Genomic DNA, 57,671 nt, shown 5'->3' with positions numbered 1-57,671 from the left:
CGGTATTGTAATAGGCCTGATTTGAAATCCTGTCATAATACATGGTTTCAGTTTTGATGACAGTTCCTTTCGGATCGGTAAGCACAACATTTTTCCGGGCAATCCCTTTCTGTGTGTTTCCGTCATATTCCATTTCGTCGGCCGTAATTACGGAGCCGTCGGCATTCTGAAGCTTCACGTTTCCGATAGCCTTGATGAAATTCTGCTCTTCGTAAACAATCACAAGATCCGCATTCAGCAGAGAACCCTGATGGGAAAACTGCACGTTTCCTACAAAGTAATTATTGCCCTCGTATTTATCGTCCTTGCGCAATTCATCGGAATGAATATGCTTCACTTTTTCTGCAGGGGCTGCATTTTTCTGAGGCGTTGCAGGGGTAAAATAAGGGTCTTTCTGGAATGGCTTCGGCTGTTCCTGTGAAAAGACAAACGACGAAATAAAGACCGATATAAGAAATACCAGCTTTAGCGGAAATGATAGATTAGTCATTCTTAGTGCCATAAAAATACAGCGAATGGGAATCAATTTTTACGCCGAATGCTTCTTCAATAGCTTCTTTGATTCCCTGGATTCTAGGATCGCAGAATTCGATGATTTCTTCAATTTCCTTGTCGGAATCTTTTTTATAGATCACCAGGTGATCATGCTGTTTATCAAAATAAGATTTCTCATAAGATGAGGACGTCAGCGTTTTTTCCCCGAACTGGTGCTTACGGATCAGTCCCGCATCCAGGAAGATCTCAATGGTATTGTAAATGGTTGCCTTGGAAACATGGTATTTTTTCTGCAGCATCAACAGGTACAGATCATCCACATTGAAGTGATGATCCATACTGTAAATTTCTTCTAATATTGTATATCTTTCCGGCGTGTTCCTAAAACCTTTTTCCAGTAAATAGTTTCTTAAAACGTCCTTTATAAGTGCGATATTTTTTTCTTTCTGTATCGTATCCATCAAAAAATTTATCTACAAATTTATTGATTTTTATTTAAATACTTATGGTCTGCCGGTGTTAAAGAATTTAACTGTTATGACGGATAAAATCGCACTGCTGGATTTTCGAACTTCCCACACAATCTTCCGTGATAGGCGCGGACTCCACCACTACATTGTGTGAAGTTACCCCCCAGGCCTTGAAGTCATCACTGCCTATGTATTTAACAAAATTATAGATATTTAAGATAATCTTCTCTTTTACGGTAAGAAGAATATCGTTGATATAGGTATTGTCTATGATTACATATTTCAGATCCGGCGGAATATTGTGAGCTCTTAACGACGGGTGGCTGCTTCGTGAAGGAATTGTTCCGTCTGCCATCAGATCTCTTAAAACCATATCGAAATAGTCGTTGATCCTTCTGTCGATCTTAAATCCGAGCATGAAATTAATCTTATAGATGGTTCCGGGAAGAACTTCGTCCACTACATATTTGAAAGTATATGGATCTTCCTGGTTGACAATATTCAGGATAAAATAATGATCGGCCCTTTTCGGCTGTTTCTTGATAATGGAATAGATGATCTTTGATTCGATCTCGTCATTTCTTTTAGCGCGGCTCAGATAAGCCAGGTTTGTCGCGTATTTAGGAATGGTTTCATCCAGCTTCATATCTTTAATGATCGGAATATATTTATCCAGCTTTATAAACTTAATGAATTTCGTCTTAATAAGCCTTCCGTTGTACCATGCGTACATGCAAACTCCGATAGAACCTGCCAACACAACGGTAATCCAGCCTCCTTCAAGGAATTTGATGACATTTGCACTGAAGAAACCTAATTCAATGGCCATATAGACTAAAGCAAATACCAGAATGAAAAGCTTGTTTACCCTGCGCTTCAACAGCCAGTACACCAAAAGTACGGTAGTCATCAGCATCGTTACGGTGATGGATAATCCGTACGCTGCTTCCATTTTCCCGGATTCCTTGAAATGCAATACTACGATGATGCAGAACAATAACAGCCCCCAGTTGATTCTAGGAATATACATCTGCCCTTTTACTCCGGACGGATAATCGATCTTCTGGTTCGGCCATAAGTTCAGGGACATCGCTTCGGAAAAGATGGTGAAAGATCCTGTAATCAAAGCCTGGCTTGCGATAATCGCCGCTGCCGTTGCCATAATTACTCCCGGAACCACCATCCATTCTTCCATAATACCGAAGAAAGGATTTACGGCTGAGAAACCGGGTTTATTATAATTAGTCAGTAACCACGCACCCTGTCCTAAATAATTCAGGATCAGCATTATTTTAACAAATCCCCAGCTTACCCTGATGTTTTTTGCCCCGCAATGTCCCAGATCGGAATAAAGAGCTTCTGCCCCTGTCGTACAAAGGAAAACCGCACCTAAAATAACGATGGCACTCGGAGAATGGGCAATCAGTTTATAGGCATAATAAGGGTTGAAAGATCTTAGAATCTCCATATTTTCACTTAGATGCGACAGTCCCAAACCTCCCAGCACGAGAAACCAGATGACCATAACCGGCCCGAAGAATTTCCCGATAAAGCTCGTTCCGAACTGCTGTACTACAAAGATTACAATTAAGATACCGATGGTAATAGGCACTACCGGCGTATGCGGATTGTATATTTCGAGACCTTCGATGGCCGACATTACCGTAAGAGAGGGGGTTATTACACCGTCCGCGATCAGGGCTGCCGCGCCGATGATCGCGATCAGGTACAGCCAGCCTTTTTTAAGGTTTTTTACAAGGGAAAACAAAGCCAGGATTCCGCCTTCGCCTTTGTTGTCCGCTCTCAATGCGATAATCACATACTTGATAGTGGTCTGAAGTGTAAGAGTCCAGATGATACAGGAAAGCGCCCCTTCGATATATTCATTGAAAGGCATCGTACTTCCGCTCTCTCTGGCGTTTACAATAGCTTTCATTACGTAAAGCGGTGAAGTACCGATATCTCCGAAAACGATTCCGAGAGAAACTAAGATTCCAATGAAAGAAAGCTTTTTAATGTCAAAGTGATGACCGCTTTCTGCAACGTCTGCCATACCAGCTAATTTAATTTTTAAAAGCGCAAATTTAAGTGAAATTTACAACCCTACGAATTTTTCTTCATGAATATAATAAATGAAAAAACTTCCTTTCGGAAGTTTTTCTCTATAATCGTTTTGTTACTTAACGTACATTGCTTTTTTAATTTCCTCTTTCACTTTTTCAAGCTTAGGGAACCAATCTGCGAATAAGGCAGAAGAATAAGGTGCAGGTGCATCAGGGGTTGTAATTCTCTTGATCGGAGCATCCAGATAATCGAATGCTTTCTGCTGAACCATATATGTAATTTCAGACGCTACGGATCCGAATGGCCATGCCTCTTCAAGAATTACCAGTCTGTTGGTCTTTTTAACGGACGCCAGAACAGTTTCATAATCCAAAGGACGAACGGTTCTAAGATCAATTACTTCTACGGAAATCCCTTCTTTCGCCATGTCTTCGGCAGCCTGGATCGCCAGTTTCATTATTTTTCCGAAAGAAACCAACGTTACATCGGTACCTTCTCTCTTGATATCGGCCTTTCCGATTGGTAAGTAATATTCTTCTTCAGGAATTTCCATCTTGTCTCCGTACATCTGCTCGGATTCCATGAAAATCACCGGATCGTTATCCTGAATGGCTGTTTTTAATAACCCTTTCGCATCATAAGGGTTTGAAGGAACCACTACTTTAAGCCCGGGAATATTGGCGAACCAGTTTTCAAAAGCCTGGGAATGGGTCGCGCCCAACTGTCCTGCAGAAGCGGTAGGACCACGGAATACGATCGGACAGTTCCACTGGCCTCCGCTCATCTGGCGGATCTTCGCTGCGTTATTGATAATCTGGTCGATCCCCACCAAAGAGAAATTGAAGGTCATATACTCTACAATTGGTCTGTTTCCATTCATCGCGGCACCTACAGCAATCCCTGTAAAACCAAGCTCGGCGATCGGAGTATCGATTACTCTTTCAGGACCAAATTCATCAAGCATTCCTTTTGAAGCTTTATATGCACCGTTGTATTCTGCAACTTCCTCCCCCATTAAAAAGATGGATTCGTCTTTACGCATTTCCTCGCTCATTGCCTGTGCAATTACCTCACGAAAAGTATATTCTGCCATATTTATTTGAAAAATTTAGAGTACAAAAGTAATGTTTTTTTATTATTTACATAACAAAAACGACATTTCATTTGATGAAATGCCGCGTATTACTTGTAATTAATCCTGATCAGGTTAATTCACTTTCTGCCAGGTCTGCGTTCTTCCAAAAGCGGAGATCCCCAGATACCCTCTTACATTCAGCTTATCGCCTTCCCTTTTGATGGTACATTTGTAAGTTTTACCGGTTTTCGGATCCGTAATCGTCCCGCCGGTAAATTCGTTGCCTTCTTTTTTCAGCCCTCTTATGATCTCCAGTCCGAGGATCGGCTTATTTTTACGGTCGTCCTTGCATTCCGTACAGTTCGGATTGGCGGGCTTGATCAGCAATTGGGATACTTTTCCGTAATACTGGTCTCCTTTTTTATAGATTTCTACAATAGACTTCGCCTGCTTTGTTTCATCATCTATAGTTTTCCATTTTCCTTCAATCTGTGCAAAGGTCATGACACCAAACAATGACAGGGCGAAGGTTAACAATAATTTTTTCATATTCTTATCTTTTAATTCTAGTACAGTTTTTCGATTCTATATATTGCTAAAAATATAAATTAATTTCAAAACGGCAAAAAAATTTATTATACAAAGCATATATTACAAAGGATATTCCAAAAAATCATGAAAATAACTATTATTTGATTTAATGTAACTTTCTGTTGATCACCCGGTCCATATAATCCTGATACCAGGCTTTTGCGACTTTTTCGCCCCGTGCAAATTCATCATTTCCTTTAAGCTGCGAGATCAGGTTTTTTTCCAGTCCGAGGTCATCTTTACTGAAAATGCCTACAACCTGCTTCCCGTCGAAACGGTAAATATAATTCCCGATGATAAACTGCTCAACGGTTCCGTCCGAATTGGCAATGATCGGCGGATATTGTTTTTCACTGACCAGGCTCCTGCCCCAGCTTCTGATTTTTTTGTTGTAACCGATTAAATCTGCCAGTGTAGGATAAATATCGATCTGCTGGGCCAGTTCCTGATTCACCCCTTTTAAATGGTATTCCGGATTTGGAGAATACAGGATCAATGGAACGGCAAACCGGTTCATCGCTTTTTCATATTCAGGATAATACATTTCGTTGGTATGGTCGCCTGTAAATACAAAGATCGTATTATGGTACCAGGGTTGTTTTTTGGCCGTTTCAAAATACTTCCTGACAGCATAATCCATATATTCGATCGGTTCGTGCATCACGATTTTTCCTTTTTTAAATTTTCCCTGATATTTTTCAGGGATTTTAAAAGGATGATGCGAGGAAGCGGTAAACACGGTTGCCATAAACGGCTGTTTTTTGCCTACATTTTTAGCAAAGTATTGTAGAAACGGTTCATCCCAGATCGCCCAGATCCCGTCGAAATCCTGGTCGTTGTTGTATTCTGTCTTGCCGAAATAATGCTGAAAACCCAGGATATTCCCGAAGCCGAGGAAGCCCATGGAACCGTTCGGAGCCCCGTGGTAGAAAGAGGTATCGTAGCCCATATCGTTGCAGACTGAAACAATCGACTGTATCTTCTGGTTGGAATACGGCGAGCTGGTAAAGGCATCGGTAAGGCTCGGAATCCCGGCAAGCACGGAGCTCATCCCGTGGATCGACTGCCGTCCGTTGGCAAAGGTATTCGGAAAAATAAGGCTTTCGTTGGCCAGACTGTCGATAAACGGCGTATAAGAAACGTAATCTTTTATTTTTTTATCTTTATTAAAAGCCCCGGAATATTCCCTTCCAAAGGATTCCACGATAAAGATGACGATATTGGGTTTATCCACCACATTCCGATCGTACAATTTATATGGATGTATGTTTTCATCGATAAATTTCTGATCGACGAAATGAACTTCTTTAAAATTATTGGTATTTAAAGTCCTTAAAAAGGAGAACGTACTGTTTAAAACGACATTTCCCTGGGCAGGCAGCTTTACAAAGCGGTTGGCATCCACCAGGTTAATCGGTCTTGTGCTGTGTTTGAAATCGCCCCGGATCCCGCCGACTGCCAGAACTGCCGTAGTGCAAAGCACAAGAACCGACCAGATGAAGTACGGAACCAGCTTTACGGGTTTTTGTTCCTTGACTTTTACCTTTTTATAAAGGAAAATCCACAATGCCATCAGCATCATAAACCACAGCAGAATGAAAGGATTCTGGATGATGGAAGCCATAAATACCCTAAACATATTGTTCTCATGCTTGGCTACCTGAATCGCCGCGGACGTCAAACGCATCTGCGAGAATTTAAAGTAAACGAAATCCCCGAAATTCATAGCATAGGCAATACCGTTGGTGATAAAATACAGCCAGAACAGGAATTTCTGATATCCTTTTCTTGTATTCACGACAATCGGAATAAGACTTAATAAGATAAACAGCGCATTTACGTACAGAATAGCCGTGGTATCAAATGCAATCCCATGATAGGCCAGGCTGAAATATTCTGACACAGAATCTATTTTGATCAGCCCCCGGTTGAAAAACCAGAACAGGAATCTTGCGATCTGGTAGAAAAAATAGGCCAGAAAGATCCTGTACAAAAGCACCAGAACCTCCTGTTTTCTAAATTCTTTAAACAATTTCATGCCGCAAATTTACAAATTAATATAGCAGTTTATTAATGTAACAGTGGAACAATAGAATAGTGTAGCAATAAAAACAATGAAACAGTATACCACAGCAAATTAATAATTGAAATTCCCGGCTTGAAGTTATAATAAACAATTAATCATCGTTAAATTATTTTTTGAATATTCTCACTACATCGATACATTGTTACACTGTTAAATTGTTACATTAATAAATTGTTTTAATTTTGTGACTATGAATTTTATTAAAAATAATCTGGCCAACGCCATTACGCTGGGAAATCTGTTTTCAGGATGTGTAGGCGCCATCCACCTTATTCTGGGCGATTATCAGACGACGGCAATCTGCATTATATTCTCCCTGGTCCTGGATTTTTTTGACGGTTTCGTGGCAAGGGCACTGAAGGCAAATTCCAATCTGGGAACACAGCTGGATTCGCTTGCGGATATGGTAAGCTTCGGGCTGGTGCCGGGACTGACGATGTTTAAAATTCTTGAACCGTTCGGAACTGATCTTTTAGGTCTGTCATTACCTTTTGAAATTAAATATTTCGGATTATTAATTACATTATTCTCATGTTTAAGGCTGGCTATTTTCAATCTGGATGAAGATCAGAAATATTATTTTAAAGGCCTGAACACGCCAAGCAATACGATTTTAATTTTCGGGCTGTATTATGCTTTCAGAGAAAATCAAAGTTTTTCTTTCTTGATGAACAGCGAAATACTGTTAATCACCACCACCCTGTTTTCATCCTGGCTTTTGATTTCCCCTATTAAAATGATTGCAATGAAATTTAAATCGAAAAAGCTTCAGGACAATTACCCGAAAGTGGCTCTATTGGCAGGAGCCGTCCTTATTCTGCTTATTTTTAAAACGCTCGGAATCCCGATGGTGATTCTTTATTACATCTTCATTTCAATGATCTTTCAGAAACAGTTAAAGTGATGAGTAAGATGGAAGTTTCCGTGTCAAATTCATATTCTAACATTATAAAATAAACATAGGCGCGAAAGCAATCAGCCAACCGCTAAAAGCAATTTAAAAATGAACTTAAAATTACATAAACCGCTTTGTATTTTTGATCTTGAAACCACAGGAACCAATATCGGCAAAGACCGTATTGTTGAAATCTGTATTTTAAAAGTAAATCCCGATGCTTCAAGGGAGAGCAAGACCTGGAGGGTGAATCCGGAAGTGCCGATCCCGAAAGAGTGCAGCGAGATCCATGGAATTTATGATGAAGACATCAAAGATGCACCGACCTTTAAAGAAATCGCCTCCAAAGTGATGGAAATGATTTCGGGAGCAGACCTGGGCGGCTTCAACTCGAACCGTTTTGATGTTCCTTTGCTGGCCGAAGAACTGCTGCGCGTAGGAATGGATTTTGACCTGAGTAAATTTAAACTGGTGGATGCCCAGACGATTTTCCATAAGAAAGAACCGAGAAACCTGGGTGCTGCTTACCAGTTCTACTGTGGAAAGACTCTGGAAAATGCACATTCTGCGGAGGCCGATGTACTGGCTACTTTTGAAGTACTGGACGCGCAGATCGGAAAATACGACGATATCCCGAATGAAATTGCCCAGCTAAGCGAGTTTACCTTCCATAATAAAAATGCCGATCTGGCAGGGTTTATCGGATATTCCGACAAAGGTGAGGAGATCTTCAATTTCGGAAAATATAAGGGACAGGGCGTAAAAGCAGTCTTTAAGAAAGATCTTGGGTATTACGGATGGCTTCAGAATGCCGATTTCCCGCTGTACACCAAGAAGGTGTTCACAAAAATTCAGTTGTCGAGTAAATTTTAGAACATGAGCGAACTGGTAAAATTCAAATTCTATGAAACGGCGCTTCAGGCGAACCGGGACAAACAGATCCTGGCGGAAAGCGGCATCAACAGCTTTATTGCGAACGAGCAGCTGATACAGTCGGATTGGCTGCTGTCTCAGGCCGTGGGCGGGATTCAGCTTCAGGTGTTTGAAGAAGACCTTGAAAAAGCCCATCAGGCTTTGCTGGACTACAAGGAAAATGAAGAGTTTCCGCTGGAAGTGGAACATACGATTGAAAACCCTCCGTTTGATTTTGTATGCCCGAAATGCGGCTCCAACCATATTTACCGGGACGACAGCGCCACGAGCTTTTTCGGGATTTCGATCCTGACAAGCCATAAGTTTGTGTGCTATTACTGCGGGAATGAGTTTATGCATTAAAGAGGAACATAAGGCCGGTCCGGAAAAATATTTTGAAAGAGGGGAAAGATATTTCAGTGGAATTGTAAGATAAGCAATGATCGATCAGCCGGATTCATTTTGATACATGCCTCCTTCTCCTAGCCCTGATTGCAGTGGCATCCTTTTGTGAAGCGCAGCGGAGCAAAAGATATAGCGGAAAGCAGGAAAAAGCTCCTAAAAAAACAACCAGGAAACCGGAAGTTGCGCTGAGAGCAAAGTAAATCGGAAGCAGAAACCTGATAGCTGGAAGAATGATGCTGGAAGCTGGAAGTTTTTATCAAAACGATGACCATAAGTTTGAAATAACAAATGATTTGTTTGTTATCTTGCTAAGGTTATCATTGGATTTAATTAAAAAAATAGTATAAAAATAAATTATGAAAATCATCTGCATAGGACGAAATTACAGCGAGCACGCCAAAGAGCTGGGCAATGAAATCCCGGAAAGACCGGTAATTTTTATGAAACCGGACACCGCCGTACTGAAAGGAAATGATTTTTATATCCCTGAATTTTCAGACGATGTGCATTATGAGCTGGAAGTCGTGGTGAAAATTTCAAAAGGCGGAAAATATATCCAAAAGGAAACGGCAGCCAAACATTACGAAGAGATCGGCCTGGGTATCGACTTTACGGCAAGGGATCTCCAGAGCGAACTGAAATCCAAAGGGTTGCCATGGGAACTGGCCAAGGGCTTTGACGGATCGGCTGTCGTAGGGAATTTCTTCAAAAAAGAGAATTTCAATCTCGGATCTCTGGGATTTTCGTTACTAAAAAATAAAGAAAAGGTTCAGGATGGCAATACGAAAGACATGATGTTTACCATCGACGATATTATTGCGTTTGTTTCCCAATATTTTACGCTGCGGGTAGGGGACCTTATCTTTACCGGTACTCCGAAAGGTGTAGGAAAAGTGGAAGAGAATGACATTCTTGAGGCCTATCTCGAGGATAAAAAAGTTCTTGACATCCGCATTTTGTAAGCCTTTTTATGGGCCGTTTGGCATAATTTTCCTATCTTTAATATACAAAATTAGAGATCATGGTAAATATAGTATTACCCGTAGATTTTGGGGAAAAGACCGATCAGCTGTTAGAGGGCGCTGTACGATTTGCAAAGCAGATCAACGGCAGGATTTATCTTATTCACGTGGCACCTTCCGACATCGGTTTTGCCATCGGCGATATGGGCTTCCAGTATTTTCCGGAAGTGGAGGAAAACGAAATCCGTGAAGAGCTGGTACAGCTGAACAAACTTCAGCAAAAGATCCTGGCCGGCGGCGTGGATTGCGAGCATATCCTGAAACAGGGTTTGGCAAAAGACATCATCCTTGAGCACGCCAGGGATAAGAAAGCCGATTTCATTGTCATGGGATCGCATGGAAGGAGTGGCATCTATGACGTTTTCGTAGGAAGCTTAACCAAGGGAATCACGAAAGATTCGGATATCCCCGTGCTGGTACTGCCTATCCATGAGAAAAGTGAACATTAAATTTTAACCGCTAATAAAAAAGCCGATCAGATATAAAATCCGATCGGCTTTTTACTATATAACCAATTAATTAACCTTCGTTTTTGTAGATCGTAGGATCGTAGTAAGGATGCTTGCCTTCCGTTGGAGAATAGTAGTCTTTATCTTTATTGTTCCCTAAAGTGGATACCAAAACATAGCACCAGTAGGTGAACATTATACAGCAGACGATAAACAGAACCCAGTTCAGAACGTTACCGAAAGTATCAAAGAAACCGAAAGACCATTTGAAAACTTTGCTTAAGAATAGAAAGAAAGACGTCATTATTTTCCTTTTTTAAATTAACTTTGTACAAATTTATAAAAAATGTTTAAATTACTTTCAAAAGAAAGCAATATTTTTTCAATCCCTGTGTACATCGGGTTTCTTCTTTTAATCGTAATAACTTTTAATTTATTGAATTTCAACACTTATGAGGCCATTATTGCCGGGATTACTTTTTTAGGAATTGCTTTGGGATATTTCTGTTTCCACAGCATTGCCCTGAATTACCAGACGCACCTGCCTCTTTTTCTGTATACATTTTTTATTTCCGGTCTTTACCCGGGACATTTAGATATCGGGATTGCCGTCTCACTGCTTACGAATTCTTTCCTGCTGCTTCTGCTTACGAGTACCAATGAAGATATCAGGAAAAGATCTTATGTACTGGTCGGATCAATTGTGGCATTAAACTTTATTTTCCTACCAACCACGTGGCCGATGGCAGTTTTTGTGATTATCCATGTTATTGCCACTTCGGAGCGGATCGGACTGAACATCTTCAGGTTCCTGCTGGGTATTATGCTGATCGTCTTCAGCTATTTCTCCGTGATGTTCTTCTTTGACTTTACCCAATGGAATATCGATTATTTCCCGTTTGGCAAGCTGAAGCCGGCCGAAGATTACAAAGAACTGATCCCACTGATTCCCGTTATGCTGATGCTGATCTACGCGATCTATGACCACTTCCGGAATTACAATAAAAAGAGCCCGATCAGCCGCTACAAATATACATTCCTGCTGGTATTCTCCGTGGCACAGCTGATCACGATTGTGCTTTATATGAATAAAAGCTACGAATATCTGCTGCTTCTCGCCTTTCCTTCGACGATTATCATCAGCCGGATGCTGAGGTTTCTGCCGAAGTACTGGATGCAGGAAGTAAGCTTATGGTTGATAATTTTCAGCTTAACCGGTTTTAAAGCCGGAACTTATTTTAATTTATTTTAAAGATTATGATTCAGATTGACGATAAATTGATCTCCGAGGATATTTTTTCCGAAGAGTTTGTTTGCAACCTTTCAAAATGCAAAGGCGCATGTTGTGTGGAAGGAGATGTAGGTGCTCCTTTAGATAAAAGTGAGCTGGAAATTTTAGATAATATTTTTGATAAAATCAAACCTTATCTTACCCAGGAAGGCATCAAATCCATCGAACAGATCGGTACCTGGACCACCGACCCGACGGACGGCATGTACGTAACCCCGATGGTAGACAACCGGGAGTGTGCCTACGTAACTTTCGATGAAAACGGAATTACGAAATGCGGTATTGAAAAAGCGTATGAAGACGGCGCCATAGACTGGCAAAAACCGATTTCCTGCCACCTCTACCCGATCCGTGTCACGGAATATTCCACATTTAAGGCCTTGAATTACGATGTATGGAAAATCTGCAGCGATGCCTGTGCACTTGGCAAAGAACTCCAGGTTCCCGTTTATAAATTCCTGAAAACCCCGCTGATCCGCAAATACGGAGAAGATTTTTACGATACACTGAGCGAAGTGGCTGAGGAGTGGAAGAAGGAATATGGAGGATAGTTGTGTCTGAGGTTTTTTGGGGTTTGAGAGTGTTAGGGCCGGAGGATTTTTGTGTTTTATAAGTCTGTTCGTTTTTTATTACGCAGGTCATGAAGATTTCGCAGATTTTTTTGTTAATGAGAAATATTAAAAAAATCAACGCCAATTTTACGTTCGGGGATGTACGATCTCTTATAAGCGAAACAGCTCTGTGAACCTTATACAATACACCTTATTCTTTGGGAACGTTGCGTTCCCAGAATTCAGAAAATAAACAAAACCGTCCCATAAAATTCACGGGACGGTTTCTTTTGAAATTTATATCGAATATCAATTAATTCGCTGCTCCGGTTTTTGTAACCGCTGTATCTGTTTTTGTTTCCTGCTTCTTGGCATTTTCCCATCCGTCTTCCGGCATTAAGGTCGCTACGATCCTGCTTTTGGTAAGATATTTTTTGGCTACCTCCTGAAGGTCTTTCACCGTTAGAGCCTGTACCTTTTCTTTATAATTAAGGATTTCGTACTTATCGGTACCGTCGAACTGGTTTTTGGTAAGATTGCTCATCCAGAACATATTGTCTTTGATCTGGGTATTGTAATCATTCATTTCCCCTTCTTTGTATTTGTCCAGGTCTTTCTGCTCCGGGCCTTTGTCGATTAATTTCTGAAGTTCCGCGATCGCACTTTTCGTAAGTTTATCCACATTTTCCGGTCCGCAAGGGAAATTGATGCTGAAACTGTAGTTTCCGAAAGGCACTTTGTACATTCCCCCTCTGGCACCGCCGCCATAAATTCCGCTCTCGTCTTCTCTCAGTTTTTCAATTACTTTGATGGTAGCCACTTCGCCAAGGGCTTCCATAGCCAGGGCTTCTTTCTCATTAAAAGGGGCTTCTCCGCTGTAGGAAATGGTCACCATGCTTTTAGGGTCTTTTCCTTTTTTGTAAACCTTTGTATAATCACCGGTCATCTGCCTGTATCCGGTATCCCTGAAATTAGTAGTTTTTCCTGTGGACGGAAGGCTTGCGACATACTGCAGCACTTCGTCCTTCAGCTTGGCTTCATCGATGTTTCCGATAAAGTAGAAATGGAAGTTTCCGGCGTTGGCAAATTTCTCTTTATAAATATCATACGCTTTTTTATAATCCGTATTCGCCCATTCTTTTTCGGTTGGAATAACCCCGATGAACCTTGGGTTTTTCTGGTTCATGAACTTGGCATGCTCGCTGGAGAAATAAAACTGCGGATTTGAAAGCAGATTGTCCAGCATTGCCGACTGCTTTGTTTTATAAGCATTAAAGGCATCCTGATTGTAGTTCAGTCCGGTAAAATAAGCATACATCAGCTCCATAGCCGTACTGAAATCTTTCTGGTTGGTTCTCCCTGAAATCCCTTCGTAATAAGGCCCTATCATGGCGTTTACATTTGCCTGCTTTCCTGCGAGGTAATTGGTAAGGTCGGCTTTTGTGAAACCGTTTACTCCTGCTTCGGATAATGCCGGAAAGGCAAACTGTGTTGTATTGAAATCCGCATCATTGATCAGGGAACTTCCTCCCATACTTCTCGCGGAGAATACGATTTCGTCGTCTTTAAAGTCTGTTTTCTTAAATGTAACTTTCGCTCCGTTGCTTAGGGTCCATGTTGTTGTTCCCAATTTCGCATCCGTTTCGGTTTTGGCTATTTTCCCTTCCGATTTGAATGGCTTTACCAGGTTTTTGATGGAAGCTTTTTCCTGATACGGTTTAAGATCAGCCATTTTCACGGCGTCAAAAGTATTCATGACCATGGCTTCAGTCGGCATCTGGATATTGTCTTTTTTAGGACCGGTAATTACCACTACCCTGCTGTCGTCTTTTACGAACTTTTTAATAATTTCGTTGGTCTGCGCCAGCGTTACGGACGGAAGGAATTTTTTGGTATCTTCATATTCCCAGGCAATTCCCGGCATTGGCTCATGTTCGAGGAAATTTCTTACATATTCATCTACCAGATCATCGCTTTCCGTTTTATCCCGGTTGTTGTAGGTTCTTTCGATATTGGAGATGACCTGCGCTTTAGCGCGATCCAGTTCCGTCTGGGTAAATCCGAATCTTTTTGCTCTTTCGACTTCCTCTAAAAGAACCTTCAGGGCACTCAGCTGGTTTCCTTCTTTTACCATTGCAAATCCCTGAAACGCTTCTTTGCTTCTGGCATAAGTTCCGCCATGATAAACCGACCCGTACGTAAACGGAGGATTATTGGAATTAACAAGCTCTCTAAGCCTGTTGTTGAGCATGGTAGAGGTAAGCTGTTCTATTAAGCTCTGATTATACTGCTCTACGGTAACATCAGGCTGATAAGCGTCTGCATCTTTCATGATGAACTGTACCATAGAATTGGTTGCATCAGGATCCGTTTCAACAGCTACGAGGGTTTCCTTATGATTCGGAAGATCAAATGTTTTTCTTTCTTTCGGTTTTGAAGGATTTTTGTATTTACCGAAATTATCCTTGATTTTCTTTTCTACTTCATCCACATTGATGTCTCCTACCACAACAATGGCCATCAGGTCCGGTCTGTACCAGTCTTTGTGGAACTGTCTGATCACATCAGGGCTGAAGTTCTCCAGCACTTCTTTTTTACCGATCGGCAGCCTGTTGGCATACTGGGAATTGTACAACAACTTCGGAAGGTATTTATCCGACATTCTTTTATCCGCTCCCAGACCGAGCCTGAGCTCTTCCAGCACGACTCCTCTTTCCTTATTGATCTGTTCATCGGAAAGGGTAGCGTTAAATGCCCAGTCTTCCATCACTTTAAGCCCGGCATCCAGATTTCCCGGCTTATCCAGCGGAACCGGCAGCATATACACTGTTTCATCGAAACTGGTGTACGCATTTAAGTGCTGCCCGAATTTTACACCGATCGACTGCAGGAAATCCACCAGTTTGTTGTCGGGGAAATTTTTGGTACCGTTGAAATTCATGTGTTCCATGAAGTGGGCCAGCCCGCGCTGGTTTTCATCTTCGAGAATGGATCCGGCATTGATGGCCAGACGGAAATCCACCTTTTTTTCGGGTAATGTGTTTTTCTTAACATAGTACTTCATTCCATTAGGAAGCGTACCGGTTTTTACAGAAGCATCCATAGGAATATTCTGAGCAGAAACACCTGCAGACATCAGAACGACTAGGGCAAGTGACGAAAACATTTTTTTCATTGCTTGTTTTTTTGATTATTAATTTTATGGGGTCAAAAATACCATTTATTCACATAACTATGAAATGCACATTATATTATTTAAAGTTAAATTTTCGTAAATTTTCGTTAAAATTGAATCCATGATACAAACAAAACAATAAAAACAAGGATAAAAATTAAAAATTTAATACCTGAAAATCTGACTGTTTTTTCAAGACAGATAACAAAAGTTTTGATATCAAGTAGGATATATTTCAACGTTAACCCCAAAGCAGAATCAGGTTGAGGATTGGGTAAAGAAAGCCGGAATTTTCATATTTAATGCCCATAAAAAAAGCCGGGAAATACCGGCCGTAATATGCAAATAATTGATTTTTTATTTAAAATCCGCATCCGTTACACCTGAATTAAGGGTAACCTTTATTGTTTTGATCGTCACCTTCTGTCCGTTACCTTCCGCCTGGATTTCCTGAGGAAATTTTATTCCGTCTATTGTCATATAGCTTTTGATTGTAGCGTTTCCTTCTTTTCCTAACGTTTTGTAGAGTAATCCGGTAGCTGCATCAAAGTAAAATTTACCTTTGTCGGAATTCAGAACATTATAGTCTTTACCGTCCAGCTTCTCAGTGGTAACAGAGGAATAATTGGCCGCATCGTAAGCCAAAGCATCAATGGCTTTTCCTTTTTTGAGCTCTGCCACTTTGTTCGCAGGAATTTCATTTTTCTGTCCCATTTGCTGGAAATAGCCTTTTTCTCCGTCAAAAAGCTGGGATGCAGCCACCTGTCCCATAAAAGTCTGTTCGGATTTGTATTTATTTCCCATTTTCTTAACCGTCATTCCAATCTCACCCGGCATGGCAGCACCGGTAATGGTATTTTCAATAATGACGGTACGTACGGATTCCAATTTATCTTTTCCGCCCAAAGCCTTCAGATAATTATCTATTACTTCTTTCGGAGTAAGTTTCGATTGTACTGCTTCCGTCTTGGCGGCAGCAGTATTGGCAGTTTGTGCCGCGACTGTAGTAGAGAAAAGCACTACGCAGAAAAACGGAACGATGATCTTTTTCATAAATTAAGTTTAGATGGTAAATATATGAATATCGGGTGACTTTAAGCAGAACATTACCCATAAAAAAACCACCGCTGATGCAGTGGTTTCCAAATATTTATAATACAATAATTATTTTTTAAGCTCTTCTAAAAACTCGTCGTGAGAAATAGCTGTTTCTTTTTTAGTCGCTTTTTCAAGGATAACATCCTTAAGTTTTGCCATCGCTACTTCAGAAGAAATCTGTCTTACCTGCTCCTGATCTTTCAGCATTTCCACTGCATATTTCTGGATTTCTTCATCTCCTAAATGGTGGATTCCGTAGATTGCCAGCTGGTTTCTGACCAATTGTTCAGCCTGCGCCAATACGTCTGCGTAATCCAACTGAATTTCATTTTCCGTCATCAGTTTTCCTTCGATGATCTGGTATTTCAGCTGGTTTTTCTCAGATTCAAGGATTTCTTTAGCCTGTTCTGCAGACTGGATGTTCTGGTTGGAGAACATTAACCATTTTACCAGGAATTCTTCAGGAAGCTTTACTTCTTCTTTTTCAGAAACCTGCTCCAATACTTTATTCACGAAGTGAACATCGGCATTCTGCTGGAAGTATTCGTCCAATTCGGATTTCACTTTTTCTTTAAGCTCTTCCTCAGATTTGATGTTTCCTTCCCCGTATACTTTGTCGAATAAATCCTGGTTAAGCTCAGCTAAGTTAAGACCGTAAAAATCTTTTACTTTCACTTCCACTTCATTGTGGTGAAGGTGCTCCACTTCTTCTTTGGAGAATCCAAGTTCTTTAGCCAGCTCTTCGTTTTCCGCAAGGGTTTCTTTGGAAACCTTTACCGATCCGTCCATCTTAAGGGACTTTACCAATTTGAAAGCTTCTTTGTTTTCAGCAGTAATGGTAACGTTCTTCGGCTGGTGGTGGTGCTCTCCTTCAGCGCCTTCTTCCACAACCTGGGAAACTTCTAACGCGATGTAAGAGTCTTTATTGATTTTGTCTTGAGGAGCCTGCTCTGCGAAACGCTTCTGCATGTTCTCAATACTTTTGTTGATTTCTTTTTCGGAAGCCTCCACTTTATAGTGAGGTGCTTCATATTTAGATAAATCGATACTGAATTCCGGCTCAAATCCAACTTCGAAAGCAACTTCCAACTGATCTGCATTGTAATCGAACTGGTTTACCGGCTGCGGTACAGGCTGGCCTACCAGTCTTAGTTTGTTCTCATTTACGTAGTTGTTTAAAGCATCAGAAACCTGCTTGTTGATTTCTTCAAAAGCAATACCTGCTTCATATTGTTTTCTAACCATACTCAAAGGCACTTTTCCTTTTCTGAAACCAGGAACCTGTGCATTTTTAGCATAATTAATCAACTGTTTCTCAACTTTTTCCTTATAGTCAGATTTTTCCAATGTCACTGTAAGCAATGCACTTACATCATCATGGTTTTTTGCAGTAACCTTCATTATTGATTAAAATTTTAGGTTGCAAAAATATGAAAATTTTATGAAAATAAGTCATTTCAAATAAATTATTAAGCATCAAATATTTATCCCGAAACAGATGTGTTGATTTTCCCGGCAGATATTTGAAATCACCGGAATTCATTTATTCCGGATCTCAGAGAAATGTTTTTCTGATCAGCGTTTATTAAAAAAGATCAGCCTTACGACTGATCTTTCCATATGCTTTACCGTACTGCAGACGATATTAGAAATTTTTAACCAGTTTTATACTGATATTTCTTCCCATATTATAAACTCCCAGATGTCCGTTAGGAGATGCCGAATACTGTTCAAAATATTTTAAACGGCTCAGGTGATCCTGATAAGCAGTATCAAAAATATTATTAGCCAGAATATAAATATCGAAAAGATTCTTACCATTCTTATTATTCAGCGAAGTTCCCGCTCCGAAATTGATAAGAGTATATCCGGGAGTTCTGGTCTCCGTATTGTCGTAACTGTAAACCCTGTTCTGGGCAGCTGTGTACTGTAGCTGAAGTTTTACAAAGGCTTTTTCAAATATACCGGAATTTTCGCCCAGCTCATAACGCAGTTCGGAAATGTATCTGAACGGAGGCATCAACGGAACATATTTCGTCGCATCTGTTCTTTCGGCACCCGTAAAACTTTTATTATCTCCGTAAATTAAAGAAGCTGAGTTTTCAAAATGCAATCTTTTTACAATATGGAGATCCAGATTTGCTTCCAGGCCATAAAGCAATACTTTGCCCTGCTGAAATTTGTAGGTAGGATATTCCTGGCCGCCGCTTACGCTCAAAGAATCGGCCCCTGAAGCAGATAAAAGTCTTGAGTTATAAATATAATTATCTATACTGTTAACAAAAAAACTGGCTCCGGCATTAACAACCCTTGAAGTGTAAATTGCACCCACGTCCGCCTGATTGCTGAATTCCGGCTTAAATTGATCATTCCCGATCTGATAGAAACCGGTTCCCGGATGTACTCCGTTTGCTGAAATTTCAGAAATATTCGGTGCACGGTATCCACGGGCAAGGTTAGCCTTTACCGTAAAGTTCTTATTGACTGCATAGCTTGCTCCCACGCTTCCTGTAACTCCGTCGAAAGAAGTGGAATACTGAAGAAACGGCTGATCTGCCCCGTCACGGTCTGCCCCATACACCGGCATATCGAATCCGCTTACGGGATTCGGTTTAATATAAAGGGCATCATTACGGAACCTCCTGTAATCGTAACGGATTCCCCCACTCAGGCTCAGTTTGTCGAAATCTTTTTTAATGGTTATAAAACTCCCCAGATCGAACTGATTATAAGAAGGGATCACAAATTCGGTTCCCTGGGTTACATCGTTGGTCTGGTACATTCCGTTAGCACCGATTGCGACTACCCACCGGTCTATTTCCGGCAGAAAATATTTCACGTCATAGTTAAAGGTATTAAGCCGGAGATATAAACCCGGTGTATCCTGATAAGGTATTTCCGGATGGCTGTATTCTCTACGCAGGCTTCGCTGAAAAGCAAAATTGGCGTCCAGTCTGCTGCTTCCGAAGAAAAAACTGTTTTTGAGGAATGCCCTGTAATGCTGAACACGTTGATGAATTACGTTGATTTTATAGGAATTGAGTTCTCCATTGCTGACAATCGGCCTGTAATCATCAAGCTCCGTAATCTGTTTGGTAAACTGTCTTGAAAGGGAATCTCTGGATCCGTCCGGAATTTCCTGCAGGTCGTCGTACATGGAAAGATTCAGGTGGCTATATCCCCATTTTTTATGGATCCCGAAAAAAGCATTGGCAGCAGTTTCGTTAAAACCCGTATTAAAAACCCTTCCGTCTATGCTGTTTTTATAATCCTTTGCAAGCTTTTTAGAAAATCTTGCCCCGTACTCGAAACCGTTTTTATTTCCGGAAAGAAACAATGAACCACCAAACATCCCGTTATTGGTCTGATATTCCGTAGTGGCAGATCCTGATAATATTTTGCCAGGAGTTCCTGCAGGCGAAGGAATAAGGTTTACTACTCCGGCCAGAGCATCGGAACCATACATAAGGCTCGCAGGCCCTTTGATGACCTCTACCCTGTCTATCCCGTAATCATCCACTTCAATTCCGTGCTCATCGCCCCACTGCTGGCCTTCCTGGCGGATGCCATCGTATAAGGTAAGGATCCGGTTGAAGCCCAATCCACGGATATAGGGTTTGGAAATATTTGGCCCCGTAGTTACTGCACTTACACCGGGAGTTTTAGCAATGGCATCTATAATATTGGTCGAAAGATTGGTTGTAAGATACTCTTTATTAATGCTTACGATAGGCAGCGGTGATTTTTTGATCTGTGTTGCTTTGGAAGATCCGGTAATGACAACTTCTGCAATTTCCGTTGCGCTTTTATCCAGTTCAAAATCGGCATGGGTCTGCCCGTTGATCGTAACAGTCTGAGACACGGTTTTATATCCCGGCTGGCTTACCTGTACTTCATATGATGCAGCAGGCAGATTCTGAAACTCATAGTTTCCGGAGGCGTCTGTCTGGGAAGAGACATGCAGGTCGGTAATGGTAATACGGGCTTTTGACAATAACGTATGATTGCCGACGTCTGTTACTTTGCCGGAAAGAGAATTTTGCGACTTTACGGAGTGAATTCCGGCAAGTATAAGAAAGAAGATGAAATATGCTTTCAGATTCATTTTTTAATTTTTTGATTATGAATAATGTAATAGGAGATATCTTCCTGAAACATAGGTTCCCGAAGATTAAAGTAAATCAAAAAGACCTGACTCTAAAGGAAGCCAGAGCGGTTATGATAACTGATTTTGTAAAAATTAAGAAATGGCAGGCGGCCCCCGCAGCTGAAAGGTAAATTTGGTCTGAGACCATATTTTTTCCTGAACAACAATACGCTGTTTTACCTCGTGGGTAAAATTTTCAAAGGATAAATTCAATTCTTCAGGAACTAAAGTATGTCCTGTCGCTAAGAAATGACAGGCCAGACAGTCGGCCGCTTTTTCCTGTGTCGCATTCTTGGTCAATATATTTTCTGATTTTTTAAAGCTGAAATTTTTGAAAACCTCCTCCGAACTGTGGCTGTGGAAGTTTTGGGAAAACAGCGCAAGAAAGTAGATCCCAAACAGCAATTTGGAAATGAAATTCTTCAGATTTCTACTTTCTTTAAAAATCATGTTTCAAAATTATAAAAATATTTTAAAATCAGGATTAAAGTTTTCTTAAAATACCTCAATTAGGCAGAAATGATGATGCTACAAAAGCACTGTACCTTCCTAAATGCCATTCGTCATTTCTTCATCTATTGAAAACTTCAATCCATATCCGGGTTGGCATTGACTATTCAGAATGTACGATTTCCCGCACGGCAGGAACCGAAACATTGTATTTAGATAACCAACTGGAGAGATTTGCCGTTAAATTCCCTCAGAAAAAAAATCAATCCAGCTGAGTTCCTAAGTACTCCCATTCCTGCAGAGCCACTTCCAGCTCTTCTTTGGTCTGGCTGTATTTTTCCAATGTTTCCTCAGAGGGATTTTCTTTGGCAAAAGAAGCCTCGAATTCTTCTACTTTTAATTCAAGCTCCGAAATTTTTTCTTCGACTTTCTTTATTTTATTCTGGATATTTTTATGCTCTTTACTGATAATCGTTGCCGGCTGACCGCTGTTGGCCGCTGGTTTTTCTTCCGTTTTTTTCACGTCAGCCTTAGGAACATCATTATGAAGCTTTGCCTTTTCAGCCGAGATTTCACGAATTGATTCTTTTTGTCTGAATTCCAGATATTCGTTGATATCGCCTAAGAATTCTTTCATCTTTCCGTCGCGGAATTCGTAGATTTTGTCACAAAGTCCCTGCAGGAACTCCCGGTCGTGCGAAATGACGATCAGAGTACCTTCAAACTTCTGCAAGGCCAGCTTGATGATTTCCTTGGACTGGATGTCAAGGTGGTTCGTAGGTTCGTCCATAATCAGGGTATTGAAAGGACGCAATAGTAATTTACAAAGTGCCAGACGGTTTCTTTCTCCTCCGGAAAGCACTTTTGTTTTTTTATTCACCGCTTCTCCCTGGAAAAGGAAAGAACCTAAAAGGTCACGGACTCTCGGTCTCGTTTCTTCCGTTGCGGCATCTTCTGCTTCTTCCTGTACGGTTTTATTCGGAGTTAAAACTTCCTCCTGGTTCTGGGCAAAGTATCCGATATTTACATTATGGCCCAGGTTCCAACTTCCGGAATAGTCTTTAATATCCCCTGCTAAAATTTTAGCCAGTGTTGTTTTCCCCTGTCCGTTCTGACCCAGCAAGGCAATCCGGTCACCCCGCTGAACAATGAAATCCACATCGTCAAAGATCTGCTTTTCGCCGTATGCTTTTCCTAAATTCTCAGCTTCAAAGATTACTTTCCCAGGAACAACAGACTGTACGAAACGGATATTGAATTTGGAAACGTCTTCATTGTCTACTTCGATGCGCTCGATTTTATCCAGTTTTTTGATCAATGACTGGGCAAAAGAAGCTTTGGTAGCACTGGCACGGAATTTATTGATGTTGTCTTCCATCTGCTTGATCTCAGCATCCTGATTCTTTTTAGCCTGGATCAGTTTCTCACGGCGGTCCTCACGCATGATGAGGTATTTGGAATAGTTGGCTTTGTAATCGTCTACTTTTCGGTTATTCACATCAAAAGTACGGTTGCAGACTGCGGTCATGAACTGCTTGTCGTGGCTTACCAGAACAATCGCTCCGGGATAGTCTTTCAGGAAGTTTTCCAGCCAGATGATGGATTCCATATCCAGGTGGTTTGTAGGCTCATCGAGAAGCATAAGGTCGTTTTTCTGAAGCAGTAGCTTGGCCAGTTCAATCCTCATTCTCCAGCCTCCGGAAAATTCATCGGTGATCTTCTGGAAATCATCGGCTTTAAATCCTAATCCGAAAAGAACTTTCTCCACGTCACCTTCCAGGTTATAGGCATCATGATGCATCAGGAGATCGTTAAGCTCGGTCATTTTATTGATCAGATCCGTGTAAGAATCACTTTCATAATCGGTTCTTACCGTCATCTGATGATTGACTTCCTCCAGTTCTTCTTTCCATGCATTGATCTGCTCAAAGGCCTGCATCGCTTCTGCCCATACGGTTCTTCCTTTAACGAAATCGAGATCCTGCTTCAGGAAACCGATGGTAATGTTTCCTTCGGGAACCACGTTTCCTTCATAGAAGGTAATTTCTCCGGAAAGCATTTTCAGCAAAGTGGATTTTCCCGCTCCGTTTTTACCGACCAAACCGATTTTATCATCTTTTTTGATTGTAAAATTTACGTTTTGAAACAGATAGTTTCCCGAATGATGTAATCCTAAACCTTGAACCGAAAGCATGTGTTAAATAATGATTAATGTGAATAATGAATTTTCGGGTGCAAAAATACGGAAAATAAAGCAATTTAAGCCAAACAAAAAGAGCCACTTAAAAAATGGCTCAAGGGGGGAAAACTTATACATATTTATAAGTTGAATAAGGCAAAATTCGGTAAAACAGAGAAAATGTGGTATGGTAGAAATGACTAAATTTCCGATTAGGTATTTCTACGGATAAAGGAAATTTTTAGTTACAACAATAATTCGACATTCATAAGCCAATAACAGCAATCTTAATACGTTTACAGCCCTGCGAAGAAATCAGGGGCTTATTAGTTATAAAGTCCTGAAAAACCTGCTGCTGTATCCTGCAGGCTTTGATTAATTTAGATAGAAAAATTAAAGCACACCTTTTAATCTGATAAAAATTCAATCGATTCTCAATAGTTCAGTTCGGTTACTTTTTTTTATTTAGATGATGGGTAGGGGAACATAGTTCCAGATTTGCAATATCAATATTCCATAGAGGCTCATTTTTATTAATGATAACAATCGAACGGTCATTGAGATCGAATTTTTTAACAAAACAGTAATAAAGATATTTGTTCAGTCTTATCTGGACCCGTTTGCATTTATGACTTAGGTTGGCATACAGATAGCACTTGCTATTAAAATTATCCACAAAAAGAGAAATGATGTTTTCTCTGAAAAGAGTTTTGTTTTTATTTTCAGTCCATGTATCCAGCCGCTTTATTCTTCCTTTATTGGATATGGCAAAATATCCTTCAAGATTAGGAATTGGTTTCCATATTTCGCCGGGAATATCTTCCAGCGATAAATTCAGGCAGGCTGGAGGGTTGTTATGATCAACGGGCGGTTCTCCGATCTTTTTCCACAGGCTTATATTAAATGCTTTTTTTGATCTACTTTTTTCGTCCGGTATAAAATCTTTTTTCGTGGGTATATCATCTTTTGCAAACCACCGGAATGTTCCGGCGGTAGTTCTTTTTTTGTTGATAACAGCGAGTATATGTACATGGTGAATCCCCAAAATCTCACTTGCGGCATAGATATTTTCATAACTGGCGACAAAACCGCCATCAACGGTATATTGGCTCACGGCCTGCCAATAATTCCCCTTTTTTCCTCTTCCTGTATTGAGTACTTTATTACGAAGCTCGATAGCTGTTATCTTCCCAAGATTACTATAATGCACATTGAAACGATTTTCATCTTTAAATGATACACGATAGGAGTGATCATCCATATCAAATTTTTCAACAAAATGATAATAAACCAAACGGGCTGTTGATCTTCCATATACTTTTCCATCGAGACAGAGATTACATCTTACACTATAGAAATGAGCCTTTAAATGCTTATTAAAATATCTGAAAACTTGCGGCTTGATAATCCTATCCAATATTTTCTGTTCTCCATGGATGGGAAGCGGGACCATTCGTTCCAGGCTTTTCACCCGTCCGTAATTGGAAATGGCATAATTCTCAAATCCTTCAATAAGCTCCCACCGCTCATCCTGAAGATCTTCTAAGGAAAAATTGGAAAGGACGGTATCGATATACTTATCTCCTAGTTCTGTAGGCAGCTTCATAATTTGAAATATTTTTTCTGATTGTTTTTTTAATTTGTATCCCAATAAAAATGATAAGACAAAAATATACATTTGCCATTAAAATCATCTACACCTTTTAGGTTAGCCCTTTATCCTGGTTTCTGCTTCGCGCTTAAGTTAATCTGGCCATACCCAATAAATAAAAAGAGCTGCCAACTGTGGCAACTCTACACCTAAATTTAAAACTGAAAAAGTACTAACATTTATTGTAAAGACTTTCTTTTATAAGTATGGTCCGGTTCCAATGGTCGTTATTGGGAATATTTGTTCCGTATGCATAATCCACCACAGAATCTTCTATATGGTGTATTTCCGACTGTAACCTGGTCTGAGACTTATTATACTGCTGATCTGAATGCCCGGGAACATTCAGCCCGTTGTTAATGAATTCTGCATGGGCATCATCTTTGGAATGCCGAAGCAAGGCATCATGGTACAGTCCGAAATTCGCGGAGATATGGGTATAGTCTGTCAGCATTTCATAATTATAGTCCGGTTTTGTATCCGGCGACGGGTTTTGCACATATTGCTCAAGCGCATCCGACAATCCCGCAAGGCAGGGATGTTCATATTTTTCGATTTCAAAATCAGATTCCCTGAAATCTGTCCTGAAGATTTGTTTTTCTGCATTGGTCTCAGAGATCATCAGTCGGCCATAGACTTTCGGAAGCCCGTTGTACACCCAATCCCTGATCACGTAAGCCTGCGAGGAAATACCATTATGCTCTACGCCGCAATTTTCCAGCAGATTGTTCCAGATCTTATTTCCTTCAGTATCTTCCAGCGTGGCCCTGATGCTTTCCATATAGCCGAAAAGATCATGGTTTTCCGTAAAAGTCGGGGAAATATAGACCGACTGCGAGCTTTCCAGATAACCGCCTCCAATATCGGCATGGGAGCCGGGTACGAAAATTTCTTTCCACACCGAATGTTCCGTTGCATAATGTGAATCGCTTCTTTCTTTTGAATCTTCAAAAAGACCGGTAAGCGGAAAAAAATAACGGCATTCATTCAGGGCACAGATATGCAGTACCTTTTCCGTTTCCGGAAGTACGGTTACTTCATAATTGCTGAACGCTGCGGATTCTACGGTATCAAAGAGCCCGAGAAATTTTATTTTTACAGGGCTTCCGGAAAACTCCGAATATTCTTTTAACAGTTCATAGCAGAAATTTCTTGCCAGCATTGCGCCACGGCTGAATCCATAGACATAAAAATGATATTCCGTCCCTCCTTCAGCGGTCAGATTCCGGGCAAATGAGAAAGCCTTTTCCAGCTTGTCATCAGAAGAGTAACCTGATACGCCTGAAGAATTCTTGCAGGTCGCTATGGCAAAATCGTCGTCTTCGGATCCTGTAACGGTTCCTATTCCTTCTATATAAATTTTTTCATCACCGCTGAAAAGACTGAATAATTTATAGATATTGGTAATCCCGCTGTAATAGCTCTCATTATTTTTGTCTGGCTTGCGGGGAGAAGCTGCGTTCAACCCGTTGTTTCCGGTACCGTCGAAAAAGATTCCGGCAGAGATAATTTTATATTTCATTTCACTTTGTGGTTTTTATCTTGTCTTCATTAAGGATAACGAAGTGCTTTATTATATGAACCCTCCAAAGTAACGATGAAAAAAACTCTGATAATAGCGTAGAAAATACCAAATAAAAAATTCCGTATTTCTACGGAATCATATTCTTTCTAATGGGTGGATGTTATTGATAATGGCATAGATAACGATACCTACCGTGTTTTTTGCGCCGATCTTCTCGACAATCCGCTGCCTGTGGCTTTCCACCGTTCTCGGGCTGATGTAAAGCTTTTCTGCAATTTCATTGTTGGTGCATTCCTGGCATATCAGCTTTACCACTTCTTTTTCGCGGTCGGAAAGCTCATCATCCATCTCGAAAAGGGTTCTTTTCTTTGTAGGGCTGTTCATGTAGGAAAAGATCATCTGGTGATCTTCCGGCGTAAAGAAAATCCCGTTTTTATAGACCATGGTAATCGCTTCAATAAAGGCATTCCTGTTGGAATTTTTAGGTAAAAAAGCAGAAACGCCCAGCTTTACCATATAACCTAAAATTGTCGTCTTATAATGGGATGAAAGGATAATAATCTTCAGGTCGGGATATTTCTCCTTGAGTATTTCCACCAGTTCAAAACCATTCATCGGTAACATCTGTACATCTACCAAAGCAATATGAGGGAAATCTTCAGGAGCAGAATTTTCAAGGGTCTCGAGAAAATCCGGCCCGTTGTTTGCCATCGCCACTACGGAGATATCCTTTTCAGAGGAAAGCAACATTTTAACTGCTTCCAGGATCAGCTGTTCGTCATCAACTAATGCTAATTTGATCTGAGATTTCATTGTTGTACGGAATTTTAATAATTAACCGGCTGCCATGCCCTAAGACATTTTTCCATTTATGTGCCGCATTCATCGATTTTATTCTGGATTCGATATTTTTGATACCCATCCCCTTTTTCACTTCTTCATATTCAAAACTGTTCCCGTTGTCTGAGATTACAACAGCAAGGTTACCGGTATTATCTTTAATATAGATCCAGACCCGGGACGCTTCCGAATGCTTGAGGACATTCGTAGTAAATTCCTGAATGATCCGGTATAACTGAACTTCTATAAAAATTTCCTTTTTCTGAAATTTCGGGCTTACATTCAGCGATATATTGATCCTACCTGCCAGGTTGGCAATCAGCTCTTCAATATACAGCACCAGCCCTACCGATTCCAGATTCACGGGATATAATGAGTGAGAGATGCTTCTCGCCGAATCAATAAGGGAAGACATCTGCGTCGTGATATTTTTCTTAATAAGCTCATCCCCTTTGGTGTCGAGGTTGTTCAGCCATAAAGAAAGAATATTGAGACGGTTTCCTATATCGTCGTGGATCATGACCGCGATTCTTTTCCGTTCCGACTCCTGCGCTTTTATGTTTTCCAGTACGATCTGTTTCTGATGCTGAACCTCTGCCTCATACTGTGCATTTTTTTCCTTGAGAATTCTCTGGATAAAGCTTCTGTAAGCCAACAGGACAAAAGACATGATAATTACCAGAACGGCAATCAGCGCAATGAAGAAGGTAATATTTAATGTTATTTCTTTAATTTTAAAAAGGTATAAATGATGGATACGTAAAGAAAGCAGCACAGGACATTATTGATGCTCCAGATCATCCCGGCTTCTTCCTGCCCTAAATCCACAAGTTGCCTGAGAAGGAAAAACAGAAAGACCGACAATCCATAATACAGGAAAATAAGACTGTCTACCGCTATGAAACGGTCATCGACTTTTGTATTTTTAATTTCCATTAACAGTGCATAACCCGCAAAGCAGATGATGATAATGTTTGATATTACTTTTTTTACTTCATTGGCAACCATGCCTGTATCCAGCAGAAAAAAGGCGGCAAGCATTATCATCGGAACGTATAAATACTGAGGCAGCGCTAATTTTCTGATAAAAAGAATCACCAGTAAAAGAAACTCTCCCGCAACAAAATACGGAAACAGAAAGTTAAGGTCTTTTACATTCAGTACATTCATGGAAATCCGGCTCGCTGCTTCTATGAAAAAAAGAAAAATGATATAATATACATACCATTTTTCAGTATTTCTAAAATTTCTGAACCTGATAATTCCTATCAAAGCACAAACAGCAAGTAGTGCATTATTAAGATAAGCAATTACATAAAAAATACTCACAATATATTTTGGTTAAAAAATTATAAAAGCTGGCAGATTGGCGGACAAGGGTACGACCAGTCATAAGTATTTGAAGTCTTCAGCACGCTTCCTGAATTGGTAAGGTCCTGATAAAAAGAAATAAAAATAAGAGTTGGTAACACCCTCTGGTATACCTCAGAAAATTTCAGCCCGAAAGAACATACCATATGGGTAAGGCCCTCTTTCGGCGGATTAAGGTTTTCTGCGGGCACGAAAAACTTTTTGAAGATCCTTGTTCCCTGTAATTCGGAACATTCTCTGTAGAACCACATCATTCCTTCATCTCTCCAGGATTCAATGGCTTCCACTGCTTTATCCTGTTCCATCATCGGCTTATCGGCGATCGGCCAGAACATATCGGAACTGTCATCAATGGTTTTTAGCTCTTTGGAAAGAACCGCATTTTTCACAAGGACATATTTTTCTGTTTCTACCAGATTCAAGTTGGTATCCAGTTCATTAAAAAAGCTGAAAGGATAACTGTCTGAGGACTTTTTCTGCCCGTAATAATCCAACGGACAAAGGATAGCTACAAGCTGGCTCTGATATACGCCAATCTCAGCACAGAATTCATTACACTCGTTCATTCTCTTCATCCAGTCGATCTGCTCGGAATCAAAATTAAAAACATAATTGGTATGTACTGTATTCTTAATCATTTCAAAGTCGCCACAGCAATTTCCCCATTCTGCAATTGCAGCGCTACATTGTTCCCTGTTTAATGTTTCCATATTCTAAGTTTTTTATTGCGATAAAATTATATAAACTATATTACGTATGCAAGTATCTCACAAATAATTGAAAATTAATTAATAGTTTCTTACGGTAATATGAAAGCAACTCTGCTGTCTCTCTTTGATATAATAAATCTTCCCTGCATCGTTATAATATTTAAGTACCTTTTCCAGAGCACTTTCCATTTTCGGATTATATTTCAGGACATCGTTAAAGCGAACATAAGAAATATCAAAAGAATTTCCGTAATTATGAGAACTGATTCCCAGGGCAGCGTTGGAGTTCACCCTGCGCAGCCGGCACTGGTCTTCCAGTGTTCTCGTAAGGGACGAAACGGTAAAGGTATTGCCGTTTGTTTCTTTGCTGAAACGTGCCGCGATTTTTTCCAGCATCAGCTTACCCTTAGGAACCATCCATGCCCTGCTATAATCAAGTTTCTGTACGTGATACCCTTTTCCGGATTTTTTTATTTTGTGGAATTTTCCATTGTGAATATACTTTTCTACAGATTTTGAATCTTTCAGCAGCTTTATGCCAAAACTTTTCGCAGCATCCAGATGCGGCTTATAGAGTGCGGTAGGTTCTACCTTCACGATTTCCTTCAGGTCATAACAGGGAAGCTCCCTGTCAGCTTTCTGAGCATAAAAAAACGATACTAAAAACAGAATATGGATATACAGCAATTTTTTCATCTGAGAAACCGGGCAAAAAATAATACATACAGCATCTGCCTTATTCAAATATATTAATTTAAAACAAAATCATAAATTTTTATAAAAACATATAATACGTTAAAAACAGTTAATTTAAATTAGATAAATCAGTAAAATCACCAAAACCACGATAATAAAATTTGAAAAATAAAAAATAATTTGATTTATTAATTTTTGTACTTTAGAGGATTAACAAAAAAATATACGATGATGATTTCAAAAACATCCAAATTTGTCGCAGAAATGCTGGGTACCATGGTACTTGTTTTTATGGGCTGCGGAAGTGCCGTTATTGCCGGTGCCGATGGCACTACCGGAGTCGGACTTCTGGGAATTTCTTTTGCGTTCGGGCTCAGCGTAGTAGCCATGGCGTATGCAATTGGGCACATTTCCGGCTGCCACATCAATCCTGCCATATCCATTGCTATGGTGGCCGCAGGAAGAATGAAAGCCGACGAGGCGGTCCGGTATATTATTGCCCAGATTCTTGGAGGAATAATCGGTAGCGGAATCCTGTATATTATTTTCACAGGACATCCCGGCGCTGAAATGAAACCATGGGCATTGGGTTCCAATGGCTGGGGAACGGGCTATCTGGACCAGTACAATACGCTTTCTGCATTTGTGGCAGAATTTGTATTTACCTTTATTTTTCTGATGGTTATTTTAGGAGCTACCTCCAGTAAGAATATCAACGGAGGTTTTGCCGGCCTGGCTATCGGTTTTTCCCTGGTACTGATTCACATTGTAGGTATTAAAGTAACGGGAGTTTCCGTAAATCCGGCGAGAAGCATCGGCCCTGCAGTATTCGCAGGCGGTGAAGCCCTGAGCCAGCTATGGCTGTTTATTACAGCTCCCGTTCTGGGAGGTATTGCTGCCGCATTTACCTATAATTCCCTGATTGAAAGGCCGAAAAAACAAGCATAGATCAAGCAACATCACTTATATCAGCCTTAAACAGGCTGAAAATGATCCATAAAGAAATCCTGTTTAAAACAGGGTTTCTTTATTTCGCTTTTTTAATCTCAAAAGGACTCCTGAAAATAAGTTCCTCATGTTTCCCTTTGATTTCCAGTTTTTTCTGCAGGAGGCTCAGCGCCATTTTCCGGAGAAAAACATCTTTATCATTAAGCTTCCAGTACGAATCTTCGTGAACACGTTTCGGTTCCCGGATCCTATAAAATTCCGTATCCCAGCGATCAATGTTATGATAAAATTCGATAATCCCACAATGCAAAGGGATCAGGCTATGATCTACCATCCCCATTGGCAACAGGAAACTGAATGCATTGCAGATATAGTCTCCGCATGAAATTTTATCGTGTTTCAGAAATTTTTCCCCCGTATTTGCGTTGGTATATGATTTTTTAAAGTCGTTCTTAAAATCGCTTTTCGAGAGCTTAATCTCGATTTCATGGCTGAAACCCTCTGCATTCACCAGCAGAATATCGGCTTCCCAATCGGCCTGAAAATGATTGGTTAAAACAATCTCCTTCTCAAAATCACACTGAGAATGGATGAACGCATGCACCAATTCTTCTATTTTTAACACTTTTGCTTTTAATTAATTTAATTGATTACCCTTTTAACGGAGAATTTCCCTATTTCTTTTATCTCCCTCACACTTCTACATAACTCTTCTACTCCCGATCACTCCCACTATCAAACACTCTCACACTCAAACAACATTACTTCAACTCACCAGCAGACTACACCCGCGGATGTCCGAATGATCGATCCTGCCCAGTACCTGGAATTTGGATCCGGCTGTTTTTCCCAGATCCTGTGTAGCAATGAACGAACAGGAATGAATGTTTGCCAGGTCAATAATATTAATGGCTCCGGTACGGCCTTCATTTTCATAGCTGAAAGGGTCTTCTGCATTCCGGATCATAATCTTCATCCAGTTCGGGCATTCATATTCATTGTTCCCTAATGAATACGCCTGCGAAAGAAGCTCGGTCATCGAATATTCCGAATAAATTGTATTGGTTTTAAAACCTTCCTGCAATATTTTCAACAGTTCGTCTTTGGTCATTTCCTCTTTTCTCCCCTTCATTCCGCCGGTTTCAATAACAGTTATGTTTTCCGAAGCAGCCAGCGATACGCCGCTTTGCATGGAATTACAGAAGTCTATAAAATCCAGCAGGGCAAAAGAAACACCGAAAAGAATTACTTTTTTGTCACCCAGCGTATTTAAAAGATTAAGAAGATCTTCGTGGTTATACAGGAAGTAACCATTCTCAGGTCTGCCCGATTTCTTCATCAGATAATCGACCATGTAAATCAGTGAAGAATTCTGTCTTTCCAGGTAGCTTGGCAAAAGCCCGAGAAAAATAAAATCTTCCGGCTTGCCGATAAACCGTTCAAAACTTTTATAAATGCTTTCTTCATAAAGTTCAGGCTTAGCAATGAAATGTTTTGAAAGATTCATCTTTGTGGTACCCGAACTCTGAAAAAACAGATCTGTGGCTGAATTTTCATCTAAAATCAGGTGATTTTTAAACATTTCGATCGGCAGAAACGGGATATTCTCCAAACTTTCCACCTTATCCGGATCAATGTTGAGATAATCCACAAAACGCCTGTATACCTCAACATTTTCATACTGGTAAAGGAATGTATCGAGTGCTGCCGTTAAAAAATCCCGCTCTGTCTGTATGCTGAATATTTCTTCCACTTTTGAATATTTTAACTTTATTATCTCATTATGAGTAAATTAACAAAAACAAATCCTGTTTTAATATTTTTTTAATAATTAAATTAAATTTTGGTCGGCTTCTTGTATTGAACTCTACAGAATATGGATTAAAAACAAGAATGTATTATCATTCGAAGATTACCTCTTTTTGAGGTAATTTTTTTGTGCCTTCCCCAAAGGTCTTCAGCTCAAAATCCTGTTCGAAAACGCCATAGGTAAAGTAGGTAATCCAGTCTCCCAGGTTAATGTATTTTGCTTTTCCCTCCAGATCCAGGATCATGGGAAGATGGCGGTGCCCGTAGATAAAATAATCAATAGGCTGGGTTTTGAGCTTTTCTTTGGAATAAATAATTAAAAATTCCCTGTCTTCACCCAGGAATTCTTTGTCTTCATCTCCCGAAATCATTTTATTTTTCTGCGACATGTATAAGGCGATCTTCATGGCAATATCGGGATGCAGCCATTTAAAAAACCACTGCGCCACCGGGTTGGTAAAGACCTTTTTCATCCTTTTATACCCTTTATCGCCCGGACCTAACCCGTCACCATGTGCCAGTAGAAACTGTTTTCCGCCCATTTCAAAGTACTGCTTTTTATAAAAAACCGTACACCCGATTTCATCTTCCAGGTAATCTTTCATCCATAGATCATGGTTTCCCACAAAAAAATAAATGTGTATCCCACGGTCTTTCAGTTCGGCGATCTTTCCCAGCACCCGGACGTAACCTTTCGGGATCACATGTTTCCACTCGTGCCAGAAATCAAACAGATCTCCCATTAAAAACAGCACCTGTGCATCATGCTTGATCCCGTCCATCCACCGGATGAAACGCTCTTCCCGCATTTTGCTTTCCTTTGGGGTGGGTGCCCCGAAATGCTGATCCGAAGCGAAATATACTTTTTTTCCAGGTTCCAGGTTGATGGTTGTCTTTAACACCTTCTGAATTTTTGTTGAATAAGTTACTGATTATCCTCTGCAAACCACTCTCCGTAAGAGTTTTCGGTTTCATGAAGCTTTAAGTAAGCCAGGGAAATCCCTTCCGGCAGCTTCGATTTTATTTTTGCTACGATGGCATACAACATATTCTCGCAGGTCGGCTGAAAAGTACAGTAGATCACTTTGTGCCCTTTTCCTTCCAGGTCTTCCCCCAGTTCGCGGTGCGGCGAAAGTCCGTTGATAAGAACGGCATGGTCCCAGACATCTACAATCTCAGACTTTACGATACTTTTGATATCTCCAAAATCCACCACCATCCCATTCTTGGGATTCTCCAAATCATTAACCGGCTTTCCTTTCACCGTTACAAACAGTTTATAGGAATGCCCGTGCATATTTTTACATTTCCCGTCGTAATTGTACAGTACGTGAGCGGTTTCGAATGTAAAAATTTTTGTTATACGTATCATATTGCAAAGATAGGGAATTTGGTTTGAGTTTCGGTTTGCTTAATTATCCGTCTTCAGCTCGGGAAACTATTAACTTTAATCATGAATTGCTATACAATAATCACAGTTTATCCAGCCAGTCACTTTCCAGTCTTTTAATTTTCTTTGTTTCGGCATCTACCAAAACCCACAATGTGGTAGAATCCACAACCAACTGATCATTACAGTAAAACTCCACTTTGCGGGGCTGACGAATTCCTTCCGGCGATCTGGGGTAGGTTTTTACCGTAATGATATCATTAAGATACACCTGCTTTTTATACTGAATATGGTGATCCAGGAGCATCCAGATATCGTTGGGGTATTGGGTTTTATGTTTTACAAAATCCCAGTGTTCTCCGGCAATTTCTTCTACCCAATGAACATACTGGACGTTGTTCACATGATTGTTTCCATCAATATGCTGCTCTGTAACCCGTATCTGTTTTTCAAAAATCAAACTCATTTCCTTCAAATATACATTCAAAATTAGCACATAAAAAATAAAACCTTCCCAAAATCGAGAAGGTTCTAACAATTAAATTTAATTAAAAACGGAACTTTTTAGTGAAATTGTGCGGTTTCCGTAGAATCTTTCATGGCAACCGTTGCGGAAGAACCATTAGTAACAATATTCTGCACTTCATCAAAATAGCCTGTACCTACAAACGACTGGTGTTTTACCGCACGGAAGCCTTTTTGCTGCAACGCAAACTCGCGCTCCTGCAATTCAGAATATCCAGCCATTCCCTTTTCTTTATAAGCCAAAGCCAGCTCGAACATCGCTGTATTTAGCGCATGGAAGCCTGCTAAAGTAATAAACTGGAATCTGTACCCTAATTTCGCCAGTTCTTCACTGAAGTTCTGCATTTCTTCAACGGAAAGTCTTGCTGCCCAGTTGAAGGATGGAGAACAGTTGTACGCCAACATTTTGCCCGGAAATTTCGCATGAATGCCTTCTGCAAATTTTCTTGCCTGCTCCAGATCCGGATTAGAGGTTTCCATCCAGATGAGATCTGCATATGGCGCATAAGACAAACCCCTGTCGATTCCCTGCTCCACTCCGTTTTTCACGATATAAAAACCTTCGGAAGTTCTTTCGCCTGTTACAAATTTTTTATCTCTGTCGTCAATATCGGAAGTCAGCAAATCTGCTGCATCTGCATCTGTTCTTGCAATAATTAAACTTGGAACACCCAAAACGTCCGCCGCCAAACGCGCAGAAATTAACTTATTGATGGCTTCCTGCGTAGGAACCAAAACTTTTCCGCCCAGGTGGCCGCATTTTTTAGCAGAAGAAAGCTGGTCTTCAAAATGCACTGCCGCTGCTCCGGCTTCAATCATCTGTTTCATCAGTTCATACGCATTTAAGTTTCCGCCAAAACCGGCTTCTGCATCGGCAATAATCGGAACCAGATATTCCTTTTCGCCGCCGCCGTTCACTGACTGGATCTGATCTGCCCTCAATAAAGCATTGTTGATTTTCTTTACTACCGAAGGAACCGAATTTGCGGGATACAATGACTGGTCAGGATACATTTCTCCGGATAAATTGGCATCTGCCGCAACCTGCCATCCGGAAAGATAAATTGCCTGCAAACCGGCATCCACTTCCTGAACAGCCTGATTTCCGGTTAAGGCACCAAGTCCTGCAACAAAATCCTGAGTGTTCAGTAAATTCCAGAATTTTTCAGACATTTCCGATGCAATGGTGTAATCGAGTTTATAGGAACCACGAAGTTTTAAAACATCTTCTGCCGTGTAAGGACGTTTAACACCGTTCCAGCGTGGGTTTTCAAGCCAGTCTTTTTCGATCTCCTGAATTTGTTCTTGTCTTGTTTTCATACTATTTTTGTTTAGTTAATTGTTTGGTTGATTGATGATTGATAGTTATAATCAGATTGAACACTAAAACGCTCCCATTCTCATTACTCTCCTACTTTAAATAAAAGGATACGCTTTTAAGGTTAAAAATTCTTCAAATTTTTCGCAGAAAATCAGTTCATTGAAAAGTTCTTTGGCAAGATTGAATTTCCCTTTCCGGAAGCGTTCTTCGCCTACATATTTTTCAATTCTTTCGAGTTCTTCAAATTCCCACTGAAGAATCATTTCTCTGGTTAAAGTGCGGTCGTCATTTAAAACAGCATCATTTTTCAGCCATTGCCAGATTTGCGTCCTGGAGATTTCAGCAGTTGCCGCATCTTCCATGAGATGATAAATTGCCGCGGCTCCCGTTCCCATTAACCAGGATTCGATGTAGAGAATTCCGACGTTGATGTTTTTCCGGACGCCCTTTTCTGTGATTTCTCCTTTGGGAACTTCCAGCAGATCATTTTCGGTGATGTAGTATTCAAATTTTTTATTGATCTGATTTTCGGAAGGCATATATGTATCAAAAATATCTTTAGCCACGGAAACCAAAGCAGGATGAGCCACCCACGTTCCGTCGTGTCCGTTTTTTACTTCCCGTTCTTTATCGCTTCTTACTTTGCCGAAGGCAATGCTGTTTGCTTCATAATCGTTTTTAACAGGAATCTGTGCTGCCATTCCTCCAATCGCGTGAACATTTCTTTTGTGACAGATTTCGATGACGCGTTTTGAATAAGCATTCATAAAAGGAGACGTCATGGTTACCTGATCTCTGTCCGGAACAATAAACCGGGGAAGATTTCTGAATTTTTTAATGAAAGAAAAAATATAATCCCATCTTCCGCAGTTGAGTCCGGCACTATGGTCTTTCAGCTCAAATAAAATTTCGTCAAGCTGAAAAGAAGCGGTGATTGTTTCTATTAAAACCGTTGCTTTAATGGTTCCCTGCGGAATTCCCAAATAATTCTGAGCAAAGACAAACACTTCATTCCACCATCGGGCTTCCTGGTAATGCTCTAATTTAGGGAGATAAAAATACGGACCGGTTCCGTTTTCCAGTAACTGTTCAGCATTTCTGAAAAAATAAATCCCGAAATCGATTAATGACGCCGAAGCCTGTTCGCCATTAATTTCAATATGCTTTTCATTCAGATGCAAACCTCGCGGGCGAACTAACAGGACAGCCGTCTTTTCATTTAGCTGATAAGATTTTCCCTGCTCAGTTGTAAAATCTATCCTTTGATTTATAGCATCAGAAAGATTTAACTGACCTTCCATACAGTTTTTCCAGGTCGGAGAATTGCTGTCCTCGAAATCCGCCATAAAAGTAGAAGCTCCGGAATTTAAAGCATTAATAACCATTTTCCGGTCGACAGGCCCTGTAATTTCTACTCGTCGGTCGAGCAAATCTTCCGGAAGCGGGGCGCAGGTCCAGTTTCCGTTTCTTATTGCTTCTGTTTGCTCTGAAAATTTCGGGAGAATTCCTTTATCAAATTCCCTTTGCCTGATTTCCCTCTCTTTTAAAAGTTCTATTCTTTCCGAATTAAAATTCTGATGAAGCTCTACCAAAAAATCGATCAAATCATTGGTAAACGCTTCTTCAAAATTTTGCTGATCGTTGATTTTCAATTGAGTTCTGGTTTGCATATCATTCTTATTTTGTAATTCAACAATACAAACATAAATAAAAATTTTCACAAATAGCGAACGTTCGCTAAATTTATTTAAAAATTATTATGCGAATAATCGCTTCTAAATATTTATATTTGAATTATGAATTCGGACAGCGACTTTATTAAAACGGTTTTCGGGCTGAAACTGAAACAGCAGAGACAGAAGAAAAACTGGTCTTTGCAGGATCTTGCGGTAAAAACAGGATTATCGAAATCTTACCTTAACGAAATTGAAAACGGAAAAAAATATCCGAAGCACGATAAGATCATTCAGCTTTCAGAAGCACTGAACTGCACTTTTGACGATCTGGTTTCCACGAAACTGGACAAAAGCCTAACGCCTTTTAACGAGATTCTTCAGTCTGATTTTTTCAAAGAGATTCCTCTGGACCTTTTTGGGATCAATAAAAATAATCTGATCAGCATCATCAGCGACGCGCCAAAGAAAGTAACTGCTTTCATCAATGCCCTGATTGAAATTTCACAAAACTACAATCTAGGAAAAGAAAGATTTTACTTTGCTGTTTTACGTTCGTTTCAGGAACTTTATGATAATTATTTTCCTGAAATTGAAGAAAAAGTTCTTCTTTTCGCTCGGGAAAACGGATTGCAGATTGACAAAAATCTACAGGCTGATGCGCTGGAAAATATTCTGAATGAAAAATTTAACTATCAAATCCAGTCAGCGAATTTTGAGCAGTACGGAATATTGGATAATCTGCGGTCGCTATTTATCCCTGAAAAGAAATTATTGCTCTTGAACGTGAAATTAGAGAAAGACCAGAAAACATTTATTCTCGCGAAAGAGATCGGGTTTAATGTTCTGGAACTGAAAAGCCGTCCGAATACCTATTCGTGGCTTGATTTCGGAAGTTTTGAAGAAATATTAAATAATTTTCATGCTTCCTATTTTGCCGGAGCCCTGTTGATTCCAAAACAGAAAACCATTGAAAAAACCTCAGAATTTTTCCTGCAAAACGAATGGAACCCTCAGCATTTTGAAAACCTCATCGAAAATTTTACGAATTCTCCTGAAACTTTTTACTATCGCTTGACGAACATTCTTTCCTCTGAACCGGGAATAAAGGATTTGTTTTATTTATGTTTGGTTAAAAAGAAAAACTCCGATAAAATACAGATTTTAAAAGAGTTACACCTCAATCATCAACAAGCTCCTCATGCGAATGCAACCAACGAACATTATTGCAGAAGATGGATCGCCGTGAAAAACCTTCACCATTTAAAAGATAATGAAACGTTGACAGATGCCCAGATTTCGCATTACAAAGATCAGGGAATCAGTTATCTGGTGATTTCCACTTCACAGAAAAATCCTTTCTCGGACGGAAGCAACAGAAGCTATTGTCTGGGAATTTTACTGAACTCACAGACCATCAAAAAAATAAATTTCATCAAATCTCCCACTCTGAAAACCATTAATGTTGGAGTAACCTGCGAATCGTGCAGCATTGCAGACTGCGAAGTAAGACAATCGCCACCGATCCGTCTGGAAAAGGAATATTTTAATTCAGGAATGAAAAATGCGATTGAAAAAATCAGGAAAGATCTGTTGTAAATTTTCTCAAATTTTTAATTCTTCCCATTCTTTTCATTAAAAATGATTATTTTTATACAGCAAGGGATAAAAGATTTTAATCGAACGCTGAAATTCCAAATATTTATTTATAATCCTGATCTTATTTTTATTTTTGGGGATACTTACTTCATTCAGCGAATACAAAATCTGCATATTCCTGCAATAAAAATTTTATTTTAGTTATTCAATTCGCAAATGATGCTGGATATTTTATTCCCGAACCGATGTATTTCGTGCAACAGAATTATCGAAGTCAATCTTTTGGTCTGTCCGCTTTGTATGGAACAGATACGTTTCACCCACACCGGATATTCCGAAGACAGTTTCATGAAGCAGAGATGCAAGCTTCTTTTTCCTGTTGAAAACGCTTTTGCCCTGATGAACTTTGAAAAGGAGAATGTGAGCCGCAGCATAATCCATGATTTAAAGTACAGAAACCGGGAAAACATCGGAAAAATACTGGCAGAGTGGACCGCCGGCCGCCTCGATTTCCGATACGGAAAACCTGATCTGCTGGTTCCCGTTCCGCTTCATCCTAAAAAGCTGAAAGAACGCGGATACAATCAGCTGCACCTTTTTACAGAAATCCTCTCATCATTTTATGACATCCCTTTTGATCATGACCTGATCAGAAGAAACCATTACTCCAAAGCACAGGCCTTAAAGGACAAACAGCACCGGTTGGAAACAGGAAACACCTTCTCCATAACTAAGAACATTTCCGGCAAGCATATCCTGCTGATCGAGGATGTGTTTACCACGGGAAATACCCTCGCTACCATTGCCTGGGAAATCCTGAGTGCCGGAAATAATAAAGTGAGTGTACTGGTTATGGCAATAGATGAATAAAAAAGCTGCTCTACAAAGAACAGCTTTAGGAAATTGCAATTATTTAAAAGGATTGCTCCATTTTTTGTTTGTATAGACATCGCTCCCGGAAAGTGTTTTCAGAAAAGCGATTATGGCATTTGTTTCCTGTGCCGTCAGATTAAGTTTCTGGCCGTTTCCGTTAGGTGCCAGACGAGGGTCGAGATTTGTATTTCCTGGAGCAAGATTAATATTGGCGTAATGCCCGATTACCTGCTGGAGGTTCGTGAAATTCCCGGTATGCATAAACGGCCCGTTTTCTGTACCGCTGCCGTTGGTTACATTCCTTAAACTCGGCGCTTTTGTATTGGTGATATCGATTCCCGTACCACTGATTTTACCGATGATGCCGTTATTTTTAGAGTTCGGGTCGATATCAAATTCGGGCGCTGCATGGCAGGCCGCGCATCCAAGTCCTCCTCCCGTTCGGTTTCCCGAAGCATCAAATACCGGAGGGGCCAGAAATAAATTTTTTCCCTGATTTTCCTGTGCCGTAAAATTGGCAAATGGTTGCTGGTCATTGGCACTCGCCGCTCTCCCTGCATCATATCTGGAGTCGAATGACTGGATGCTCCTGATAAACTGCGCCAACGCATTCTGGATTCTTGTCTGTGTAACAGCAGCATCTCCGTAAACATATCTGAACATTTCCTGATAATACCGGATGTTCTGCAGTTTGGCGATCAGATCCTGAAGGTTACCGTCCCCGTTTATTCCGCTAAAGCCCATTTCATTATGATCCTGGATCGGAAAAGTAGTCTGTGCTTCAAGATTTGCTGCCCGTTCGTCCCAGAAAAATTTCATTTCATTACCAAACCTGGCATTCACCAGCCTCATGGCGTGTCTTCCCGTATTCCCGTTTACCCCTACACTTGCCACAACATTATCCCCGAAAGCCAATTCCTGCTTATGACAGCTTGAACAGGAAACGGTATTGTTTTTTGATAGGTTTTTATCATAAAACAGCATTCTTCCTAACGTAGCACCTTTGTCCGTAATAGGATTTCCCATCGTATTATCCCTGGTTATGTAAAAGGGTTTCGGCTGATTGGCATAATTCTCAAGACTGCTCAGATTAATATTGGATCCGAAAGCAGCCAGAATACCCGGATACTCATCCTGGGCAACAGGCTTTGTTTCGTAAACATCGTTGCCTGAACAGGAATATACCGCCACTGCAGCAAAGAAAGCAGGAACAAGCCATGATTTTAAGTTTTTTTTCATAAGGGGTTTTTAGAATATTTAGTTTAAAAGCTTTTAATTTCAAAATCACCTGAACCCGGAAAATAAAAGCGGAATGTTTTTTCATCGTTCATGTGGAGGTTTCGGTTCCGGAGCAAACAGAGATTCAAATTCATCAATAAGATGATCGAAAGCCTGTACCTGATCAGGACGGCAAATTTTTCTGATATTCTGAAAATGTTTAAAATTTATTTTCTCAGTTTCCATGCTTATCTTTCCAATCTGCTGAACCAAAGCGTCTCCATTTTTCTGATCTTTATTTTTTAATAATGAATAATACTGCGTTTTAGCATCCATCAATTCGTGTTGCTTTTCCATCATCTGCATTCTGTGCTGCCGGATCAGCCCGTCATATTGCTGTACCTGATTTTCATCAAAATGCAGCCTTTCAATAATGAGGTTCCGTGGGCCTTCATGATGTGGAGATCTTGCAATGAGTATGAAGACCAGCAATAAAAGATTGGAAATCAGCAAACCGATGATTATAAAAATATAAAACCTGTTCTTAGTCATAAGAAAAAGCATTTTGTGATTTCATCATGAATAATGTATCAAAATCTGATCTTGAAGAATATTTTGCGTTTTGAATAATTTTAACATTAAGACTGATCAGCATAACAATTATCGCTGCAGCTGCAAAAATCCATTTTGAAGAGACAATATCTCTCTTCTGTTCCTGAATTTTACCGAGAACCTTTCCGTACAATTCTGCAGGAGCCTCAACGCTCTGAATTTTCTCTAATATCTGCAACTGATCTTCCATTACATACTTAGACGACTTATTTTCCATATTCCTTCTGTTGATTTAGTTTTTGAATAAGATTTTTTTTAGCCCGCTGAAAAAGGGATTCTACTGCTTTCCGGCTGAGATTCATAATTTCTGCGGTTTCCTGCTGCGAATTTCCTTCAATTTTCAATAAAATAACAGCAGTCTTCTGATCATCAGGGAGCAGATTAATGCAGCTGAAGATTTTCATAACCTCCTCCTTCTGCTCCAGAACAACACCGGGATGATTGAAATCCACAGGTTCATTCGGTACGTTTTCCTGTTCAGAACTTCTGAACACCCCGAAAAAAAATCTTTTTTTAGAATTTTTATGTTTAAGAAAATCCAGCGATGTATTGACCGCAATGCGGTAAATCCATGTTTTTAAAGACGACTCATTCTTGAAGCCGTCCAGTTTATGGGATACTTTCACAAAAACATCCTGAGTTATTTCTTCAGCATCCTCCGTATTCTGGGTATATTGCAACGCGAGGTTATACACCATTTTCTGATACTGATAAAAAATAAGCTCGAAATTCATATCTCAGTGTTCATTTCGGTCACTTTTTATCTTAGACGAAAAAAAACACTTTTTCCTTCGGTCTTTTTAATATCAATAAAAATAGCAGAATTCCTTATACAAAGAATATGGCCGGCATAAAATTTACCGCTGCAGCTTTTCCCCGTAGCTTAAATCCCCGGCATCACCCAATCCGGGAGTGATATAACCTTTTGAAGTTAATTCCTCATCAATGGCACCTACCCATATTTTGGCCTCAGGATACGCATTGGCAATGGTTTCAACACCCTGCCTGGAAGCAATGGCTGCTACAATATGGAGAGATGACGGATTTCCGTTCGTCAGCAAATCTTTAATAGCCTCGATCAGCGAGGCACCGGTCGCGAGCATCGGATCTCCGACGATCAATGGCCTTCCTTCGATGTCCGGGCATGTAAGATAATCCTGTTTGATGGAGAAATAATCGTTGGCGTCGTGTTTCCGGTAAGCAGCAACGAATCCGCAGTCTGCCCTGTCGAAATAGTTCAGCAACCCCTCAAACAAAGGAACTCCCGCTCGTAAAATGGTCGTGATTACCGGCTGTACTGCAATTTCTTTTACTTTGATTTTATCCAAAGGTGTCTGAATATCCGCTTCCCGGTATTCCAGGGTTTTGCTGATCTCGAACGCTGCGATCTCGCCTATTCTTTCCATATTTCTTCTAAAACGCATCCTGTCCTGCTGCACCTCAATATTGCGAAGCTCATTGATCCATTGGTTGACTAAAGAAAAGTCCTGTGATAAAATAGTAAGCATGAATATCTTTGTTTGATTTTGCAAAACTACAATTTACTTGCGGAACATAAATACAAATACAGTATATTTATCATGTACTTTACCATTAAAGAAAATAGCCAAAAAGCATAAATATCTGCCAATGATGAAAAGTTTGATTTTAGGAAAAATATGTCCTGAATTTATAAAAGACGAAACACTCCCTCAGCTCTTATCCCCTGTTTTTAAACAGTATAAAAATAAAACAGCTTTTATCTACAAGGATAAAACACTTACTTACGGTGAGCTTGACAGCTGGAGCAACGCCATTGCAAGACAGCTTCAGCAGGAAGGCGTAAAGCCCGGCGACCGTGTCGGCGTATGGTATCCGAGAAGCCTGGAACTTCCGGTTTGCATCCTGGGAATTTTAAAAGCCGGGGCCGCATACATCCCTCTCGACCGTGAAATGCCCGAAGACCGCATTAAGAAAGTCTTTACGGATATTGAGGTTAAAACTTATTTTTCCGATACCGATGCACACATTCACTGCAATCCGATCAGCATAGGCTCTCAGCCGGAAGAAACCGTTCCTGCCGTTCCGGTACATAATACGCCTGATGACTGGGCGTATGTGCTGTTTACATCCGGAAGTACCGGGAACCCAAAAGGCATCCCGATTTCCCATCGTAATATCTGCCACCTTATCCGTTCCGAAGAGGATTTTATCGGAATAAAGGATACGGATATCGTCTATCAGGGATTCTCCGTGTCTTTTGATATGTGGTGTGAAGAAGTATGGGTCAGCCTTTTTTCAGGTGCCACGATCTGGATTGCCGACTCCGTTACCGTAAAGGCCATCGATGAACTTAGCGATGTTTTAACTCAAAATAAAATTACGGTGCTTCATGCAGTCCCAAGTATACTGGCGATTATTGATGAAGTTCCCCATATCCGGCTGATTAATACCGGCGGCGAAGCCTGTACCCGGCAGGTACAGGAAAAATGGGCAAAACCGTACCGTACCTTTATCAACAGCTATGGGCCCACGGAAACCACTGTATCTTCCAATATGGCGGTTCTTACGGCTGACCAGGAACTGACGATCGGCGGGCCGCTGCCCAACTATCATATTGCTGTTGTTGACGAACAGATGAATATGGTTCCGTGTGGTGAACGGGGTGAAATGATTATTTCCGGCCCCGGAGTCAGCAACGGTTATTTTAACCTTCCTGAGCTTACAGCACAGAAATTTCTGCCCAATCCTTTTCCCGAAATGCCGGGAGAGACCATTTATAAAACCGGAGACGCTGTGGTGTTCCGGGAAGACGGATTTATCGACTTCCAGGGAAGAATCGACGATCAGATCAAGCTCCGCGGCTACCGGATCGAGCTTGGTGAAATCGAATCGAGGCTGAACCAGCTTCCCGGCGTGTCTTCTGCGGCGGTTGCCGTGAAAGAAGATGCCAATGGACAGGGGCAGCTTGTCGGTTACACAGTGATGACCCAGAATTCTTCTTTTGACGAAGGAAGAATGCGGAAAGAAGTGGCTAAATTCCTGGCCCCTTATATGGTTCCGATCGCGATTATCGATATGAAAGAAATGCCGCGAATGCCGAGCGGGAAAATAGACCGTAAAAAATTGCCACTTCCGGAAAGTTTCACTGTTCATCAAAAAACCGAAGAGATTTCCATAGATGCGGGGGCTTCCATTGATGAAAAACTGCTTCAGACGCTTCAGTGGGTGTTTCCCGGTAAACCGATCAGTTTAGAACAGGATTTCTTTACGGATCTGGGAGGCCATTCCTTACTCGCGGCTACTTTGGTTTCTCATTTAAGACAAAAAGCTGGCATTCCGTATGCTTCTTTAAAAGATATCTATGAAAACCGCCCGCTTTCGGCTTTTGCGGAATGCCTCAGCCATAAAAAACCCGGTGAGAACCATCAGCAAGAGCCTTTCAAACGGGTCTCTACCTTACAGTATTATCTTTGCAACGCTGCGCAGACCCTTTGCCTGTTCGTGATTTTTTCATTGCTGAGCTTCCAGATCTTTTTCCCGTACCTGAGCTACTATTATTTTCAGCTGAATGATTACGGAACCTGGTTTGCCCTGCTCAGTGCAATTCTTCTGTATACACTTATCCCTCCTGTATATTCACTTGTGATAATAGTAGTAAAATGGTTGGTAATCGGGAAAATTAAAGAAGGAGATTATCCGCTCTGGGGCTGGTATTATTTCAGGTGGTGGCTTTGGAAAACCGTTAAAAGGCTGATGCCTTCGGAATTTATCGTTGAAACGCCTTTATATCCGAAATACCTGAGGCTGCTCGGTGTAAAAGTACATCCAAGCGCACAGCTGAGCCTTCTGCCTATTGCAGCCGAAGACCTTGTAACGATTGATGAAAACGTGAACACCAGCTCCGGATGCAGCATCGACAATGCTTCCGTAGAAAACGGAATCCTGAGAATCAGAAAAGTACATATTAAAGCACACGCCTATCTGGGCTCTTCCGCGATTGTGTGTGGTGATACGGTGATTGACGAGTTCGGCGAACTTCAGGATCTGAGCTGCCTGAATGAAGGGAAGAGAATCGGCTTCGGCGAAGTATGGAACGGCAGCCCTGCGGAGAAATTAAGAATGAAATCCGGGGAAGAACTGGAAGCCCCTAAGCTTTCTTCCGCCGGAAAAAGGAACCGGTTTGCCATGCTCTATGCCTGTTCCCTGTTTTTCTTTCCGCTGCTTATCGTATTGCCGCTGGCTCCTACCCTGTATACGCTGTATTATCTTGACGAGCAGTCACCGGATTACAGCTTTTACTATTTATGGCAGGCTCCGATACTTTCTGCCGTGTACATTTTATTATTCATTCTCATTGTCAGCCTGGTAACAAGAGCATTACAGTATAATATGAAGCCGGGCGTATATCCGGTGTTCAGTTTTACCTATTACAGAAAATGGGTGAAAGACCAGATTTTTAATTTGTCGCTTGTGGTGATTCATCCTATCTTCGCTTCGGTATACATCAGTAAATTTTATAAAATGATGGGCGCGAAAGTCGGGAAAAATTCTGAAATTTCTACGGCAAGCGATGTTTCCCACCATTTACTGGAAATCGGTGAAGGTTCCTTTATTGCCGATGCCGTGATCCTGGGCGAGCATGATGTGAGAAATGAAAAGCTGATCCTGGAAAGGACCAAAATCGGAAACAACAGCTTCGTAGGGAACAGCGGACTGATTCCCCAAGGTTATGAACTGGGCGACAATATGCTGATCGGGGTGCTGAGCAAGGCTCCTACGGAAGAACAGCTTAAAAATTCGCAGGAAAAAGACTGGTTCGGATCTCCTCCGATCGGACTGCCTTCAAGACAGAAATCAGAAGTTTTCAAAGATAATCTTACATACAATCCTCCTGTAAAGCTGAAAATTGCAAGAGCACTGGTGGAAGGCATCAGGATTATCCTTCCCCAGACCGTGGTTATTATCTGCAGTGTTTTGTTTGTAGCTTATACCAGTAAATTTATGGAAGGAAGAATTCACCACTTGCTGTTGTTTTCACCATTTTATTATCTGGGAATTGTAGCACTGCCAAGCTTCTTTTTTATGGTGCTGCTGAAATGGATTTTTGTCGGGAAATATAAAAAGTCGGAAATGCCGATGTACAGCCTCAAAGTATGGCTGAGCGAAGGGGTTACCACCTTTTATGAAGCACTTCCCGTACAGTTTTTCCTGGATTTCCTGCGGGGCACTTTGTGGCTTCCGTTTTTCATGAGGTTCCTGGGGGTAAAGATCGGTAAAAAGGTATGGCTGAACACGACCGACATTACGGAATACGATATGGTTTCCATCGGTGATGAAGCCATGCTGAATGAAGACTGCGGCCCGCAAACCCATCTTTTTGAAGACCGGATCATGAAAATCGGGCCGGTAAAAATCGGTAAGCAGACAACGATCAATACAAGAAGTATTATCCTTTACGATACGGAAATCGGAGACCATGTGACGGTGGATGCACTGTCGCTGGTAATGAAGGGAGAAGTTTTATCAGACAATACGTCGTGGCATGGAAGCCCTGTAAGGGGGAAATGAGTAATAGGCAATGAGTAATAAATGATGATTGATGATTGGTTTTAATGATTATTTAAATGTAAACGATGGAATATACAATCCGGAAGATCAATATAAAAGAAAATCTTTCTTTGGTGGATGAACTGGTGGGCGAACTTCACCTTTCGGAAAAGGAAATGAACAGCCACACTGCCGACTGGCCGCTGATCCGTGAAAATTACCTTCGCTTTATGAGCGAATGTGAGGAAGAAAACAACGGCACTTTTCTGATCGCTGAGACAGAAGGCCGTGCCATCGGTTTTATTTTTGGATATATCGATGAAAATGATGACAGTAATTTTGAGCTGGGTGATGCTGACGATCTCTATGTTTCGGAAGGATATGTGAAGCCGGAATACCGTAAGCAGGGGATTTATTCCGCACTCAACGAGGCTTTTGAGACGGCTTATAAAGAGGATGACATCAGGCGGATCTACCGTTTTACTTTATGCAACAACCATACGATGCAAAGCTGGCTTTCAACACAGGGCTACAGTCCGGTACGGATGATGTATGAAAAATGGCTCTGAATCAGAAAATGATTTCTTCAAGATGGAGTGCCGTGATGATTTCAGGAGTTGCCAGATGTGTAATGATATTTCCCGACAAAGTTATTGGCATTGTATAATATAAACTATTGTTCGCGATCACCGTATCAGTATGTGCATCAATGGAGTTCAGTTCGCAGGATATTCCCAGACCTGAAGCTTTCAGCACTGCCTCTTTGCGGGTCCAGATTTTATAAAATGATTGTGCCGGATCTTCACAGTTGGTGATAAGATCTTTCTCGCGGTGATGCAGGAAATCAGCATATAAAAGCGGGTCCACCGGCTTTAAAAGTTCGGAATCGATGCCGCATGAACTTCCGGAAGTAATGCATACAAAACTGATTTCTTCATGATGCGAACTGCTGAAGTGAATGTCCGAACCTTCAAAATAAGGCTTTGCTAAAGCATCTTTACGGTAACGATTCCATGAAAAACCCTGATAAGGAAAGTATTTCTTTATCAGGGTTTCTAACAGTATTCTGGAGATCATCCTTCCTGTTCTGTCAGCAGGATTTTTATATCGGTACACCGGCTCAGTGATATGAGCGGGAAGCAAGGCAAATTCTTTTTCCAGTTGTTGTTCATCAGTCTGATGGAGAAAACTGTAGGCTGCCCAAACTTCCATGACGGCTTTTTATTTCTGTCTGAAATATACTTCAATCGGTACTCCGGTAAACCCGAATTCTTTTCTCAGCTGGTTTTCAGTAAATCTCTTGTATGGCTCCTTCACATACTGCGGCAGATTGCAGAAGAACACAAACTGCGGCGATGGGGTCGGAAGCTGTACACAATATTTAATTTTAATGTATTTTCCTTTATTGGCCGGCGGCGGCGTTCCTTCAAAAATCGGAAGCATTACTTCGTTCAGTTTGGAAGTCTTGATTTTCTTTTTACGGTCTTCGTATACTGCCATGGCCGTTTCCACCACTTTCAGGATTCTCTGCTTCGTCAGGGCGGATACGAAAAGAATAGGAATATCGCTGAACTGACCGATTTTATCCCTGATGGCACTTTCAAAATCCCGGGTGGTATTGGTCTGCTTGTTTTCCACCAAATCCCATTTGTTGACCACAATCACGATTCCTTTTCTGTTTTTCTGCGCCAGTCCGAAAATATTCATATCCTGGGATTCCCAGCCTAAAGTAGCATCCACCATAATAACGACCACATCGGAATATTCGATGGAACGGATGGAACGCATAACGGAGTAAAACTCCAGGTCCTCGGAAACTTTTGACTTCCTTCTCATTCCCGCCGTATCTACCAATACGAATTCATGTCCGAATTTGTTGTACAACGTCTGGATACTGTCACGTGTGGTTCCTGCAACATCCGTTACGATATTCCGGTCTGTATCCAACAAAGCATTGGTCATCGTGGATTTCCCTACGTTCGGACGTCCGGCAATGGTGATTTTCGGCAACCCTTCGAACGGGTCTTTATATTCTGTGGTTGGAAAATCTCTAACGATATCATCCAAAAGATCACCGGTTCCTGAACCGGTAGCCGAAGATAAAGTATAATATTTTTCGATTCCCAACTGGTAAAATTCGGTAGCTGCAAGTTCCTCTTTGGATGAATCTACCTTGTTTACGACGATGTAAACCGGCTTATTGGACCTTCTCAGCATCTCATAAATTTCGTAATCGGTATCCGTAAGGCCTTCTTCCACATTCAGCATAAAGATAATAGACGTGGCTTCATCAACTGCCAGCTGAACCTGTTTTGAAATTTCCCCCTGGAACACATCATCGTTGTTCACATCATACCCTCCGGTATCGATAACTGTAAAATCTACCCCGTTCCAGTCGGATTTCCCATAGTGTCGGTCACGGGTTACCCCAGCCGTGGAATCTACGATGGCCTCTCTCCTTTCCAGTAAACGGTTAAACAATGTGGATTTTCCTACGTTGGGACGCCCAACGATTGCAACAATATTCGACATAAAAAAATGTTTAATAATCCCTCGACAAAGCTCAGGACAAGATTATCAATGGGTTACTCCAACTTTTGGAGCCCAATTTTTTTGCAAAGATAGGATTTTTATTTCATGTAAAGCCCGATACCTTCCGAAGCGCTTTTGAAGATCAGCTCAAAATACGCTGTATTCCGGCATTTCCTTTCTGAAAAAACCATAAAATTAATTCTTTGACTATCAATAAATAAAAGCCGCCACCTCCATTTTTTATCAATTAATCTCGATGTATCACTTTTATTTTTAAAATAATTTTTCTAATTTCGCGGTACAGAAATACAGACCCATGGTGTAGCGGTAACACTACTGATTTTGGTTCAGTCATCTGGGGTTCGAATCCCTGTGGGTCTACGAAAGCCATCCTGAAAAAGGGTGGCTTTTTTTGTTACAAGTTGCACAATATTTTTTATCTACCTATTCTTTATTACCTCCAGAGGATAGATAATAGCAGCATCCTTTTTCCCCTATATAGAGCTGGTGTCCACTGTATTACAGTACTCTGAACGGTCACTGCTTCCACCTCCTGTTTCTCCACAGGAACAAATTATCAATGTTGCTAAAGCAATTCCATACTAATTTTTTCATAATCAAATTTACACTAATGAGACGGCAAAACTAGGTCAGAAATAGTTCTGAAAAATACCGAAAAACAATAAGGAATAAAAAAAGCAGCCCACAGGCTGCCTTCATCACTTAAAACACTATCGATATAAATTACTTGATATCAAACCGGTCCAGGTTCATCACCTTGATCCAGGCTGATACGAAATCATTAACGAATTTCTGTTGGGCATCGGCGCTGGCGTAAACTTCAGCAATGGCCCTCAGTTCGGAGTTGGATCCGAAAACCAGATCGGCGCGGGTGGCCGTCCATTTTTTCTCTCCTGTCTTTCTGTCGGTGCCTTCGTACAGCTCGTTATCATCGGAAGTAGCTTTCCACTGCGTGCTCATGTCCAGAAGATTAATAAAGAAATCGTTGCTTAAAATACCCGGATTCTGTGTAAATATTCCGTGGGAAGAGCCGTCGTAATTGGCGTTTAACGATCTCATTCCGCCGATCAGGACGGTAAGTTCCGGAGCGGTAAGGGTTAAAAGCTGCGCTTTATCGATCAGTAAAGATTCCGTAGAAACGGAGAATTTTTTCTTCAGGTAATTTCTGAATCCATCGGCTGCCGGCTCAAGGTATTTCATGGATTCCACATCCGTTTGTTCCTGTGAGGCGTCCATTCTTCCCGGTACAAACGATACGATCACATTATGGCCTGCATCTTTAGCAGCTTTTTCTACCGCCGCACTTCCGGCCAGTACGATAACATCGGCAAGGGAAACTTTTTTACCGCCGGTCTGGCTTTCGTTGAATTCTTTCTGAATATTTTCAAGAACGCTCAATACTTTTTGCAATTGGACAGGGTTATTCACTTCCCAATCTTTTTGAGGAGCCAGGCGAATCCGTGCGCCGTTCGCACCTCCTCTTTTATCACTTCCCCTGAAAGTAGAAGCTGATGCCCATGCGGTAGAAACCAGCTCGGAAACACTCAGTCCTGACTCCAGGACCTTTGATTTTAAGGCTTCAATATCGGAATTATCGATCAGGGCATGATCCACTTCCGGAATCGGATCCTGCCAGATCAGTTCTTCCGCGGGAACGTCCGGGCCCAGGTAACGGGCTTTCGGTCCCATATCTCTATGCGTCAGTTTATACCAGGCTCTGGCAAACGCATCGGCAAACTCTTCCGGATTCTCGTAGAAACGTCTGGAAATTTTTTCATATTCAGGATCTATTCTCAGGGAAAGATCCGTCGTCAGCATCGTCGGCCTGTGTTTTTTATTAGGATCGAAAGCATCCGGAATAATGGCTTCTGCATTCTTAGCCACCCACTGATGGGCTCCGGCAGGGCTTTTGGTAAGTTCCCATTCGTTTTCGAAAAGGTTTTTAAAGAAATAATTGCTCCATTCGGTTGGGGTTTCCGTCCACGTCACTTCCAGTCCGCTGGTAATGGTATCGGGACCTTTCCCGGATCTGAAGCTGTTGTTCCATCCGAATCCCTGCGCTTCGATGCCGGCTGCTTCAGGCTCTTTGCCCACATGATCGGCAGGTCCTGCGCCATGAGTTTTACCGAAAGTGTGACCTCCGGCAATTAAGGCAACCGTTTCCTCATCATTCATGGCCATTCTTCCGAAAGTATCACGGATGTCTCTGGCTGCGGCTACAGGATCAGGATTTCCGTCCGGTCCTTCAGGGTTTACATAGATCAGTCCCATCTGTACGGCAGCCAGCGGCTTTTCCAGATCGCGGGTGTGGATTTTTCCGTCTGCATCATCATCCGCTGAAAGCACACCGTGTCCTTCAACACCATCAGATCCCTGGGAATACCGGAGATCTCCGCCCAGCCATGTTTTTTCCATCCCCCAATACACATCCATATCCGGCTCCCAAACATCTTCACGTCCTCCGGCAAAGCCGAAAGTTTTAAAGCCCATCGATTCCAGGGCCACGTTTCCGGTAAGGATCATCAGATCGGCCCATGAAATTTTCTTTCCGTATTTCTGTTTAACCGGCCATAGCAGTCTTCTTGCTTTATCAAGGCTTACGTTATCCGGCCAGCTGTTCAAAGGAGCAAAACGCTGCTGACCTGCTCCGGCACCGCCTCTTCCGTCACCCACCCGGTAAGTTCCTGCACTGTGCCAGGCCATACGGATAAACAAAGGACCATAATGACCGAAATCGGCAGGCCACCAGTCCTGGGAGTCCGTCATTAGTTCATGAAGGTCTTTTTTTACCGCTTCAAGATCAAGGCTGTTAAAAGCTGCCGCATAATCGAACCCCTCATCCATCGGATTAGAAAGCCGGGAATGCTGGCGAAGGATATCTACACGCAGCTGATCCGGCCACCAGTCTTTGTTTTGAGTACCGCCGCCGGCAACATTTTCTTTCTTTTCTTCCTTCATGCTTCCGTTGTGAAAAGGACATTTGCTGATGTCTCCTGAAGTATTTTCCATATCGTTTAAATTTTTTATGTTGATAAACAGTTTTTTATTTTTGAATAAGACAAACTTACAATTGATTATCCATAAATACAATCTATCGAAAATATTTTTAAAATAGTTAAAAACAATAACAATCAAGTTATAAAATTACTCAGTTCTAATTCTCCTATTATAATAACTATGCAATTAAATTAATCATTTTACATGAAATAAAACGTAGGGAAAAGTTAAATACTGATATTTAGAATAATTCGACATATAAATCATATGGGTATTTTCCAGTATTGAAAATTTAATTAACTTTAAAGATTAAATGGGTTTCATATGAGTAAAAATTTTTATTTTAATGGATAAAAATTTGCTCAGAAAATGATTATTTCCGGTAAAAATTTACTATGATCCTGAAATTTAATCTTAACTTCAAATTTTGAACATTGAACTTTAAATCTTGAATCTCAAACTTTAAACCCTCATTATGAAAAAAATACTGACCGTTGTTCTTGTCGCTTTTATCATCATCCAGTTTTTTCCAATCGATAAGACGAATCCCGCTCCGACACCGGGAATGGATTTTATAAAAATTAAAAATACACCACCTGAAGTAGCAGCCATCATCAACCGTTCGTGCTACGACTGCCATTCCAACGAAACCCGCTATCCCTGGTATTCCAATATAGCGCCTTCGTCATGGATTCTGAAAAACCACATTGATGAGGGAAGAAAAGAACTGAATTTTTCCACTTTTGCCGTCTATGAGCCTAAAACACAGGCACACAAATTGCAGGAATGCATCGAAATGGTAGAGAAAAAGGAAATGCCGCTGGAATCTTACTTTATTGGCCATCAGGATGCTAAGCTGACTGACGTACAAAGAAAACTCCTCACAGATTATTTCAAAAGGGAGAAACAGGAAACGGAACGTAAAATGTCACTTTAAAAACAGTAATATGGAAGCGAACTGGCAGGATAAACATATTGTATTCTTCGACGGTGATTGCGGAGTCTGCAATTTTTGGGTACAGTGGATTTTGGAAAGGGATAAAAAGGACCGGTTTATGTTTGCTTCCCTTCAGTCGGATTTCGGACAGCAGTTTTTATCGGAGAGAGGACTAAATACAAAAGTTTTCAATACGATGTACCTCTGGAAACCTCAGCAATATTATCTGGAAAAATCCAGAGCCGTGCTGAAAATAGCAGATCTGCTGGGCGGAATTTACAAACTTTCAGCAATCGGAAAAATCATGCCGAAATTTCTCAGTGATAAAGTATATGATAAAGTTTCTGAAAACCGGATGAAGCTGGCAAACCAGAAATGCTATTTACCGACTCCCAAAGAACGGAAAAAATTTATACAGGTTTAAAAAATAATAATAACAGGCTGGAAGAGGGAAGCTGGATGCCGGAAGTTTCTTTTGTCAACATAATTACTCAAGCTATTGGTTTATTAAATGAGATCTTTTCTCAACCAAAAAAAGTTCTAATTGATCAGCTAATTTTTAACTCATTAAATAACTAAGAATAAATTAAATATGATCGAACTTAATTTAATTTAGTTTATCAGCTAAAAATAAAATTAAAGACTGCTTTTAAAAGGCAGTCTTCAGTTTTATGATTGGATAATAATTACTGGTTTAAAGACCAGACCGAATAGGAATTCGGAGGACATTGGATCTTCACCCATTTATCGCCCTGCGTTGTCGGATACCATGAGGAATTTCCTGTGAAGTCTTTGATCTGCTGGCTGGCCCAATTGGTCTGAATCCACCGTTCCTGCCAGCTGGAAGAGCTATTGATATAGACAACCAGTCCAGGATTTCCGTTATAGCCGTTTCTTCGGGCAATGTATTCATCAGTATCGGTGTAGAGAATCGAAGTGGTTCCGGTGGCTTTGTTATTGTGAATCCAAATGAGGTTGTTCAGCCTTTCTTTGTTCAGCCATTCCTCGTAGTCCCTGTAGAAAATGGTGGGATAACCTTCATGAGTCAGGATGTAAGCATACGCCGGCATTTTATTATAAATGATATCCGTATCGTGGTTGGCTACAAAAGTAACCGCTTTAAAGGGATTCCTTTTCCACATCATATCATCGTTCAGGACGTTGAGGTTTCCGTTATCAAACGCCTCATCCATTTTGTAATAAGCGGCAAAATCAAACACTGAACTGTTGGCATTATTGGCCCATGATTCCAAAACATTCACATTGGAATCCCATAGTTCACCGACTGAAAATCCCCCAACATTGGAATTCCAGTTATTTACCACCCAGGCTCCGAATCCTTTCACATAATCGAATCGCCAGCCGTCAAATTTCATGACGTTCTTATAATATTTTCCTACCGAATCATCCCTTCCCCAAAGCCAGTCCTGCACATATGGATTGGCATGGCACAGATCCGGAAAACCGCCAAAAGCCCCTTCGTCGTTATTCCCGTAAGAATTTTTATAAAAATCATTATAATTTCTCGGGAATTTTCCTGAAGCTACCCCTGAAAAATTGGTCCAGGTATTGGAACCGACGTATGGATTGTATTCCGACTGCCCGCCGCTGTTGTGGTTGATAACAATATCCGCATAAACCTGCATGTTTTCAGCATGCGCTTTTGTGATCAGGGCTTCCAGCTCAGCCCTTGAGCCGAAACGGGTCTCCACACTTCCATTCTGGTTATAGTTTCCAAAATCATAATAATCCGTAGGATCGTACCCCATAGAATAAGCGCCGTTCTGCGCTTTTGAAGCCGGAGGAAGCCATACCGCACCAATTCCGGCATTTGACCAGTCGGTAAGTTTTGAATTTACGGTATTCCACCAGTTGCCGCCATCCGGAACATCCCAGTAAAATCCCTGCATCAGGACACCTCCTCCCGGCCCTGCTACAAATTTGCCTGTTGTGGAAGTTCCGGTACTGAAAGGGTGCCCGTCATGATGGGTAACGTTCACTATTTTATCATGAACACCCGGGTCTTTCCGGTCCTCAGAAATCACTTCATCGTTTGTACGGCAGGAATTCATCATTCCCAATGCCAGTAGAGAAAGTACATAGTATGCTTTTTTCATAAGGAAAGTTTTAATTATTAATACATTACCTAATTTACACTTTTATTGATACAATCTCTACATAACGTGAAATAATTTTTATTTTTAACATAAAATCCAATTAAATTGTTGCATAACATATTCATTAAAAAATCATAAACTTTTAAGATTTTCGGTACAATTTTTCTATTAATGCATATATTTGCAGACTATGGAATACAACACCCAAAAAACTCAGCTTCATTTGCCGGAATACGGCAGAATTATACAACAGTTGGTTGAACGTTGCAAAGAGCTTTCCTCCAGAGAAGAAAGGAACGAAATGGCAATGGCGATCATTGATTTTATGGGTCAGCGAAACCCGCAGCTGCGAGACGAAGATAATTATAAACATAAACTTTGGGACCATCTTTATATTTTAGCCGATCATAACCTGGATGTAGATGCGCCCTATCCTTTTCCGACCAAAGAAGAACTTGAAGAGAAGCCTAAAAGAATGGAATATCCCAAGCTTCAGGGCGACTTTAAATTTTACGGAAAAAGTATTCTTCAGCTGATTGAAAAAGCGATCGAACTGGAACAGGGTGATGAAAAAGAAGCCCTGATTGAGGTAATTGCCAACAATATGAAGAAATCCTACAATGTTTATAATAAAGAACACGTAACGGATGATGTGATTTTCCGTCATCTGAAGGAACTTTCGGAAAACAGGCTGGACCTTACCGGAATCGATACGCTTGAAAAGAGTAAAATCTACTATACCAGTAATAACAACAACCGGAACAACCAGAATAACAACCGGAATAACAACAACCGAAACCAAAATAACCAGAACAATAAGAGAAGGCACAATAATAACAATAACAACCATAATAAAAACAGAAAGTAAACATGAGTGGAACATTTCAGATAAGAGGAGGAAAGAGACTGCAAGGTGAAATCACTCCACAGGGGGCAAAAAATGAAGCCCTTCAGATTCTGTGTGCCGTTTTATTGACTGATGAGGAAGTAAGGATCAAAAATATTCCGGATATCCACGACGTTAATCGATTAATTGAGATTCTGGGCGACTTTGGCGTAAAGGTTACCAAGAATGCTCACGGCGATTATACTTTCAAAGCCGACAAGGTAAATTTTGATTATATAAAATCCAGCGAGTTTAAAAAAGACGGGGCCAAACTGAGAGGTTCCATTATGCTGATGGGCCCCATGCTGGCTAGATACGGCGAAGCTTATATGCCGACTCCGGGCGGCGACAAAATCGGAAGAAGAAGGTTAGACACCCATTTTCAGGGGTTGGTAGAACTTGGTGCGGAATTTCATTACGATGAGGAAGAATATTTTTATTCTTTAAAAGCAAAAGAACTTAACGGAAAATTCATCCTTCTGGAAGAGGCTTCCGTAACAGGAACTGCCAATATCGTAATGGCTGCGGTTCTGGCA

At 40.9% G+C, this 57,671-nt stretch carries 52 protein-coding genes and 1 tRNA gene (2 of these 53 cut by a window edge); 17 read left to right on the top strand and 36 right to left on the bottom strand.

What is annotated here, in order from left to right:
• From ACED20_RS14360 to ACED20_RS14335, 6 genes are all read right to left on the bottom strand, one after another.
• Window positions 1-490, bottom strand: the beginning of a protein-coding gene (locus ACED20_RS14360) for an OstA-like protein (protein WP_378105346.1). The gene continues 1,271 nt to the left of window position 1, outside the view; 490 of the gene's 1,761 nt are visible here — the first part of the coding sequence; the start codon lies at window positions 488-490; its stop codon lies off the left edge, out of view.
• On the bottom strand, window positions 483-956 hold the full coding sequence (locus tag ACED20_RS14355; RefSeq protein WP_029294631.1) for a Fur family transcriptional regulator: 474 nt from the start codon (window positions 954-956) through the stop codon (window positions 483-485). Before ACED20_RS14355 ends, ACED20_RS14360 begins: the two co-directional genes overlap by 8 nt.
• Window positions 957-1,023: 67 nt before the next feature.
• Complete coding sequence (locus ACED20_RS14350; RefSeq protein WP_294199075.1) at window positions 1,024-3,018, bottom strand: KUP/HAK/KT family potassium transporter; 1,995 nt, start codon at window positions 3,016-3,018, stop codon at window positions 1,024-1,026.
• A gap of 123 nt (window positions 3,019-3,141) precedes the next feature.
• Entirely contained in the window at window positions 3,142-4,122 is a 981-nt protein-coding gene (locus ACED20_RS14345) for a pyruvate dehydrogenase complex E1 component subunit beta (RefSeq protein WP_294223396.1), read from the bottom strand.
• A 114-nt stretch (window positions 4,123-4,236) separates the two neighbouring features.
• Entirely contained in the window at window positions 4,237-4,653 is a 417-nt protein-coding gene (locus tag ACED20_RS14340; protein WP_294199202.1) for a DUF2147 domain-containing protein, read from the bottom strand.
• Between the two features lie 148 nt (window positions 4,654-4,801).
• On the bottom strand, window positions 4,802-6,733 hold the full coding sequence (locus ACED20_RS14335) for an LTA synthase family protein (protein ID WP_378105342.1): 1,932 nt from the start codon (window positions 6,731-6,733) through the stop codon (window positions 4,802-4,804).
• A gap of 238 nt (window positions 6,734-6,971) precedes the next feature.
• On the opposite strand from ACED20_RS14335, the gene ACED20_RS14330 reads away from it, so the two are divergent.
• From ACED20_RS14330 to ACED20_RS14310, 5 genes are all read left to right on the top strand, one after another.
• Window positions 6,972-7,685, top strand: coding sequence for a phosphatidylcholine/phosphatidylserine synthase (locus tag ACED20_RS14330; protein WP_294223402.1), 714 nt, complete (start codon window positions 6,972-6,974; stop codon window positions 7,683-7,685).
• Between the two features lie 99 nt (window positions 7,686-7,784).
• Window positions 7,785-8,549, top strand: coding sequence for a 3'-5' exonuclease (locus tag ACED20_RS14325; protein WP_294199199.1), 765 nt, complete (start codon window positions 7,785-7,787; stop codon window positions 8,547-8,549).
• 3 nt (window positions 8,550-8,552) lie between these two features.
• Entirely contained in the window at window positions 8,553-8,951 is a 399-nt protein-coding gene (locus ACED20_RS14320) for a hypothetical protein (protein ID WP_294199198.1), read from the top strand.
• Between the two features lie 398 nt (window positions 8,952-9,349).
• Complete coding sequence (locus tag ACED20_RS14315) at window positions 9,350-9,955, top strand: fumarylacetoacetate hydrolase family protein (RefSeq protein WP_294199197.1); 606 nt, start codon at window positions 9,350-9,352, stop codon at window positions 9,953-9,955.
• A gap of 59 nt (window positions 9,956-10,014) precedes the next feature.
• Window positions 10,015-10,464, top strand: coding sequence for a universal stress protein (locus ACED20_RS14310; RefSeq protein WP_294223405.1), 450 nt, complete (start codon window positions 10,015-10,017; stop codon window positions 10,462-10,464).
• A 70-nt stretch (window positions 10,465-10,534) separates the two neighbouring features.
• Here the strand turns inward: ACED20_RS14310 and ACED20_RS14305 are convergent, their stop codons facing one another.
• Window positions 10,535-10,768, bottom strand: coding sequence for a hypothetical protein (locus ACED20_RS14305; protein WP_294199195.1), 234 nt, complete (start codon window positions 10,766-10,768; stop codon window positions 10,535-10,537).
• A 42-nt stretch (window positions 10,769-10,810) separates the two neighbouring features.
• On the opposite strand from ACED20_RS14305, the gene ACED20_RS14300 reads away from it, so the two are divergent.
• Window positions 10,811-11,716, top strand: coding sequence for a DUF6427 family protein (locus ACED20_RS14300; RefSeq protein ID WP_294201445.1), 906 nt, complete (start codon window positions 10,811-10,813; stop codon window positions 11,714-11,716).
• A 5-nt stretch (window positions 11,717-11,721) separates the two neighbouring features.
• The gene (locus ACED20_RS14295) at window positions 11,722-12,306 is read left to right on the top strand and encodes a DUF3109 family protein (protein ID WP_294223382.1); all 585 of its coding nucleotides are present in this window, start codon (window positions 11,722-11,724) and stop codon (window positions 12,304-12,306) included.
• Window positions 12,307-12,619: 313 nt separating this feature from the next.
• Here the strand turns inward: ACED20_RS14295 and ACED20_RS14290 are convergent, their stop codons facing one another.
• From ACED20_RS14290 to ACED20_RS14230, 13 genes are all read right to left on the bottom strand, one after another.
• Entirely contained in the window at window positions 12,620-15,481 is a 2,862-nt protein-coding gene (locus ACED20_RS14290; RefSeq protein ID WP_378105335.1) for a M16 family metallopeptidase, read from the bottom strand.
• Between the two features lie 357 nt (window positions 15,482-15,838).
• Window positions 15,839-16,534 (bottom strand): hypothetical protein, encoded by a 696-nt coding sequence (locus ACED20_RS14285; protein ID WP_294266288.1) that lies wholly within the window; start codon window positions 16,532-16,534, stop codon window positions 15,839-15,841.
• 111 nt (window positions 16,535-16,645) lie between these two features.
• Window positions 16,646-17,980 (bottom strand): trigger factor, encoded by a 1,335-nt coding sequence (locus tag ACED20_RS14280; RefSeq protein WP_294201451.1) that lies wholly within the window; start codon window positions 17,978-17,980, stop codon window positions 16,646-16,648.
• Between the two features lie 244 nt (window positions 17,981-18,224).
• Window positions 18,225-20,684, bottom strand: a complete 2,460-nt coding sequence (locus ACED20_RS14275) for a TonB-dependent receptor (RefSeq protein ID WP_294238897.1) — start codon at window positions 20,682-20,684, stop codon at window positions 18,225-18,227.
• A gap of 135 nt (window positions 20,685-20,819) precedes the next feature.
• Window positions 20,820-21,176, bottom strand: coding sequence for a hypothetical protein (locus ACED20_RS14270; protein ID WP_294222835.1), 357 nt, complete (start codon window positions 21,174-21,176; stop codon window positions 20,820-20,822).
• Between the two features lie 262 nt (window positions 21,177-21,438).
• Window positions 21,439-23,370 (bottom strand): ABC-F family ATP-binding cassette domain-containing protein, encoded by a 1,932-nt coding sequence (locus ACED20_RS14265; RefSeq protein ID WP_294201454.1) that lies wholly within the window; start codon window positions 23,368-23,370, stop codon window positions 21,439-21,441.
• A gap of 436 nt (window positions 23,371-23,806) precedes the next feature.
• Window positions 23,807-24,961, bottom strand: a complete 1,155-nt coding sequence (locus ACED20_RS14260) for an NUMOD4 domain-containing protein (RefSeq protein WP_294238899.1) — start codon at window positions 24,959-24,961, stop codon at window positions 23,807-23,809.
• Window positions 24,962-25,178: 217 nt separating this feature from the next.
• On the bottom strand, window positions 25,179-26,528 hold the full coding sequence (locus ACED20_RS14255) for a DUF2235 domain-containing protein (RefSeq protein WP_294230686.1): 1,350 nt from the start codon (window positions 26,526-26,528) through the stop codon (window positions 25,179-25,181).
• A gap of 138 nt (window positions 26,529-26,666) precedes the next feature.
• The gene (locus ACED20_RS14250) at window positions 26,667-27,344 is read right to left on the bottom strand and encodes a response regulator transcription factor (RefSeq protein WP_294201458.1); all 678 of its coding nucleotides are present in this window, start codon (window positions 27,342-27,344) and stop codon (window positions 26,667-26,669) included.
• Window positions 27,313-28,146 (bottom strand): sensor histidine kinase, encoded by an 834-nt coding sequence (locus ACED20_RS14245; protein WP_294201460.1) that lies wholly within the window; start codon window positions 28,144-28,146, stop codon window positions 27,313-27,315. Before ACED20_RS14245 ends, ACED20_RS14250 begins: the two co-directional genes overlap by 32 nt.
• Window positions 28,092-28,700, bottom strand: coding sequence for a hypothetical protein (locus ACED20_RS14240; RefSeq protein ID WP_294201461.1), 609 nt, complete (start codon window positions 28,698-28,700; stop codon window positions 28,092-28,094). Before ACED20_RS14240 ends, ACED20_RS14245 begins: the two co-directional genes overlap by 55 nt.
• A gap of 20 nt (window positions 28,701-28,720) precedes the next feature.
• Entirely contained in the window at window positions 28,721-29,452 is a 732-nt protein-coding gene (locus tag ACED20_RS14235) for a hypothetical protein (protein WP_294201463.1), read from the bottom strand.
• Between the two features lie 78 nt (window positions 29,453-29,530).
• Complete coding sequence (locus tag ACED20_RS14230) at window positions 29,531-30,196, bottom strand: DUF5715 family protein (protein ID WP_294238903.1); 666 nt, start codon at window positions 30,194-30,196, stop codon at window positions 29,531-29,533.
• A gap of 180 nt (window positions 30,197-30,376) precedes the next feature.
• Here ACED20_RS14230 and aqpZ point away from each other — a divergent pair, with 180 nt between their 5' ends.
• Window positions 30,377-31,096: an aquaporin Z gene (aqpZ, locus tag ACED20_RS14225; protein WP_378105323.1), complete on the top strand. Its 720-nt coding sequence runs from the start codon at window positions 30,377-30,379 to the stop codon at window positions 31,094-31,096.
• 79 nt (window positions 31,097-31,175) lie between these two features.
• Here aqpZ and ACED20_RS14220 read toward each other — a convergent pair whose 3' ends face one another.
• The 7 genes from ACED20_RS14220 to aceB form a co-directional block, all read right to left on the bottom strand.
• The gene (locus ACED20_RS14220; RefSeq protein WP_294201466.1) at window positions 31,176-31,721 is read right to left on the bottom strand and encodes a hypothetical protein; all 546 of its coding nucleotides are present in this window, start codon (window positions 31,719-31,721) and stop codon (window positions 31,176-31,178) included.
• Between the two features lie 141 nt (window positions 31,722-31,862).
• A complete protein-coding gene (locus ACED20_RS14215; protein WP_294238906.1) occupies window positions 31,863-32,849 on the bottom strand; it encodes an acyl transferase in 987 nt (328 codons plus the stop codon).
• Between the two features lie 148 nt (window positions 32,850-32,997).
• Window positions 32,998-33,807, bottom strand: a complete 810-nt coding sequence (locus ACED20_RS14210; RefSeq protein ID WP_294222817.1) for a UDP-2,3-diacylglucosamine diphosphatase — start codon at window positions 33,805-33,807, stop codon at window positions 32,998-33,000.
• Between the two features lie 23 nt (window positions 33,808-33,830).
• Window positions 33,831-34,277, bottom strand: a complete 447-nt coding sequence (queD, locus tag ACED20_RS14205; protein WP_378105317.1) for a 6-carboxytetrahydropterin synthase QueD — start codon at window positions 34,275-34,277, stop codon at window positions 33,831-33,833.
• Window positions 34,278-34,377: 100 nt separating this feature from the next.
• Window positions 34,378-34,761, bottom strand: a complete 384-nt coding sequence (locus tag ACED20_RS14200; protein ID WP_294201470.1) for a thioesterase family protein — start codon at window positions 34,759-34,761, stop codon at window positions 34,378-34,380.
• A 98-nt stretch (window positions 34,762-34,859) separates the two neighbouring features.
• Window positions 34,860-36,140: an isocitrate lyase gene (gene aceA, locus ACED20_RS14195; RefSeq protein WP_378105314.1), complete on the bottom strand. Its 1,281-nt coding sequence runs from the start codon at window positions 36,138-36,140 to the stop codon at window positions 34,860-34,862.
• Between the two features lie 96 nt (window positions 36,141-36,236).
• The gene (gene aceB, locus ACED20_RS14190) at window positions 36,237-37,811 is read right to left on the bottom strand and encodes a malate synthase A (RefSeq protein ID WP_378105311.1); all 1,575 of its coding nucleotides are present in this window, start codon (window positions 37,809-37,811) and stop codon (window positions 36,237-36,239) included.
• Between the two features lie 126 nt (window positions 37,812-37,937).
• Between aceB and ACED20_RS14185 the strand changes: the two genes are divergently transcribed.
• Both ACED20_RS14185 and ACED20_RS14180 read left to right on the top strand, forming a co-directional pair.
• Window positions 37,938-39,413, top strand: a complete 1,476-nt coding sequence (locus ACED20_RS14185) for a helix-turn-helix domain-containing protein (RefSeq protein WP_294323014.1) — start codon at window positions 37,938-37,940, stop codon at window positions 39,411-39,413.
• 216 nt (window positions 39,414-39,629) lie between these two features.
• Window positions 39,630-40,283, top strand: coding sequence for a ComF family protein (locus ACED20_RS14180; protein ID WP_378105308.1), 654 nt, complete (start codon window positions 39,630-39,632; stop codon window positions 40,281-40,283).
• 39 nt (window positions 40,284-40,322) lie between these two features.
• Here ACED20_RS14180 and ACED20_RS14175 read toward each other — a convergent pair whose 3' ends face one another.
• The 5 genes from ACED20_RS14175 to upp all read right to left on the bottom strand — a co-directional run bounded on the left by ACED20_RS14175 (window position 40,323) and on the right by upp (window position 43,624).
• Complete coding sequence (locus tag ACED20_RS14175; RefSeq protein ID WP_378105305.1) at window positions 40,323-41,525, bottom strand: cytochrome-c peroxidase; 1,203 nt, start codon at window positions 41,523-41,525, stop codon at window positions 40,323-40,325.
• An 81-nt stretch (window positions 41,526-41,606) separates the two neighbouring features.
• Window positions 41,607-42,056, bottom strand: a complete 450-nt coding sequence (locus ACED20_RS14170) for a hypothetical protein (protein WP_294201477.1) — start codon at window positions 42,054-42,056, stop codon at window positions 41,607-41,609.
• Entirely contained in the window at window positions 42,049-42,333 is a 285-nt protein-coding gene (locus ACED20_RS14165; protein ID WP_294222399.1) for a hypothetical protein, read from the bottom strand. Before ACED20_RS14165 ends, ACED20_RS14170 begins: the two co-directional genes overlap by 8 nt.
• A complete protein-coding gene (locus tag ACED20_RS14160; protein ID WP_294201479.1) occupies window positions 42,323-42,850 on the bottom strand; it encodes an RNA polymerase sigma factor in 528 nt (175 codons plus the stop codon). The genes ACED20_RS14165 and ACED20_RS14160 overlap by 11 nt, the downstream gene beginning before the upstream one ends.
• Before the next feature lie 123 nt (window positions 42,851-42,973).
• Window positions 42,974-43,624: a uracil phosphoribosyltransferase gene (gene upp, locus ACED20_RS14155; protein ID WP_294238923.1), complete on the bottom strand. Its 651-nt coding sequence runs from the start codon at window positions 43,622-43,624 to the stop codon at window positions 42,974-42,976.
• A 121-nt stretch (window positions 43,625-43,745) separates the two neighbouring features.
• Between upp and ACED20_RS14150 the strand changes: the two genes are divergently transcribed.
• Together ACED20_RS14150 and ACED20_RS14145 are read left to right on the top strand one after the other, a co-directional pair.
• Window positions 43,746-47,666, top strand: coding sequence for a Pls/PosA family non-ribosomal peptide synthetase (locus ACED20_RS14150; RefSeq protein ID WP_378105299.1), 3,921 nt, complete (start codon window positions 43,746-43,748; stop codon window positions 47,664-47,666).
• 65 nt (window positions 47,667-47,731) lie between these two features.
• Window positions 47,732-48,214 (top strand): GNAT family N-acetyltransferase, encoded by a 483-nt coding sequence (locus ACED20_RS14145; protein WP_345766444.1) that lies wholly within the window; start codon window positions 47,732-47,734, stop codon window positions 48,212-48,214.
• A gap of 1 nt (window position 48,215) precedes the next feature.
• On the opposite strand, the gene ACED20_RS14140 is transcribed toward ACED20_RS14145, so the two are convergent.
• Together ACED20_RS14140 and der are read right to left on the bottom strand one after the other, a co-directional pair.
• The gene (locus ACED20_RS14140; RefSeq protein WP_294201484.1) at window positions 48,216-48,857 is read right to left on the bottom strand and encodes a 4'-phosphopantetheinyl transferase superfamily protein; all 642 of its coding nucleotides are present in this window, start codon (window positions 48,855-48,857) and stop codon (window positions 48,216-48,218) included.
• A gap of 9 nt (window positions 48,858-48,866) precedes the next feature.
• Window positions 48,867-50,177 carry a ribosome biogenesis GTPase Der gene (der, locus tag ACED20_RS14135; RefSeq protein ID WP_294201485.1) on the bottom strand — a complete coding sequence of 437 codons (1,311 nt, stop codon included), beginning with the start codon at window positions 50,175-50,177 and terminating at the stop codon, window positions 48,867-48,869.
• Window positions 50,178-50,487: 310 nt separating this feature from the next.
• Here der and ACED20_RS14130 point away from each other — a divergent pair.
• A tRNA-Gln gene (locus tag ACED20_RS14130) sits at window positions 50,488-50,558 on the top strand.
• A gap of 363 nt (window positions 50,559-50,921) precedes the next feature.
• Here ACED20_RS14130 and katG read toward each other — a convergent pair.
• Complete coding sequence (gene katG / locus ACED20_RS14125; RefSeq protein ID WP_378105296.1) at window positions 50,922-53,207, bottom strand: catalase/peroxidase HPI; 2,286 nt, start codon at window positions 53,205-53,207, stop codon at window positions 50,922-50,924.
• Between the two features lie 463 nt (window positions 53,208-53,670).
• On the opposite strand from katG, the gene ACED20_RS14120 reads away from it, so the two are divergent.
• On the top strand, window positions 53,671-54,132 hold the full coding sequence (locus ACED20_RS14120) for a heme-binding domain-containing protein (protein ID WP_294238935.1): 462 nt from the start codon (window positions 53,671-53,673) through the stop codon (window positions 54,130-54,132).
• A 10-nt stretch (window positions 54,133-54,142) separates the two neighbouring features.
• Entirely contained in the window at window positions 54,143-54,556 is a 414-nt protein-coding gene (locus ACED20_RS14115) for a thiol-disulfide oxidoreductase DCC family protein (protein ID WP_294234607.1), read from the top strand.
• A gap of 262 nt (window positions 54,557-54,818) precedes the next feature.
• On the opposite strand, the gene ACED20_RS14110 is transcribed toward ACED20_RS14115, so the two are convergent.
• Entirely contained in the window at window positions 54,819-56,249 is a 1,431-nt protein-coding gene (locus tag ACED20_RS14110; protein ID WP_294321342.1) for an alpha-amylase, read from the bottom strand.
• A gap of 190 nt (window positions 56,250-56,439) precedes the next feature.
• Here ACED20_RS14110 and ACED20_RS14105 point away from each other — a divergent pair, with 190 nt between their 5' ends.
• Both ACED20_RS14105 and murA read left to right on the top strand, forming a co-directional pair.
• Window positions 56,440-57,117, top strand: a complete 678-nt coding sequence (locus ACED20_RS14105) for a DUF4290 domain-containing protein (RefSeq protein ID WP_294202811.1) — start codon at window positions 56,440-56,442, stop codon at window positions 57,115-57,117.
• 2 nt (window positions 57,118-57,119) lie between these two features.
• Window positions 57,120-57,671, top strand: the start of a protein-coding gene (gene murA / locus ACED20_RS14100; RefSeq protein ID WP_294202809.1) for a UDP-N-acetylglucosamine 1-carboxyvinyltransferase. It continues 756 nt past the right edge of the window; only the first 552 of its 1,308 coding nucleotides appear in the window; the start codon lies at window positions 57,120-57,122; the stop codon falls past the right edge of the window.

Source organism: Chryseobacterium sp. sg2396, from assembly GCF_042610505.1.
Classification (GTDB): Bacteria; Bacteroidota; Bacteroidia; order Flavobacteriales; family Weeksellaceae; genus Chryseobacterium.
Note: the sequence above shows the minus strand (reverse complement) of the source record. Positions and strands in the feature narration are given on the sequence as shown.

Bases quoted from the DNA above. Each gene is read 5' to 3' on its own strand.
- ACED20_RS14355 (WP_029294631.1), bottom strand. From the start codon at position 956: ATGGATACGATACAGAAAGAAAAAAATATCGCACTTATAAAGGACGTT.
- ACED20_RS14350 (WP_294199075.1), bottom strand. From the start codon at position 3,018: ATGGCAGACGTTGCAGAAAGCGGTCATCACTTTGACATTAAAAAGCTT.
- ACED20_RS14345 (WP_294223396.1), bottom strand. From the start codon at position 4,122: ATGGCAGAATATACTTTTCGTGAGGTAATTGCACAGGCAATGAGCGAG.
- ACED20_RS14340 (WP_294199202.1), bottom strand. From the start codon at position 4,653: ATGAAAAAATTATTGTTAACCTTCGCCCTGTCATTGTTTGGTGTCATG.
- ACED20_RS14335 (WP_378105342.1), bottom strand. From the start codon at position 6,733: ATGAAATTGTTTAAAGAATTTAGAAAACAGGAGGTTCTGGTGCTTTTG.
- ACED20_RS14330 (WP_294223402.1), top strand. From the start codon at position 6,972: ATGAATTTTATTAAAAATAATCTGGCCAACGCCATTACGCTGGGAAAT.
- ACED20_RS14325 (WP_294199199.1), top strand. From the start codon at position 7,785: ATGAACTTAAAATTACATAAACCGCTTTGTATTTTTGATCTTGAAACC.
- ACED20_RS14320 (WP_294199198.1), top strand. From the start codon at position 8,553: ATGAGCGAACTGGTAAAATTCAAATTCTATGAAACGGCGCTTCAGGCG.
- ACED20_RS14315 (WP_294199197.1), top strand. From the start codon at position 9,350: ATGAAAATCATCTGCATAGGACGAAATTACAGCGAGCACGCCAAAGAG.
- ACED20_RS14310 (WP_294223405.1), top strand. From the start codon at position 10,015: ATGGTAAATATAGTATTACCCGTAGATTTTGGGGAAAAGACCGATCAG.
- ACED20_RS14305 (WP_294199195.1), bottom strand. From the start codon at position 10,768: ATGACGTCTTTCTTTCTATTCTTAAGCAAAGTTTTCAAATGGTCTTTC.
- ACED20_RS14300 (WP_294201445.1), top strand. From the start codon at position 10,811: ATGTTTAAATTACTTTCAAAAGAAAGCAATATTTTTTCAATCCCTGTG.
- ACED20_RS14295 (WP_294223382.1), top strand. From the start codon at position 11,722: ATGATTCAGATTGACGATAAATTGATCTCCGAGGATATTTTTTCCGAA.
- ACED20_RS14290 (WP_378105335.1), bottom strand. From the start codon at position 15,481: ATGAAAAAAATGTTTTCGTCACTTGCCCTAGTCGTTCTGATGTCTGCA.
- ACED20_RS14285 (WP_294266288.1), bottom strand. From the start codon at position 16,534: ATGAAAAAGATCATCGTTCCGTTTTTCTGCGTAGTGCTTTTCTCTACT.
- ACED20_RS14280 (WP_294201451.1), bottom strand. From the start codon at position 17,980: ATGAAGGTTACTGCAAAAAACCATGATGATGTAAGTGCATTGCTTACA.
- ACED20_RS14275 (WP_294238897.1), bottom strand. From the start codon at position 20,684: ATGAATCTGAAAGCATATTTCATCTTCTTTCTTATACTTGCCGGAATT.
- ACED20_RS14270 (WP_294222835.1), bottom strand. From the start codon at position 21,176: ATGATTTTTAAAGAAAGTAGAAATCTGAAGAATTTCATTTCCAAATTG.
- ACED20_RS14265 (WP_294201454.1), bottom strand. From the start codon at position 23,370: ATGCTTTCGGTTCAAGGTTTAGGATTACATCATTCGGGAAACTATCTG.
- ACED20_RS14260 (WP_294238899.1), bottom strand. From the start codon at position 24,961: ATGAAGCTGCCTACAGAACTAGGAGATAAGTATATCGATACCGTCCTT.
- ACED20_RS14255 (WP_294230686.1), bottom strand. From the start codon at position 26,528: ATGAAATATAAAATTATCTCTGCCGGAATCTTTTTCGACGGTACCGGA.
- ACED20_RS14250 (WP_294201458.1), bottom strand. From the start codon at position 27,344: ATGAAATCTCAGATCAAATTAGCATTAGTTGATGACGAACAGCTGATC.
- ACED20_RS14235 (WP_294201463.1), bottom strand. From the start codon at position 29,452: ATGGAAACATTAAACAGGGAACAATGTAGCGCTGCAATTGCAGAATGG.
- aqpZ (WP_378105323.1), top strand. From the start codon at position 30,377: ATGATGATTTCAAAAACATCCAAATTTGTCGCAGAAATGCTGGGTACC.
- queD (WP_378105317.1), bottom strand. From the start codon at position 34,277: ATGATACGTATAACAAAAATTTTTACATTCGAAACCGCTCACGTACTG.
- ACED20_RS14200 (WP_294201470.1), bottom strand. From the start codon at position 34,761: ATGAGTTTGATTTTTGAAAAACAGATACGGGTTACAGAGCAGCATATT.
- aceA (WP_378105314.1), bottom strand. From the start codon at position 36,140: ATGAAAACAAGACAAGAACAAATTCAGGAGATCGAAAAAGACTGGCTT.
- aceB (WP_378105311.1), bottom strand. From the start codon at position 37,811: ATGCAAACCAGAACTCAATTGAAAATCAACGATCAGCAAAATTTTGAA.
- ACED20_RS14185 (WP_294323014.1), top strand. From the start codon at position 37,938: ATGAATTCGGACAGCGACTTTATTAAAACGGTTTTCGGGCTGAAACTG.
- ACED20_RS14180 (WP_378105308.1), top strand. From the start codon at position 39,630: ATGATGCTGGATATTTTATTCCCGAACCGATGTATTTCGTGCAACAGA.
- ACED20_RS14175 (WP_378105305.1), bottom strand. From the start codon at position 41,525: ATGAAAAAAAACTTAAAATCATGGCTTGTTCCTGCTTTCTTTGCTGCA.
- ACED20_RS14170 (WP_294201477.1), bottom strand. From the start codon at position 42,056: ATGACTAAGAACAGGTTTTATATTTTTATAATCATCGGTTTGCTGATT.
- ACED20_RS14165 (WP_294222399.1), bottom strand. From the start codon at position 42,333: ATGGAAAATAAGTCGTCTAAGTATGTAATGGAAGATCAGTTGCAGATA.
- ACED20_RS14160 (WP_294201479.1), bottom strand. From the start codon at position 42,850: ATGAATTTCGAGCTTATTTTTTATCAGTATCAGAAAATGGTGTATAAC.
- upp (WP_294238923.1), bottom strand. From the start codon at position 43,624: ATGCTTACTATTTTATCACAGGACTTTTCTTTAGTCAACCAATGGATC.
- ACED20_RS14150 (WP_378105299.1), top strand. From the start codon at position 43,746: ATGATGAAAAGTTTGATTTTAGGAAAAATATGTCCTGAATTTATAAAA.
- ACED20_RS14145 (WP_345766444.1), top strand. From the start codon at position 47,732: ATGGAATATACAATCCGGAAGATCAATATAAAAGAAAATCTTTCTTTG.
- ACED20_RS14140 (WP_294201484.1), bottom strand. From the start codon at position 48,857: ATGGAAGTTTGGGCAGCCTACAGTTTTCTCCATCAGACTGATGAACAA.
- der (WP_294201485.1), bottom strand. From the start codon at position 50,177: ATGTCGAATATTGTTGCAATCGTTGGGCGTCCCAACGTAGGAAAATCC.
- katG (WP_378105296.1), bottom strand. From the start codon at position 53,207: ATGGAAAATACTTCAGGAGACATCAGCAAATGTCCTTTTCACAACGGA.
- ACED20_RS14120 (WP_294238935.1), top strand. From the start codon at position 53,671: ATGAAAAAAATACTGACCGTTGTTCTTGTCGCTTTTATCATCATCCAG.
- ACED20_RS14115 (WP_294234607.1), top strand. From the start codon at position 54,143: ATGGAAGCGAACTGGCAGGATAAACATATTGTATTCTTCGACGGTGAT.
- ACED20_RS14110 (WP_294321342.1), bottom strand. From the start codon at position 56,249: ATGAAAAAAGCATACTATGTACTTTCTCTACTGGCATTGGGAATGATG.
- ACED20_RS14105 (WP_294202811.1), top strand. From the start codon at position 56,440: ATGGAATACAACACCCAAAAAACTCAGCTTCATTTGCCGGAATACGGC.